The sequence below is a fragment of the Lactiplantibacillus mudanjiangensis genome (assembly GCF_005405385.1).
Taxonomy (GTDB): Bacteria; Bacillota; Bacilli; order Lactobacillales; family Lactobacillaceae; genus Lactiplantibacillus; species Lactiplantibacillus mudanjiangensis.
The window spans coordinates 173015-230685 of the sequence record NZ_BJDY01000005.1; the positions used below are offsets into that span (position 1 = coordinate 173015).

Annotated in this window: 59 protein-coding genes, 1 other RNA gene and 1 pseudogene (2 of these 61 running past the window's edge); 13 read left to right on the top strand and 48 right to left on the bottom strand. The window is 42.3% G+C overall.

What is annotated here, in order from left to right:
* The 4 genes from FFM84_RS11970 to FFM84_RS11985 all read right to left on the bottom strand — a co-directional run.
* Positions 1 to 71, bottom strand: the beginning of a protein-coding gene (locus FFM84_RS11970) for a PTS lactose/cellobiose transporter subunit IIA (RefSeq protein ID WP_130845600.1). Its footprint begins 262 nt before the window's first position; only the first 71 of its 333 coding nucleotides appear in the window; the start codon lies at positions 69 to 71; its stop codon lies beyond the left edge, outside the window.
* 22 nt (positions 72 to 93) lie between these two features.
* Positions 94 to 1500, bottom strand: a complete 1407-nt coding sequence (locus FFM84_RS11975) for a PTS sugar transporter subunit IIC (protein ID WP_130845599.1) — start codon at positions 1498 to 1500, stop codon at positions 94 to 96.
* On the bottom strand, positions 1500 to 1811 hold the full coding sequence (locus FFM84_RS11980) for a PTS sugar transporter subunit IIB (RefSeq protein WP_130845598.1): 312 nt from the start codon (positions 1809 to 1811) through the stop codon (positions 1500 to 1502). The genes FFM84_RS11975 and FFM84_RS11980 overlap by 1 nt, the downstream gene beginning before the upstream one ends.
* Positions 1812 to 1950: 139 nt before the next feature.
* Positions 1951 to 2664, bottom strand: coding sequence for a GntR family transcriptional regulator (locus FFM84_RS11985; RefSeq protein ID WP_130845597.1), 714 nt, complete (start codon positions 2662 to 2664; stop codon positions 1951 to 1953).
* A 458-nt stretch (positions 2665 to 3122) separates the two neighbouring features.
* Between FFM84_RS11985 and ssrA the strand changes: the two genes are divergently transcribed.
* Positions 3123 to 3492: a transfer-messenger RNA gene (gene ssrA, locus FFM84_RS11990) on the top strand.
* A gap of 110 nt (positions 3493 to 3602) precedes the next feature.
* Here the strand turns inward: ssrA and FFM84_RS11995 are convergent.
* The 3 genes from FFM84_RS11995 to FFM84_RS12005 all read right to left on the bottom strand — a co-directional run bounded on the left by FFM84_RS11995 (position 3603) and on the right by FFM84_RS12005 (position 5234).
* Positions 3603 to 4160 (bottom strand): ECF transporter S component, encoded by a 558-nt coding sequence (locus FFM84_RS11995; RefSeq protein WP_130845596.1) that lies wholly within the window; start codon positions 4158 to 4160, stop codon positions 3603 to 3605.
* A 161-nt stretch (positions 4161 to 4321) separates the two neighbouring features.
* Positions 4322 to 4834: a hypothetical protein gene (locus FFM84_RS12000; RefSeq protein WP_130845595.1), complete on the bottom strand. Its 513-nt coding sequence runs from the start codon at positions 4832 to 4834 to the stop codon at positions 4322 to 4324.
* 106 nt (positions 4835 to 4940) lie between these two features.
* Positions 4941 to 5234 (bottom strand): hypothetical protein, encoded by a 294-nt coding sequence (locus FFM84_RS12005; RefSeq protein WP_130845594.1) that lies wholly within the window; start codon positions 5232 to 5234, stop codon positions 4941 to 4943.
* 453 nt (positions 5235 to 5687) lie between these two features.
* Between FFM84_RS12005 and FFM84_RS12010 the strand changes: the two genes are divergently transcribed.
* Together FFM84_RS12010 and FFM84_RS12015 are read left to right on the top strand one after the other, a co-directional pair.
* A complete protein-coding gene (locus tag FFM84_RS12010; RefSeq protein WP_130845593.1) occupies positions 5688 to 7016 on the top strand; it encodes an MATE family efflux transporter in 1329 nt (442 codons plus the stop codon).
* Positions 7017 to 7096: 80 nt separating this feature from the next.
* Positions 7097 to 8218, top strand: coding sequence for a hypothetical protein (locus FFM84_RS12015; RefSeq protein ID WP_130845592.1), 1122 nt, complete (start codon positions 7097 to 7099; stop codon positions 8216 to 8218).
* Between the two features lie 597 nt (positions 8219 to 8815).
* Here the strand turns inward: FFM84_RS12015 and FFM84_RS12020 are convergent.
* The 9 genes from FFM84_RS12020 to FFM84_RS12055 all read right to left on the bottom strand — a co-directional run bounded on the left by FFM84_RS12020 (position 8816) and on the right by FFM84_RS12055 (position 20741).
* Positions 8816 to 9985: a family 8 glycosyl hydrolase gene (locus FFM84_RS12020; RefSeq protein WP_130845591.1), complete on the bottom strand. Its 1170-nt coding sequence runs from the start codon at positions 9983 to 9985 to the stop codon at positions 8816 to 8818.
* 15 nt (positions 9986 to 10000) lie between these two features.
* Positions 10001 to 11299, bottom strand: coding sequence for a glycosyltransferase family 2 protein (locus tag FFM84_RS12025; protein ID WP_130845590.1), 1299 nt, complete (start codon positions 11297 to 11299; stop codon positions 10001 to 10003).
* On the bottom strand, positions 11289 to 11444 hold the full coding sequence (locus FFM84_RS16165) for a hypothetical protein (protein WP_165444348.1): 156 nt from the start codon (positions 11442 to 11444) through the stop codon (positions 11289 to 11291). The genes FFM84_RS12025 and FFM84_RS16165 overlap by 11 nt, the downstream gene beginning before the upstream one ends.
* Before the next feature lie 11 nt (positions 11445 to 11455).
* The gene (locus FFM84_RS12030; protein ID WP_170179872.1) at positions 11456 to 12283 is read right to left on the bottom strand and encodes a diguanylate cyclase domain-containing protein; all 828 of its coding nucleotides are present in this window, start codon (positions 12281 to 12283) and stop codon (positions 11456 to 11458) included.
* A gap of 273 nt (positions 12284 to 12556) precedes the next feature.
* Positions 12557 to 15607, bottom strand: a complete 3051-nt coding sequence (locus FFM84_RS12035) for a mucin-binding protein (RefSeq protein ID WP_130845588.1) — start codon at positions 15605 to 15607, stop codon at positions 12557 to 12559.
* Between the two features lie 944 nt (positions 15608 to 16551).
* Positions 16552 to 17721 (bottom strand): MFS transporter, encoded by a 1170-nt coding sequence (locus FFM84_RS12040; protein ID WP_130845587.1) that lies wholly within the window; start codon positions 17719 to 17721, stop codon positions 16552 to 16554.
* 389 nt (positions 17722 to 18110) lie between these two features.
* On the bottom strand, positions 18111 to 18269 hold the full coding sequence (locus FFM84_RS12045) for a hypothetical protein (protein WP_130845586.1): 159 nt from the start codon (positions 18267 to 18269) through the stop codon (positions 18111 to 18113).
* Positions 18270 to 18957: 688 nt separating this feature from the next.
* Complete coding sequence (locus tag FFM84_RS12050; protein ID WP_225424658.1) at positions 18958 to 19824, bottom strand: alpha/beta hydrolase; 867 nt, start codon at positions 19822 to 19824, stop codon at positions 18958 to 18960.
* Between the two features lie 14 nt (positions 19825 to 19838).
* A complete protein-coding gene (locus FFM84_RS12055) occupies positions 19839 to 20741 on the bottom strand; it encodes a C40 family peptidase (protein WP_130845585.1) in 903 nt (300 codons plus the stop codon).
* A gap of 166 nt (positions 20742 to 20907) precedes the next feature.
* Between FFM84_RS12055 and FFM84_RS12060 the strand changes: the two genes are divergently transcribed.
* Together FFM84_RS12060 and FFM84_RS12065 are read left to right on the top strand one after the other, a co-directional pair.
* On the top strand, positions 20908 to 21372 hold the full coding sequence (locus tag FFM84_RS12060; protein WP_130845584.1) for an Lrp/AsnC family transcriptional regulator: 465 nt from the start codon (positions 20908 to 20910) through the stop codon (positions 21370 to 21372).
* A gap of 234 nt (positions 21373 to 21606) precedes the next feature.
* Positions 21607 to 22809 (top strand): NAD(P)/FAD-dependent oxidoreductase, encoded by a 1203-nt coding sequence (locus tag FFM84_RS12065; protein ID WP_130845583.1) that lies wholly within the window; start codon positions 21607 to 21609, stop codon positions 22807 to 22809.
* A 193-nt stretch (positions 22810 to 23002) separates the two neighbouring features.
* Here the strand turns inward: FFM84_RS12065 and FFM84_RS12070 are convergent, their stop codons facing one another.
* Both FFM84_RS12070 and FFM84_RS12075 read right to left on the bottom strand, forming a co-directional pair.
* Positions 23003 to 24550 carry an ABC-F family ATP-binding cassette domain-containing protein gene (locus tag FFM84_RS12070; protein WP_130845582.1) on the bottom strand — a complete coding sequence of 516 codons (1548 nt, stop codon included), beginning with the start codon at positions 24548 to 24550 and terminating at the stop codon, positions 23003 to 23005.
* 88 nt (positions 24551 to 24638) lie between these two features.
* The gene (locus FFM84_RS12075; RefSeq protein ID WP_130845581.1) at positions 24639 to 25226 is read right to left on the bottom strand and encodes a GNAT family N-acetyltransferase; all 588 of its coding nucleotides are present in this window, start codon (positions 25224 to 25226) and stop codon (positions 24639 to 24641) included.
* A 115-nt stretch (positions 25227 to 25341) separates the two neighbouring features.
* On the opposite strand from FFM84_RS12075, the gene FFM84_RS12080 reads away from it, so the two are divergent.
* The gene (locus FFM84_RS12080; protein ID WP_165444345.1) at positions 25342 to 25722 is read left to right on the top strand and encodes a VOC family protein; all 381 of its coding nucleotides are present in this window, start codon (positions 25342 to 25344) and stop codon (positions 25720 to 25722) included.
* A 74-nt stretch (positions 25723 to 25796) separates the two neighbouring features.
* Here the strand turns inward: FFM84_RS12080 and FFM84_RS12085 are convergent, their stop codons facing one another.
* The 16 genes from FFM84_RS12085 to FFM84_RS12155 form a co-directional block, all read right to left on the bottom strand.
* Positions 25797 to 26321, bottom strand: coding sequence for a hypothetical protein (locus FFM84_RS12085; RefSeq protein WP_130845579.1), 525 nt, complete (start codon positions 26319 to 26321; stop codon positions 25797 to 25799).
* Positions 26311 to 26943 carry an ABC transporter ATP-binding protein gene (locus tag FFM84_RS12090; protein WP_130845578.1) on the bottom strand — a complete coding sequence of 211 codons (633 nt, stop codon included), beginning with the start codon at positions 26941 to 26943 and terminating at the stop codon, positions 26311 to 26313. The genes FFM84_RS12085 and FFM84_RS12090 overlap by 11 nt, the downstream gene beginning before the upstream one ends.
* A 17-nt stretch (positions 26944 to 26960) precedes the next feature.
* Positions 26961 to 27689, bottom strand: a complete 729-nt coding sequence (locus FFM84_RS12095) for a hypothetical protein (protein ID WP_130845577.1) — start codon at positions 27687 to 27689, stop codon at positions 26961 to 26963.
* A 2-nt stretch (positions 27690 to 27691) separates the two neighbouring features.
* On the bottom strand, positions 27692 to 28303 hold the full coding sequence (locus FFM84_RS12100; protein WP_130847085.1) for a hypothetical protein: 612 nt from the start codon (positions 28301 to 28303) through the stop codon (positions 27692 to 27694).
* A gap of 58 nt (positions 28304 to 28361) precedes the next feature.
* A complete protein-coding gene (locus FFM84_RS12105) occupies positions 28362 to 29156 on the bottom strand; it encodes a hypothetical protein (RefSeq protein WP_130845575.1) in 795 nt (264 codons plus the stop codon).
* A 49-nt stretch (positions 29157 to 29205) separates the two neighbouring features.
* On the bottom strand, positions 29206 to 29550 hold the full coding sequence (locus tag FFM84_RS12110) for a DUF2712 domain-containing protein (protein ID WP_174795756.1): 345 nt from the start codon (positions 29548 to 29550) through the stop codon (positions 29206 to 29208).
* Positions 29551 to 30246: 696 nt separating this feature from the next.
* Positions 30247 to 30453: a hypothetical protein gene (locus FFM84_RS12115; protein ID WP_130845574.1), complete on the bottom strand. Its 207-nt coding sequence runs from the start codon at positions 30451 to 30453 to the stop codon at positions 30247 to 30249.
* Between the two features lie 28 nt (positions 30454 to 30481).
* On the bottom strand, positions 30482 to 30955 hold the full coding sequence (locus FFM84_RS12120; protein ID WP_130845573.1) for a hypothetical protein: 474 nt from the start codon (positions 30953 to 30955) through the stop codon (positions 30482 to 30484).
* 16 nt (positions 30956 to 30971) lie between these two features.
* The gene (locus FFM84_RS12125; RefSeq protein WP_130847081.1) at positions 30972 to 31169 is read right to left on the bottom strand and encodes a hypothetical protein; all 198 of its coding nucleotides are present in this window, start codon (positions 31167 to 31169) and stop codon (positions 30972 to 30974) included.
* A 116-nt stretch (positions 31170 to 31285) separates the two neighbouring features.
* Positions 31286 to 31708 (bottom strand): hypothetical protein, encoded by a 423-nt coding sequence (locus FFM84_RS12130; protein ID WP_130845571.1) that lies wholly within the window; start codon positions 31706 to 31708, stop codon positions 31286 to 31288.
* 616 nt (positions 31709 to 32324) lie between these two features.
* On the bottom strand, positions 32325 to 32480 hold the full coding sequence (locus FFM84_RS16170) for a hypothetical protein (protein ID WP_165450319.1): 156 nt from the start codon (positions 32478 to 32480) through the stop codon (positions 32325 to 32327).
* A 43-nt stretch (positions 32481 to 32523) separates the two neighbouring features.
* Positions 32524 to 32850 (bottom strand): hypothetical protein, encoded by a 327-nt coding sequence (locus FFM84_RS12135; RefSeq protein ID WP_130845570.1) that lies wholly within the window; start codon positions 32848 to 32850, stop codon positions 32524 to 32526.
* A 22-nt stretch (positions 32851 to 32872) separates the two neighbouring features.
* The gene (locus FFM84_RS12140; RefSeq protein ID WP_130845569.1) at positions 32873 to 33541 is read right to left on the bottom strand and encodes a MucBP domain-containing protein; all 669 of its coding nucleotides are present in this window, start codon (positions 33539 to 33541) and stop codon (positions 32873 to 32875) included.
* Between the two features lie 21 nt (positions 33542 to 33562).
* A complete protein-coding gene (locus FFM84_RS12145; protein ID WP_130845568.1) occupies positions 33563 to 34045 on the bottom strand; it encodes a hypothetical protein in 483 nt (160 codons plus the stop codon).
* 334 nt (positions 34046 to 34379) lie between these two features.
* Positions 34380 to 35159, bottom strand: a complete 780-nt coding sequence (locus tag FFM84_RS12150; RefSeq protein ID WP_130845567.1) for an alpha/beta fold hydrolase — start codon at positions 35157 to 35159, stop codon at positions 34380 to 34382.
* 14 nt (positions 35160 to 35173) lie between these two features.
* On the bottom strand, positions 35174 to 35884 hold the full coding sequence (locus FFM84_RS12155) for a type I pantothenate kinase (RefSeq protein ID WP_165450318.1): 711 nt from the start codon (positions 35882 to 35884) through the stop codon (positions 35174 to 35176).
* Between the two features lie 45 nt (positions 35885 to 35929).
* Here FFM84_RS12155 and FFM84_RS12160 point away from each other — a divergent pair, with 45 nt between their 5' ends.
* Positions 35930 to 36841 (top strand): LysR family transcriptional regulator, encoded by a 912-nt coding sequence (locus FFM84_RS12160; protein ID WP_130845565.1) that lies wholly within the window; start codon positions 35930 to 35932, stop codon positions 36839 to 36841.
* Between the two features lie 46 nt (positions 36842 to 36887).
* Here the strand turns inward: FFM84_RS12160 and FFM84_RS12165 are convergent, their stop codons facing one another.
* The 3 genes from FFM84_RS12165 to FFM84_RS12175 form a co-directional block, all read right to left on the bottom strand.
* Positions 36888 to 38492 (bottom strand): acyl CoA:acetate/3-ketoacid CoA transferase, encoded by a 1605-nt coding sequence (locus tag FFM84_RS12165; RefSeq protein WP_130845564.1) that lies wholly within the window; start codon positions 38490 to 38492, stop codon positions 36888 to 36890.
* A 70-nt stretch (positions 38493 to 38562) separates the two neighbouring features.
* Positions 38563 to 39780: an enoyl-ACP reductase FabV gene (fabV, locus tag FFM84_RS12170; protein WP_174795757.1), complete on the bottom strand. Its 1218-nt coding sequence runs from the start codon at positions 39778 to 39780 to the stop codon at positions 38563 to 38565.
* Positions 39781 to 40126: 346 nt separating this feature from the next.
* Complete coding sequence (locus FFM84_RS12175) at positions 40127 to 40879, bottom strand: MIP/aquaporin family protein (RefSeq protein WP_130845563.1); 753 nt, start codon at positions 40877 to 40879, stop codon at positions 40127 to 40129.
* Positions 40880 to 41236: 357 nt separating this feature from the next.
* On the opposite strand from FFM84_RS12175, the gene FFM84_RS12180 reads away from it, so the two are divergent.
* Positions 41237 to 42031, top strand: a complete 795-nt coding sequence (locus FFM84_RS12180) for an enoyl-CoA hydratase-related protein (RefSeq protein WP_130845776.1) — start codon at positions 41237 to 41239, stop codon at positions 42029 to 42031.
* Between the two features lie 128 nt (positions 42032 to 42159).
* Here FFM84_RS12180 and FFM84_RS12185 read toward each other — a convergent pair.
* From FFM84_RS12185 to FFM84_RS12225, 9 genes and pseudogenes are all read right to left on the bottom strand, one after another.
* Positions 42160 to 42429: pseudogene (locus FFM84_RS12185) on the bottom strand (hypothetical protein); the annotation flags it as partial.
* Positions 42430 to 42701: 272 nt separating this feature from the next.
* Entirely contained in the window at positions 42702 to 43379 is a 678-nt protein-coding gene (locus tag FFM84_RS12190) for a TVP38/TMEM64 family protein (RefSeq protein WP_130845562.1), read from the bottom strand.
* Between the two features lie 141 nt (positions 43380 to 43520).
* The gene (locus FFM84_RS12195) at positions 43521 to 43958 is read right to left on the bottom strand and encodes a MaoC family dehydratase (RefSeq protein ID WP_130845561.1); all 438 of its coding nucleotides are present in this window, start codon (positions 43956 to 43958) and stop codon (positions 43521 to 43523) included.
* A 167-nt stretch (positions 43959 to 44125) separates the two neighbouring features.
* Positions 44126 to 44326, bottom strand: a complete 201-nt coding sequence (locus tag FFM84_RS12200) for a hypothetical protein (protein WP_130845560.1) — start codon at positions 44324 to 44326, stop codon at positions 44126 to 44128.
* Positions 44327 to 44460: 134 nt separating this feature from the next.
* The gene (gene nagE / locus FFM84_RS12205) at positions 44461 to 46446 is read right to left on the bottom strand and encodes an N-acetylglucosamine-specific PTS transporter subunit IIBC (RefSeq protein ID WP_130845559.1); all 1986 of its coding nucleotides are present in this window, start codon (positions 46444 to 46446) and stop codon (positions 44461 to 44463) included.
* A gap of 220 nt (positions 46447 to 46666) precedes the next feature.
* Positions 46667 to 47569, bottom strand: a complete 903-nt coding sequence (locus FFM84_RS12210) for a DegV family protein (RefSeq protein WP_130845558.1) — start codon at positions 47567 to 47569, stop codon at positions 46667 to 46669.
* 117 nt (positions 47570 to 47686) lie between these two features.
* The gene (locus tag FFM84_RS12215) at positions 47687 to 48967 is read right to left on the bottom strand and encodes a homoserine dehydrogenase (protein ID WP_130845557.1); all 1281 of its coding nucleotides are present in this window, start codon (positions 48965 to 48967) and stop codon (positions 47687 to 47689) included.
* A 24-nt stretch (positions 48968 to 48991) separates the two neighbouring features.
* Positions 48992 to 50272, bottom strand: a complete 1281-nt coding sequence (locus FFM84_RS12220; RefSeq protein WP_130845556.1) for an O-acetylhomoserine aminocarboxypropyltransferase/cysteine synthase family protein — start codon at positions 50270 to 50272, stop codon at positions 48992 to 48994.
* 2 nt (positions 50273 to 50274) lie between these two features.
* Positions 50275 to 51141: a homoserine O-acetyltransferase/O-succinyltransferase family protein gene (locus FFM84_RS12225; RefSeq protein ID WP_130845555.1), complete on the bottom strand. Its 867-nt coding sequence runs from the start codon at positions 51139 to 51141 to the stop codon at positions 50275 to 50277.
* A gap of 753 nt (positions 51142 to 51894) precedes the next feature.
* Here FFM84_RS12225 and trpX point away from each other — a divergent pair.
* The 4 genes from trpX to FFM84_RS12245 all read left to right on the top strand — a co-directional run bounded on the left by trpX (position 51895) and on the right by FFM84_RS12245 (position 56102).
* A complete protein-coding gene (trpX, locus tag FFM84_RS12230; protein WP_308779295.1) occupies positions 51895 to 52905 on the top strand; it encodes a tryptophan ABC transporter substrate-binding protein in 1011 nt (336 codons plus the stop codon).
* On the top strand, positions 52902 to 53807 hold the full coding sequence (locus FFM84_RS12235) for an ABC transporter permease (protein ID WP_130845554.1): 906 nt from the start codon (positions 52902 to 52904) through the stop codon (positions 53805 to 53807). The genes trpX and FFM84_RS12235 overlap by 4 nt, the downstream gene beginning before the upstream one ends.
* The gene (locus tag FFM84_RS12240) at positions 53794 to 54573 is read left to right on the top strand and encodes an ABC transporter ATP-binding protein (RefSeq protein ID WP_130845553.1); all 780 of its coding nucleotides are present in this window, start codon (positions 53794 to 53796) and stop codon (positions 54571 to 54573) included. Before FFM84_RS12235 ends, FFM84_RS12240 begins: the two co-directional genes overlap by 14 nt.
* Before the next feature lie 173 nt (positions 54574 to 54746).
* The gene (locus tag FFM84_RS12245) at positions 54747 to 56102 is read left to right on the top strand and encodes an FAD-dependent oxidoreductase (protein WP_130845552.1); all 1356 of its coding nucleotides are present in this window, start codon (positions 54747 to 54749) and stop codon (positions 56100 to 56102) included.
* Between the two features lie 83 nt (positions 56103 to 56185).
* Here the strand turns inward: FFM84_RS12245 and FFM84_RS12250 are convergent, their stop codons facing one another.
* Entirely contained in the window at positions 56186 to 57043 is an 858-nt protein-coding gene (locus tag FFM84_RS12250) for an NAD(P)-dependent oxidoreductase (protein ID WP_130845551.1), read from the bottom strand.
* 159 nt (positions 57044 to 57202) lie between these two features.
* Here FFM84_RS12250 and FFM84_RS12255 point away from each other — a divergent pair, with 159 nt between their 5' ends.
* Positions 57203 to 57556: a hypothetical protein gene (locus FFM84_RS12255; RefSeq protein ID WP_130845550.1), complete on the top strand. Its 354-nt coding sequence runs from the start codon at positions 57203 to 57205 to the stop codon at positions 57554 to 57556.
* 96 nt (positions 57557 to 57652) lie between these two features.
* Here the strand turns inward: FFM84_RS12255 and FFM84_RS12260 are convergent, their stop codons facing one another.
* A protein-coding gene (locus tag FFM84_RS12260; protein ID WP_130845549.1) for a sugar O-acetyltransferase crosses the window boundary here: on the bottom strand, positions 57653 to 57671 show its end. The gene runs 548 nt beyond the window's last position; only the last 19 of its 567 coding nucleotides appear in the window; the start codon falls outside the window, past its right edge; it ends in the stop codon at positions 57653 to 57655.

The following is a 57671-nucleotide window of genomic DNA, read 5'->3' on the forward strand; positions in this document are numbered from 1 at the left end:
ATACACAACGATTTAGCATTACCAGCAACCGAAATCAGCTGCATTGCCCGTTCTAATTGTTTTTCATCCATTTAAAGTTCACCTCTTAAAATACTATTCGGCTAATTTAGGATCAGCCTTAGTTGCCGAAATCTTTTTATCAATATCAGGATTCAATTTATTGTCCACTTGAATAAATGGGATATAAATTGCCGTTGTAGCAACCACAATAATTGCCTGAACGATCAGTCCTTTAATCGATCCTGTATATAGCAATCCTGAAATTAAAGTTGGGACTGTCCAAGGAACATTGTTGACAATAGGTGCAATAAAACCGATTTTTATGAAGAAGTAACCGATATAAAAGGCTAATGGTTGTGCGACCACCCACGGAATAAAGTAAAGCGGGTTCAGAATAATCGGTAAACCAAAAGTGATTGGTTCCGAAATGTTGAAAATTGCTGGCATAATTGCAATTTTTGAAATCTTCTTTGCAGCCACTCGCTTTGAGAACAACATCAGCGCCAAGACTGGTGAAACTGAGCATGATCCTGCGGCAATGGTTGAGAAGTTCATGAAAAGCGATGAATAGATGTGATGGGCTTGTCCTAACATATTTTGAGTATCATTGATATTCCAAGTCAGCCCAAAAATAGGTCCCCAAATTGAGGTTGGATGAATCCCAAACCACTGCAATAAACTCCAGGTTGTTTGTGAAACAAAAGCAAATAATCCAGTACCAGAAATAGCCAACGCTGGTTTTTGTAGTAAAGTTAATAATAATTCCGGCATGGTTTCGCTCGTGAAAGTAGTACTAATCCCTGTCAAAATGATAAACACACCCATGGTACAAACACCAGGAATTAATGATTCAAAACTACGTGCAACTGCAGGTGGCACTGAATCAGGCATTTTAATCGTAATATTACGTTCCAAAATTTTATTATAAATCCAAACCGCAAAACCACTAATTAGTAGTGCCGCAAAAACCCCCTTAGTTCCAAAGAAACTAGTATCCATATAATTTAAAACATCAATAGCTTTTTTGGAATCAGTTGGTGTGTATTGGAACTTCCATGGCATACAGATAAAGAAGGCCCCTAGAGCATACAATACAGAAGTCATATGTTCTTTTGATTTTGGAAAATATTTGCGGGAAAACGTATGTGAAAAAATAACAACTAACAAAACCGCAAATGTATTCAAAGAACCATTTGAAACTAAACCAATCAAATTACCGGTCGAAGTCAACCCATTGAATAGTCCTGACTTTTCCCATGCTGACCAAGAACCAGCAATCATCTTACCTAAGCCAAACCCTTGTTTTCCAAAAACCAAACCATTTGTCGGGTCAACAAAGACGTTTTGAATCATGATTGCAAAACCAGCAATCATTGAAGTTGCTGCCACAATAATAAATGAATCACGTAATGTTAATAGCAATTTATTAGCGGCAATTTTACCAGCATATTTCGTAAAGTTGGCTTGAAAATTTTGCCAACGCCCCCCGTTTGTGTTCATCAGCCTTCAATCCCTTCTTGAGCTAACCGATCAACTAACACTTGACCATTCATACTCCCGAATTCTTGCATCGTTAATTTGATAATCTTAGTATCCGGATAACTCTGTTTCACTTGGTCATATGCCCAACCAATTTGTGGTGCTAGCATGATAACATCAACACCACCACCAACTTCATCGACCATCCCAAGATCGTAAGCATCGACTTGAACATCTTTATGTTCCGAATCATAAACTTTCTGCATCTTTGAACCAACCAAACTAGTTGACATCCCACCACTACAGAATAAAGCAATTTTCAATTGAGCCATTACGACTACCTCCTAAATATTTTGTTATCGCTTACAACCATGAGTATAGACGTATCGCTTTTGAAAAACAATACCTTTTTAAAATTTGTTATAACAAATTTTAAAAATAAAAAAACTACCAGCTACAAACGCTGGTAGTCTAAGCTTTTACATTAATCGATTCATGTAATGAGAATTCAGTTGGTCGTAAATATGTGTACGCGTACTCAAAAATTTGACCATTTTCTAAAAATGACCGTTGTTCCATTGTTAACAACGGTTCAGTTTTAGATAGCTTCAATTTTTCCATTAATTTAAGGTCTGCCAATTCACTCGAAATTGTTCGAATTGCTGACCCTAATACCAATCCTAAATCAGCTTCTAAAAAATCATAAATCGATCCTTTTAGAACATCCATCCGCATACCTTGAATTACTTTGGCTGGCATATAGATCCGTTGCAGTCCGATCACTTCGTCACTATCTTGTTGAACAATCAGTCTTTCTACTTCATACGTAAAGTCAAACTGCGTTACATTCAACTGATTGCTGATAGATTCTTCAGGCTTCACGACTGCAAAGTTAAGCAGTTCCACTTTGTAATGATTAAAATCAAATATTTCAAGTGAACTCTTCTGAGTTGAATTTTCTGTTGGCTGGTTATCTTTGACATAAGTTCCCGAACCTTGAATTCGATAAATCAGACCCTCTTCAACTAGCCCATCTAAGGCTTTCCGAACGGTAATTCGACTGACATTATAAGCCTTTGCGATAGCATTTTCTTGTGGTAACTGATCATTGACAGCATAACGGCCTTCAAGAATCTCCTGCCGCAACTGCCCCGCAACCACTACATATTTAGGTGCTTCTTTCATTGGATTTGTCTGTTAGCCCTCCTATCACGTAAAAAATTCATTATAACAAATACAAACTAGTAATGCACTTACCAGCACTATTTGTATTTCAACTCATTCATCACTTTATGATACTGCTACTCCTTAATTATACAATTTTAATGACACGAAAATCCAAAAAGTTAAGCTTTATCATTCTTATATAAAATCGATCTCTCGATTTAAATTGTTGGCGTTCATGGAACTGAAATTATTTAAAATGACTTTGATAAAGTAGCCCTCACAAAAAAATATTAATATATAAGTCCTCATTAGCGGCATCGATAACATGTACGCTAATAAGATCAGATCTTTTAACTCATGCAACATGCCACTTATAATTCCATCTAGTACGACTAACCCCTATCACTTTAGTTTTTAGTAAACAGATTAGTTGGCAACACCCACCCTGTATGCTAAACTACTATTGTATCGAATTTGGGGGTGTTCTGGATTCGACAGGTATAGTTTGAGTTCGGATTGCGTTTCGTGCTTGCCTCACGTAAAAAGGTTCAGTTTATATTATAACTGCAAAAAATAATAACAATTCTTACGCTTTAGCTGCCTAATAAGCGCTTAACGTAGATCCTCCTAAGATCGTCCATGTCTTAGATCTGGGTCCTAAATTTAGTGGACTTACGCTCAATGCTTCCACCTGGAGCAACGAGAAGAGATTAATCAGGTTAGTGATTGCTGAGTGCCCTGACATGCGGCGTTTGTAATCGCGAAATTTAAATAGTCTGTCTATGAGCGTAGATATCCGAGGGGCAATATGCTTGGACGCGAGTTCGACTCTCGCCACCTCCATAAAGCACCAAAACGACCACTTACCAGAGAGTGGTCGTTTTTTATTTGACTAAATTTATTCATAAAATACCGCCAGCTGCTAATTAATGCTGGCGGCACTCAATTTTTTTATATTAACCGTTAAATCGATCCCGTGTGAAGCCCATCTTTACCAACAACATATACAACAACGGTACCACTAAAAAACTGACCACTGAGTTTATTAACGCCGACAATAGGCTGGCAAACGAACTAATCATTGCCACATTCACCGAGGTTCCCGCCATCAACGCCACAATCACGCCATTCCCCCACGACGTCATTAGTTTGGTCACCCCAGCCAAACTAGACACTACGTACAACTTGGCCAAGTGATGTTCATCGTAACCAATTGCTTTAAACGCAATGTTCACCACAGCCGCTAAAATAATAGCTTCTAAAATCGTTAACCAAGCGGTAGCGGCATAGCCATTCAAGATATCAAACAACCCTAGGCCGACTGCTCCAGCGGTTGCGCCATAGCCAAAGCCTAGCCACATCACGGCCAAAATAGTAAGCGTGTTGCCAAAATGTACAAATGGCCGCCCAACTAGTGCAGGTAACGGAATTCGTAATACACTAATCCCGACAAAAATAATTGCCGCCATTAAACTCGCAAAAATCAGTTTTCTTAATTGCTTTGTCTGCCCCATCTGATTGACTCCTTTAAATTAAAATATAATTAGAATACTTTGTATCGTACCGTGATAATTGGCTGGGCGCAAGTCTTTAATTCACCAAAAACGGCAAAATGCATCCAAAATCAGCTTAACCGCTGAACTTCAGATGCATTTATCATTTCAATTATTCATTTTTAATAATCAGCCATCAAATCAGTAAGATCTAATGTCTTATCCCAACGATGACTCTTAGTTGGTTGCCGGAATGCGTACACTTTGCCGACACCATCGATTTTTTCACGTAAAGCCGTTACTTGATGATGGTTCACGTTTACTTTAACCAAACTAAGCGTTGCAAAGTTAGCTTCCGCTAATTTTGACCCTAGCCGATAGGTAACTTTCTTGGTTTTAGTATTTACCTTTTTAGTTACCGTCACTGGCACTTTAAAACTCATTGCCCAAGTCAATGGTTTAAGATTCGCCTTGGTCGTGTAATAAACCCCATAGTTCATCTTCTTACCGGACAATGTCATCTTAGCAAACGCCCGTGTCGTTGTTTTTCCAGTCTTTTCAGACGAAACATAACCATACCAACTTCCTTGGTAACTCTTTGGTAAGTTAGTTGTCTTGGCACCCGCCACCATTGGGACGGTACTTGCTAATAACCCGATCCCAGCACTCAATAAAATTCCCCGCATTTTATGCATGTTAAAACCCCATTCCTTTTTGAATTACCTTAATCATTAAGGTACCATCATCAATATAACTGAATTTATAATTATTAACAAGCATTTTTTTATTAAGCAATAAGCGCTATAACATGGGAACAATCGGCGTATCCGGTACCTGTATTGTTTGGGCCACTGCCAACAACTCATAAGCTGCTCGTGGCATGGTGTAGTGGTGACAAAATAGATAATAACCTAAATCGCGAGCCACTTGCTCAGCAGTTACAACTGCGTTACCAGATGCTTGTAATCGCCGTAATCCCCGTTGAACCAGTCGCTTTAGGGCAATATCAGCTTGAATATCTGGCTTTGTCGCCGTCAAAACCAATTGTGCGCGCAGTTGGCGCTGTTGCTGTAACTTGATTCGTCGGTTCACCATTTCAATCCACTCCCATCCTACTAATCGGCCTCATCATAGATGACTTTCAGTAATAACACAACTTAATACACCTCGTTATCCCTGCCATTACAGCATTTAAACTTAAATTATAAATTTCTTTATGTCACATCAGATGGTCAACATCAATCGACCCTAGACTGGGCAAGCACTCACCCAAGTCACGAGTTTGACAACCGGTATTGGCTAACAAGTTAGACCAATATATTTATAATTAATTAAGACGCAAAAAGGCTCGATAAATAAACACTTTTGACGTCACATTTTTAATATTACGTTCCCATCAATACCGTAATGATTCGACAACTACAACAAACATCAAGCACAGATTTTGCTATTCAAACGTCAATTCACTAAAACTTCCACTTGCATTGCAGCTAGCGAAAGCTTAGGTTAGAAATAGTGCTTATTTTTAGATTAGGGAGTTTTTGTCTGATGGAGGAATTATTCGTAAAAAAACCAATCCCGCAAGCCTACTTTCAATTAGCCTTGCCAGTTGTTTTTGGGATGTTAGCCAGTATGGTTTATAACTTGGCTGACACCTTTTTTGTTGCTCAAACTCAAAACACTGATTTAGTGGCAGGTGTCGCCTTATGCACCCCCCTCTTCTCATTTATGTTAGCCGTTGGCGATATCTTTGGTCTCGGCGGCAGTGCCTTAATGTCACGGCTGCTAGGGCAAAAAGATACCACTACCAGTCGGCGTGTTAGCAGCTTCTCAGCTTATGCCGGGATTGCGACTGGTTTAGTCGTCACGATTTTGCTACTAGTCTTTGAAACACCCATTTTACATTTATTCGGTGCCACCAGTGCAACCTATGGTTATGCCGCTCGGTTTTATCGTATCATGGCTTGGGGCGCAATCTTTATCATTTTTTCATTAATACCTAGTAATATGATTCGGACAGAAGGTCTGGCCAAACAGTCTATGATTGCCACCATCGCCGGAACTGCATTAACGATTATCTTAGATCCCATTTTTATCTTTCCCTTACATGGTGGCGCTGCTGGTGCCGCGTTAGCCACGGTTACTGGTTATGCGCTCACCGACCTTATTTTAGTTTACTTTGTACTCAAACGGTGCCAGGTTAACAGCGTCAACTGGCATGAAGTTAAAATTGGCGGGCCGTTAATCAGAGGAATTTTAGTCATTGGGATTCCTGCGTCCATCACCAACCTCATGCAAAGTTTTGGCGTTGCCTTACTAAACAACTACTTGGCCCATTACGGCACGACTCAAATCGCAGCCATCGGAATCGCCAACAAGATCTATATGGTCGTCATGCTCCTTATCGTTGGCTTCGCCTTTGGGGTCCAACCGTTAATCGGTTATAATTTTGGTGCCAAAGCTTTCCCACGTTTGAAGAAGATCATTTATTTTGATTTATTCGTGGAAATGGGACTCGCTTTAGTCTTGGCTAGCATTTTGATGATTTTTGCCCCAACTTTAGTCAGCTGGTTTATGCCACAGGCGACTATTGTGAATGCTGGTAGCTTATTATTACGCAGTTTACTAAGTACGACGCCATTCATCGGTGCAATTTTGGTCTTCACAACACTCTTCCAATCAACTGGTCAAGCATTGGGGGCTTTCATTATGGCAATCTCTCGTCAAGGTGTCGTTTTTGTCATTGTCATCGTCCTTGCCAATCAATTATTCGGCTATTTAGGGGTCGTTTGGGCACAACCGATTGCGGATCTATTGACATTTGTAATTGGTCTAGCTTTTTATGTCTTCAAATTCCGACCATTAATCACCCGTTAATTGCCCCAAGTCAGTCTGTTGGCACCAATTTAGTGGTATATTTAAAAGGATTTAAACACTACTTTTGGAGGCAAATACTTATGAAAAACTGGCAACGGCAGCTCGGGACTGCCCTCGTCGTCACCCTTTGTGGCTTAGGTACAGTTACTGCGGCTTCCGCAGCGACTTACAATCAAAAAGGTAACGCTTTGAAGTCATACAATGTTAAAAAATATCGGACCGTTAATAATAAAAATTATTATCAGTCGGCCTACAGCTATCAATCAGCTCCGGGTTATACTCAAGGTGGCCTGTATCAAACGACTCCCGGCACGATTCGCCGGACTGCGGGAACTGTTAAATCCTTAACGTTCACAACTAATGTCTATCTCCCCGTCACCTATGCAACTTCTGGTGATTGGGGTAATCCGCAAAGTGAAGTCTTATCAAAAGACGGCAACACCTTGTATACCTTAATCATGCTCAACAAGGGCACCGAAACTGGTCGAATTGTGAAATATGATTTGGGTAAATTGCGGCAACAATACCATATTAGTACGACTAATATGACCGCTTTACGGCGGGCCACTTATGATAAGAGTGTTAATAAATTAACCGTAACTGACAAGGCCATCCTAAACTGCATGCAAGTTGGGCCAACATTCAAGGCTGGTCACGGTCAATCCTTAGCACAAAATCCGAAAACCGGTGAACTCTGGTTTGTTGGTTCAGCAGCGGTTAAAGCCAATGTGCAACGTGTTAGCACCAAGACATTGAAACCTAACAAACGAATTAACTTTACCTTGAAGTCAACGGTTGCCATGGGTGAAAACTTAACGTTTGACAAAAACGGCAACGCCTACTTCTACACTTACTCTTACGGTGGCTGGGCACCTAAAAACAGCCTTAAGCTTTACCAAGGTAAGATCAACAAGAAATCGGTTAAGTTCCATCTAGTCATGCAAGGCTTGCGCCATAATCCTGGTTGGAAATCCCAATCAATTGCTTATAGTACCAAGCAAAATCGGTTGTACTTTGTTTCTAACAGTAGTATCTCCTCGATTCCAGTCAGCAAACTTGGCAAGTTAACCGCTAAAGACGTCAAGACCGTGAAATTATCCGGCCAACGCGAATTTGAAGGCTTACAATTTGATCAAAGTGGCGCTGGGTATTTGTTAGTCAACAAAGGCGCTGAACTTTTGAAGACAACCGGTAAATTTTAAGTTAGCCTGATATCTAAAGGTTGAAAGCTAGGTTTTAGCAATAATCGTTGATATGATAATCATTCATCGATCAAAACTAGTCGTGCTTGCCACCTACCGTTCGCCCACCTTGAGCCGGAACGCTGTGGGCGGACCGATTCAGCCAAAAGCGGTCTGAACCGTCGTTTTGAACCGCCTAACCCGCGTTTCAAAAGCGCCAAGAGCTCCCACGGCTGGGCTCAATGTGGACTCACTCTCGGTTTGATGGTGATTACGAAATTGATTGGTAGTCGCAATAAAACCGGAGCCAGCCAGTGATGGTGCCGGCCGTGAAAACATCGTTAGTCCGGGTGGTTTTACCGGACTTTACGATGTGGACGACTTTTGAGACTAGTGGTTTTGGCTAGTCTCAAAAGCGAGGTGGCAGCCCGCACTTTGGCTGGAACCGGTCCCCACAGCCGGCAAAATCGCTGACTGGCGTAGGTGATCAATTTAGCATGACTTAAGTCAATTCTAGTAAAGTCTTTACCGTTAGACTTAACTTTCACCCTTTAGCTGATATAACAAAAGTACGTATCACAATACTCATCATGAGTGTTGTGATACGTACTTTTTTAGTTACTTGCCAATCGATCCACTCATTAACAACATCAACATCTGAATGGTCGCTGGATAATAATCATGATTATCAATTTTGACACTTAGCGCATTAGCGTAGCGCTTCGTGAGCACTTGATTTGATAAAGCTTGCGCAGAATAAACCACCGGCGTCGTAAACGCTTGATTGGTATACGACGTTACCGCCTGCCCTTTCAACGTATAGATTGCCTTAATCTTTGATTGCTTGGTAAAGAACGTCAACATCTTTTTGGCAATTTTTTGACTCACTCGACTATGATTCAATTGATAGTCATACGTGACCCGCCAAGGAATCCGACAAGCATTATAGCCATACTGAGCATCATGACTAGACGCAACCTGTTTTGGTTGCACGGTGCCTAATGTCAACCCGGTCCCAGTCACCGTGACAAAGTCGGCCATTAATCCAGTTGACTGTGCCGCACTTAATTTCTGCAACGTTGTTTGACTGCGTTGCGCGACTTGGGTCCAACTGCCATCGCCAGTATAGCTCGCAAATTTCCGGAAATATGCCGTGATCAAGTCAGATGGACGGACAAGGTTTTTCGTAGATTTCGAGGTTGCCCAATCACCAACTAATGGTAACTTAGTCGTTGAATTCAATTCATACGTCTTAATTGCGCCAATTAATTTCTTAGCCAATTGCTGATAATTATAGGTTCCTTTACTCCCCCACTGTTCATCAGCCAAGATTAGCGCATAAGCAATATCTAAATCGCCATCGGTCGCACTCGTTTTTTCAGCGGTTGTACTTTGCATCTTACCTTGTCGTTGTGTTTGCCGCCAAGCCATCAATGGTTTCGTTGAACTGACCTGATGAGCCAGGTAATAACGAGTCAGCTGATTAAATGTCTTTTGCGACTTCACGCCATGTTGCGCAACCATCGCCGTAATCAGCATCCCGTAACCTTGGCCTTCTGACAACGTCTGCTTAGCACCACTACTCGTTGTTAACACATACTTTTGCTGACCACCACGCAGATAATCCTTTTTCCACGTCCGATAATGTGAGACAATTTCAGATTTGGTCGTACTGGAAGTTGCCTGTGGCCGTTGTGTCTTATAGATTGCTGAGCCCAGCGCGATGGCCACTAAAATAATCAGTGCTCCAATCAACCATTGATATTTATGCCGTTTAAACGTCTTCAACCTAAAATCCCCTTACTAAAAGCGTTGTGTCTTATACCACTTTGTATGTCGTGTCCCAGTTATTTTATCACGAATAATATCATACATCGCCGCCACTGAAACGATAATAAATAATTGGGCGTACGTAAAGTATGAAACAATCGCATAAATAAAGTTGGTAACTGTCGCCTGCCCATAATCACTCGCCAGGGCAATATTGATTTGTAATAAATACAGATAAAACATCAAGATCCAATTAATCAAGAATAACGTTGAGAGCTCCCCGCTCAAAGAAACCAGCTGGTGCAAATGGGGGAAGAACGTTTGTAAAGCTGCTAAATTAATGTTGATGATAAAAATGACATTAGAGATCACGATCGCGGCATTAAACCAGAAAAATGTACACATATAGTAAAAAACTTCCAACTTAATTCGCCAAGACGACCGGTCAAATAAATGTTTCGCATTTTCCATAATGACTTCATAATTACCACGCGCCCAACGTTTTCGCTGATTATAGTAAGCGAACAACGTTTCTGGTTCTTGTTGAAAGGCTTCCGCCCGATGTGCCAACGCGATCAATTTTCCTGCCCGCATCAAACTAAATGAAATCGCCGTGTCTTCAGTTAACGCCCCATTATTCCAGCCACCGATGGATTGCACGATCGCTTTGTTAATAATGAAGTTCGTGCCAGGAATTCGACCAATCTTGAAGAGTTGCCACAGTCCGGTATGCTGAATCCGTTGGGTATTCACGATTTCCAAGTTGATACAACGCGTCAAAAAGTTCTGCTGATAATTCCGGGTTTTATTCCGACCGAATGCAGCCGCATAGCGCGTGGGATTCTCCAAAACTTTCTGAACCAAGAAATATAAAGCATTAGTTTCGGGTGCTGCATCGGCATCATAAACGCCTAAATATTCGCCAGCCGCAATCTTTAACGCATCGTTTAAAACGCCAGCTTTACCACCAGTCCCAGTCCGTTCGATCACTTGCAAATTACGCCCTTTAAACTCGGGCTGTTGCATCAATGCGCGTACTTCATTCGCTGTTCCATCGTTACAATTATCCGCATATAGTAAAACTTCCAATTTATCTTGCGGATAATTTAACCGCAAAATCGCTTGAATCGTATCTTGAATCACCAATTCTTCATTATGTGCAGGCACCACCACCGTTACAATCGGATAACGTTTTAGCGGCGGTAAAGAATCGATATCTGTATGTTTTAGGTGTTTAAAAATAAACGTCACACCACCTAGTAGCGTGACAATCGTCATCACGATCGACAACCAAATCGTGATAATCGCAATCACGTATAAGCTATCGAGCATCATCTTTTCCTTTCAAATTAAACCGCCGGACTGTCCGCTTAAAGATGAGCCACCAACAAACGGATAGCCCTAAAACAACGATACCAAAGCTAATCGTCACAATTAAACTAACCGGTAATAACCATGCTAAACTTCCTAGTACCATCCTCTAGCCCCCTATAAGTATTCCTTAGCGATATCAGTTTCAGCACTCCGTTCCAATTGTACCAGTGCATCTTCAACACTACGATTAACGACTTTATCTTGCGTCGAATATGATATTTGTCCTGTTCGCAGTACTAATGCGTTGCGGGCCAAACCAAATTCTTCCGCAATATCGTTAATGTGTTCTTTGATTTTCCGTTTCATAATTGGCGCGTTATTCGCACCGAGCATCGGCGACATGATGACAAAATGCCCTTCGCCAATATAGTAGAGATGATCGACCGTAAACAACATTGATTCCAAGTTTCGCGTCGTTTCACGTAACAAATCATTAAATCGATCATTCCCCAAAAAGTTCATCACATTTTCCAAAAAATCGATTTTGACCATCGTCAAAGTGAATCGATAATCTTGTTCATGATAAAAAACCAGTTTTAATTCCCGTTGGACATCGCGTTCCAGGGCTGATTCGTTCAACGCCCCAGTTAACACTTCCAAATCAGGCTTTTCTTTTTGCAACTTGGCAAGTTCTTGTGCCAACGCTTTTCGCTTCAATAACTGATGATCCAATAAGTACATTAGGTAAGTTGTCAACGGGGTAATTGTGAGTAATGCAATTGCCGACCAAAAATACAACTCACGTGTGTACGGCATAAGTAGCATGAGTGCCCCAGCACTCATACTGACAAAGGAAAGTACCCCACCTAAAATGATATAAATCGTTCGGCCTAAAAATAGTCCTAATCCAAACGCCCCAGCGACAATTAAAAAATTCAACCACGAGCCACTAATGACACTCAAGTAGAGTAACGCGTATTGATAAATTAAAATTAAAATCATGCCCAAAAACACAAAATTATCAATCGATTTCTGCTTCATAATGTCCTGCCTAACTTCCTTCATTTTGCCATAATTGGTCTTTAGATTACCATAATCCCCAACAAATTACATGTTTTTTAGATTCATTACTAAAAATATTTTAATAGCTGTAATTATTGAAGTGATAACTATCAATCTTTATCATCATTTAACCACAACAATTTAATTAATTATAGCAAAATAAAAACATCGATAATCACCACTTTTGGCAACTATCGATGTTAAAGTTACGATTTAAAATTTACGTTGACGCTTCGTTGAAAAACCTAATACCGTCATTAAACCGGTCATGAGTAAACCTAATCCGGTCCATGCTGCATTTTTATCTGATTGTTCATTAGTTTGTGGCAATTTCGCTGCTGTATGAGTTGTTGGCGTTACCTTCACCGCCGTTACCACTGGTGTCCGCATCATTGTCGTGGTAGTCATCACTGGCGCTGACTGTAAGGTCGTTGATTTCGCCGTCATAACGGTTTTGCCTTTAGCCGGTTGCCCACTATCAACATCAGTTGGTTGATTGGTAACCTGAATCGTGTCAGCTTGACCATCATCAGTTAAGACACCGTCATCCTTTGGTGTGGATGTGGCTGGTACTTGGATGTTCAAGTGATCATCTTCAGCATCAGTTGTCGGCGTGGTTACCGTTGTCTCATTGTTATTTCCATCATCCGGGACAGTTACGGTTGTCTCGCCGTTGTCTCCGTTATCCGGATCGGTCACTGTTGTACCACCGTTATTCCCGTTATCCGGATCAGTTACCGTTGCACCACCATTATTTCCGTTGTCTGGGTCAGTCACAGTTGACCCACCATTGTCTCCGCTATCCGGATCAGTTGGCTTTAGAGTATAGGTCACAACGTTTGTCACATCGGCACTCGTTGGCGTCACGGTCACTGCTGGCAACTGTGTTTGATCCGCAGTGTAACCCGTTATTGTTGGCACAGTTACCGCGGCAAACTGATCATTGTCGGACTGCCAAGCACTATAAGTCACCAGTTGTGTGACAGTATCTAGTTGACCCGTCCGAGTAAAGATGACCGTTGACTGTTGGTCAGGCGCCAACGTCTTGCCAGCTTGATCAACAAACTGAATCGTCCGTGTCACAACTTTTTGTAATTGATCTGCCGCCGTTACAGCTTCCTGACCATGTTGTAAATGAACGATATAAGTCGTTGGCGTTGCGGTGTAGGTTGCCCCAGTAGTTGGCCAGTCATCTTGAACCAATTGATAACCTCCAGCTACATAAGCCGCAATTTTTTCAGCGGTCGTATAATCACTAGTCGTTCCCTGATCACCAGTTAACGTATCCGTTGCCAGCGTTTCGCCAGTTATATCATCTAAATAATTAACGATCACGCTGCCTTGAACAACCGGATCCTTCGTGTAAACATAAGTAACGACCCCATTTGCGGCGGTTAATGCTCCGTTGGCCGCCAAACCAGTTGGGTCCATGTGACTGTAGGTGTAGCCCGCAAACGTTTTAGCCGTAGTTTGATAGCTCAAGCCCACATATTGACCATTAGGATAAGTCGCTGTCGTCGTCCCTAACACTTTTTGATCGGTATCCACATAGTTCACGGTCACCGCTCCAGCAGCCGTTTTAGGGAGCAACATAATATATAAAGTTTGCGGATCTTGACCGAAAGTCCCGGTTACTGGACCGTTAGTGGCATAGGTCAAGTAATTGTCCACATTTAAGTAACTACTCAAGTCAAAAGCATCGCCCAAATTCACACCATCAATCACTTGATCTGGCAAAGTCGCGATTGGTTGTGCATTCTGATCAACATATTTAACAGTGACCGTCGGATGTGCTTGGAAATTAACTTGTTGGTAGATCATGGCATCGGCCCGTAATTCGACACCATTATTATAAGTGACGTCAATGTAACGATCTGCTTGCCAACCATCTGAATAAGGAACCCCTAAGTTACCATAAACAATGAAACCAGGCACATTGCTGATTTGCTGAATATCACTAATTTGATATTGATTATTGCCTAACATCGTAATTTGTTGTTTTCGTTGCGCCACATTGTTAAACGAATAGCCAAAGGTATCGCCAATCGCCTCACCTTGTACCCCAGTAATAGTTGTTCCGGTAAACGTCGCCGTCTGATTCTCAACCACATTAATTGGATTAGCCGCATCACTACGCCGAACAATCATTTGACCAACGGCCGCAATGAAAACACCAGACTTGGTAATGCCTGATAATGATGAAAAATCTGAAAGACTATTGTTGCTTAGACCAATATAGTTATTCGAAAGATTATTATTGCCAATGGCCGTAATCCAAGGACTTAATTGGACCAATTGCGCATTTGTCATCCCAAATTGGTGACCTTGATACGAACCGGCATTATCGTTTAAATCGATAAAACTAATCGAACTTGGATCAATTTCGGTTAATGGTTGTAAGTTAACATAGCTTAAAGCCGTTGCTTCCACCGTTAGCCGATAGAGGCTCAAACTTGCCAATGGACTCAAATCAATACTGGTCATCGCATTGTTAGCAATCCGCAGTGTTAAATCTAGCTTATATTTGCTAGGTAAATACTGCAATCCTTCAATCCCAGTTAAAGTCGTAATTGGCGTGGTATCGGTGCTAATTTGGAGCCAATTTCCTAATTTATAGTTTCGAATAGCACCGACAGTAATCGGACTATCTGTTGATAGCCCCAATCCTTTTTTCACGGCATTGCTCAAATTCGTATCTGCAATGGTGACAACCGTCTCATCGCTAGGGGTTGTCTGATCAGCAGCTTTAGTTAAGGCCGCCTTTGAGCTTGCTAGTGTCGCAGTTGGCGCGGCGGCTTGACTCGTTGCGGGCGCCTGTGACGTGGTGGTTGCCTGACTCGTTGCTGTACTTGTAACTTGAGACTTAGGCGCTTGACTGGCCGCGCTCGTAGCGGTTGACGCGGGTGCCTGACTCGCTCTAGGTTCAGTGCTTGTCGCTTGTGAAGCTGTCGATGAAGCGCTGGTTGCCGTTGAAGCTGGTGCCTGTGATGATGATTGACTGTCAGCGCTAGTTGAGGCGCTGGCCGCAGAACTTTGAGTACTAGTTGCCGCCGCTTGACCACTCACCGTGGTTGTCGCTTGGCTGGTGGCCGATGTTGCTTTAGTGGCCACGGACGTGGTGGTCACAGTTGTTGTAGCCGCCTGCGCAACCGGTGCTTGGCTAACCCCAACCGCTAATAATGTGGTGGTAATCCCCATAGCAACCCATAACTTCTTATGTTTATACAACTTAACCCGTGTTTTGGTTACTTGTTTGTTCAACATATGAACTCCCCCTTTAGTTATGGCTTCCTAATTATGTAATCAATTTAAACAATCAATTTTTCTAATACCAATTTATTTACACTCTTATGATAGGCGCTTTTTAGATATAGTTCAATAGGCTAATAGTCTCTTTTTGTAACTATAATCAAACCTAATACCACCCCGAATTAGTTGCTGACTTTAACTTTTCGTCAAAATTGGTCAGTATGCTTACGCCTCCAAGCGTTACCCCACTTTTACCAGCGCACATCAGTTTATACATCGCCTATTAACCAATCAAATACAGTCGCAAATTATTTTTAAAAAATAGGTAATAAAATCGAGCGAACCACAAAAAAAAACGGTACTGACCAATGGCCAGTACCGTTTTCGTTCATTATTCATTATCTTGACTAAAGGTTGAAAGCTAAATGTATTGGTCGAAGTCTTACCAACATTGACTCAAGTTGGATTAAATTGTCACCTACGCCAGCCAGCGATTCTGCCGGCTGTGGGGACCGGCTCCTGCCAAAGTACGGCTTCCACCTCGCTTTTGAGACTAGCCAAAACCACTAGTCTCAAAAGTCGTCCATATCGTAAAGCCCGGGAAAATCACCCGGACTAACGATATTTTCACGGCCGGCGTCATCACTAGCTGGCTCCGGTTATATCGTGAAATTAATCAATCTGGTAACTATTTATAGCTGATAGCGAGTCCACATTGAGCCCAGCCGCGGGAGTCTCTTAGCGATTTATCTCTTAGCGATTTATCGCTTAGAGACTGGCGCTTTTGAAACACGGGTTGGGTGGTTCAAAACGACGGTTCAGACCGCCTTTTGGCTGAACCGGTCCGCCCACAGCGTTCCGGCTCAATGTGGGCGAACGGTAGGCGACAAGTATGACGAGTTTTGATCGATGAATGCTTATCATATCAACGATTATTGCTAAAAAGCAGCTTTCAACCTTTAGTTATCTTGATCTGTCATCCCCCAAGCTAACACAACAATGCCTAAAATTAACGCACCTGCAAAGATGCTGAAAATCATCGGGATCTTCCAACCGCTACCTAACAAGTAGCCTACTAGATAAGGCCCACCAATGGCGCCTAACCGCCCCATTGATTGGGTCACGCCAATTCCCATACCACGAATTGCTAATGGATAATGTCCAGGCGTAAAAGCAATCATAATGCCCCAAGCACCAAGCGTAAAAAATGATAACCAAGCGCCACTTATTAAAATCACAGCATTAGAATTAGCTAGTCCAAAGGCCACGGCACTAATTAAGGTTCCTACTAAATACCCCATCAGGACCCTCTTACGCGACCATCGTCCCACTAACCACGCAGCCAAATAATACCCCGGTAACTGTGCGATACTCATTAATACTGTATACCCATACCCTTTAACCACCGGAAACCCTCGGTTCATTAAAACCGTTGGCAACCACAGAAACATCCCGTAATACACTAACATAATTACAAACCAGAGCACGCCTAATCCTAAAGTTGTCCGCCAATACGGCAGTGACCAGACTTGTCGCCACGCAGCTTTAAAATCGTATTTACTAGCAGCGGCAGTATGTGTCTCTGGTAAATGACGCCGCATTAAAATGGTATAAACGCCCATCAAAGCCGTTAATAATACGGTCCAACGCCAACCAATTCGGGTCATGACCGAAAAGGCTAGGACCGCGGCCAAAATCCAGCCGAATGCCCAAAAACTATCAACCAACACTAACATTCGAGAACGTTGACTACCTTTAAAATGATCGGCAATAATTGTTGTGGCAACGGGTAATTCGCCACCAAGTCCTAACCCAGTCACAAATCGAATGATGATGAACCACATCACATTCGGTGCTAAAGCCAATAATAAATTACCGATTGAAAATAAGAGCAGTGTCACTAGCATAATCGGCTTACGTCCAATCTGATCAGCCAAATGGCCAAAAACAATGGCCCCCACAAACATCCCCAATGATGTGATTGAGCCTACTAAGCCTAACTGATTAGCCGATAAGTGCCAACTGGTTTTAATAGCTGGCATAATAAATGATAGTAACGCGACATCTAACGCGTCAAACAACCATGCGGTCCCAATTAATAATAAGAGCTTATGGCCCTTAACTTCCATGCGATAAATCCCCCATACAATTGGTCCCCAAATCGCAGCGCCGCTTTCAATGAGACCTTAGTTACCCTTAGAGTGATTTTAGGTTAGCATGCGCCTTTTTCACTGTCAACTAAGCTTTTTTCACAACCGAGTGATTAACCTAGCATTAGACCATGATTGTAGTCTAGACCAATCAAGAAGGGCTAAACGCCCCGTTTGTTGATTAACCGCTATCATTGTCAACGCCAGCTAAAGATGAGATTGATAGTCATGCATCATCACTGACAACTTTAGCTAGACCGCTCATTCACGATTGTCACGCTTTTTTGATATCAAAAGTTTACTGTGATCTTTCTCAGTACAACAAAAAAGTCACGACAACGAGTGTCGTGACCGTAATTAATTGTCTGTTATTGTTGTAAAGCCTGAACCATCCAACCATTAATGGCGGAACGTTCAATGATGGCTTTTTTGATTTCCCAGACATCCGCTTTGATATAGCGTTGTCTTGCTGTCATTAAAGGAATATTTTGATAAACCTCATGACCGTTTTTAATCGTTACTCGCATTTAATTACGTCCTTTCCTAACGCTCAGGAAATTTTGCAAATAATTCTGGGTACTTATACTGGGTCAAGTATCATACTGCCATATTTTTCCAAAAATCTGAGATGCTTAATTGATTTGATGTTCCTAACAAACCAAGTGTTAACTTTAACACATTGCCCCCACTAAAGCGACTACTTTGCTTCACACTTAACTTCTAGGACACTTTCTTAGGTTAGTCTTAACCTTTCAATTACCGCATCGCGGCCTCGCCCCCAAATGACTTAGATTAACCAACTCACTCACTATATCATAACTAAAACCAGCACTGGTTCAATTAACACAAACCTTACAAATTTTACGTAAATCATACATTTATGTTCGATCGCCACACCCACCTATGAGCATAACCGATACCTTTCAATGACGCACTTTTCAACGCTTAAACATTAAGTTACCAAACATAACTATTTTTATTTCAGAATTAAGTTGTTAGCGTTGCCATTTAGTACCACTGGCCTTACACTTAGAGCATAGAGATAGGAGGTCATTAGCATGCGCAATTATAAATATTTAGCATATGGAGGTATTACTGTCGTTTATTTATTCGCTCTGTATGCCCTCTTCCATTTAGTCCGGTTAGCCTATTTCCTTTTCTTCTTATAGACCCAACAAAAAAATTCAGTTTGGTCAATGACCAAACTGAATTTTTTTAACGATGCCACAAATAACGATCAATCGTCAAAGCGACCTTTGCATTTTCATGTAATTGACTGTGTTGTGCATGCTTACCATGGAAGACTTTTTCCGTATAGTGGACGTTATGACCACGTGTCAGATATTTCACCGACCGCGCCGACACATTCGTCACTAAACTGTCCGAATTAGACCCATCATCTAAATTACCAATAATATTCAATAGATGAACCCCATTCGGGAAGTTAGCCCGTTTGGCGTCCAGTAATTCGTAGGCAGCATGTAAATACTTCGGTTGACCAGAAGTTAAAAATGAATTCTGATTAGCCACATCATCTTCACCAACAACCCCATCAAACGGCCCCGCAATTGTCACCAGTTTGTGAATCGTTGGTAATTTAAGGCCCGTTGTCATGAGCATGTTCACACTTGCCACACAACCAGCAGAATGCGCTACTAAGTTGTACGACTTAAATGAATGGGCCTGTTGTACCGTTTGAATAACCTTCGCTAACCAAGCACTTTGTTGATCATACTGAGCCAAATTATTTTTAAAGACCACTTGAATAATCGGGTTACGCGTCTTGGCATCCCAATGTCCACTCAGCGTCACTTGCCCACTTGTACTGACCGTTGCCACATAAACCTTATGCGCATGTGCGGTTTTTTCAGCATGCGCAATTAATGTATTGGTAGATTTAGCACTACCTTGAAATCCATGCACATAAAACGTCGGCCGTGAACTAGTCACATAAGCTGATTTCGCCACCGTCCGTTTCGATTGGCTAGTCGTTGACGACGCCTTGTTTGTCGCACACCCCGTCAATAGCATCACCAAGCTCATCACTAACCCTAAATAAACCCCTAATCGCCATCGTTGCACTAACTTTCGCCTCATCATTCTGTTTGCCAGTATCGTTTAACTTGAACTAACTCATCTTTTAAATAGGTCGCGGATAATTGTAAATAGGTCACCATTTTACCCGGTGTTGGCGCATGTAATAACCACCCATCGCCTGCGTACAGTGCCACATGATGCAGGGCACCTTGACCTTGTTCGTGCGCGAAAAAGCATAGGTCACCTGGCTGCATGTCATCGACAGCCACTGGTTGACCATCCAAGACTTGTTCACTGACATCACGCGCTAATGTCACGCCAATGCAGCGATGTAAGGCGTAGGCAAAACCTGAGCAGTCGAAACCATACCCGCTCAAACCGCCCCATAAATAACGCAAATCCAAGAATGACTCACCTAACTTAATCATCGTTTGTCCGGGCGTTAACGTGGCAGTTTCAAAGCCAAATTGCGTTGCGCGTTTTGCCACTTTTCCAACTCCCAGCGGCGTTTGGACTAAATCATAACGTGGATCTTTACTCGAAACGACCGGTAGTTGTGTCCCAATACTTAATTGCAACAAGGTGCGGCCGTCTGCTTGTAATAACGGTGTAAACGCGCGACGAACCGTGACTGTTGGGCCAGTTATCACCGGTAGTGGTATCGTTGATAACTGTGCCGCCCAGATCCAGCCCGGATACCCTTGTGGATGACGCACATCACGCTGCGAAACCACATAAACTGCGGCCCAGCCATCGACCACATGATCAATCACCACTGGATCATTAAACAAGGCTTGCGTCACTAATCGATTATCACGTTCTAAGGCAATCGTATCTGAATCGCTTAATTGGGCTAACCATGGCGCTAGTCCGGCATTCTGTAACGCTAACGTATCCAACGACCGGATTTGTGGTCGTTGCCAAACGTTAGCCACAGCCGCTTGAACTCTAGCTGTTTGCATTCCTGATTCCTCCCGTTTTTCATTACGTTTATCATACGCCACTTTGGTTAACCGCGGTAGCGTCCGGTTAAGTTGTTAACCTTTCTTCAAAAATCCGCGGTTAAAATTAAAAACCACTGTGAAAGTATGCTATCATACTTATAATTACTCAGGAGGCGTGGCAATTATGGATAAAACCGATTTAAAGATCTTGAACGCCTTACAAGCAGACGCTCGAATCTCGTTGAAGGCCCTCGCCGATCAATGTTTCATTTCCTCACCAGCAATTTCAGCTCGAATTGCCCGGTTAAAAAGGAGTGGCATTATTCGCGACTATCAAGCCAACTTGAATTACGATCAATTAAACTACCATATTAAAGCTTATATTCAGCTTCAATTAGAACCAACCCAAAAGGAACGGTTTTATCCGTTTGTCGCTAGCATTCCCAACGTTCTCGAATGCGATTGTGTGACCGGTGAATACTCACAAATCATGAAAGTCGTTTTTGAATCGACACAAGCGTTGGATGAATTCGTTAACAAGATTCAAGCCTTCGGTAAAACCAGCACCCAAATCGTCTTTTCAACCAGCGTCCCTAATCGGGGGCTGACCTTACCAGCTGATCACGATCTCAGTCAGATTGTCGATTGACGTTCACTCAGACAATTAATTAACCGTTTCATCAAATCACTTAGCCAATATCATGACCAAGTCCCCTATCTATCAGGGACGGTCATCGATAATGGCTTTTTTAAGTTGCCCAACTTTTACTAACTTTAAAATCCAGGTGCCGTTTTACCTGCATTTTAATATTAACCGGTGTACCATATCATTAGTAAGCAATTTAATTGGTTCATATCGAAGTTTGAAAAGAGGTTAATGATTATGGCAACTATTTTAGTACTCGGTGGGGGTTACGCTGGCATGCGGGCTGTTAAATTTTTACAACACGATCTACCAGCCGAAGATGAGATTATCTTAGTGGACCAAACTGCCCAACACACCGAAAAAACCAATTTACATGAGGTCGCAGCCGGGACAATCGATCCCAGCAAGATTACCTATCACATTCCAGAAATTATTCATAAGCGCGTGACCTTTTTACAAGCAACGGTCACTGGGATTCAGGTTGCCGACCAAACCGCAACGTTTACCAACCACCCAGACATTCATTATGATTACGTGATTATTGCTCTGGGCTTTCAGTCTGAAACCTTTGGGATTCCAGGCGTTGCCGACAATTCACTACCGCTGGATGATTTAGACTCAGCACAGGCTGTTTATCAACATCTTGAAAGTCAATTTGCCAACTATCATAAAACTAAAGATCATGATGATCTTAAAATAGCGGTTTGTGGTGCTGGCTTTACCGGTATCGAATTACTAGGTGAACTCACCCAGTCTTTGCCAAAACTACAGGCTAAGTATCAGACACCAGCAGCCAAATTAGTCTGCTTCGAACGGATGCCATCAATTCTGCCGATGTTTGGTCAAGACTTGCGTGATTATGCCATCAACTTTATGGCTAAACACGACGTTGATATGCGGTTAGGGGCTAAAATTACCGCCATTGATCCTGGCGCCGTCTTGTATGAAGATGCTGATGGTCAACCACAAAGCTTTAGTGCCAACTCTATTATTTGGACAGTTGGTGTTAGTGGCTCACACGTCATCGCGGACTCACAATTTGAACAGCGTCGTAACCGCGTTGTGGTCAATGATGACTTGTCATTGGCCGATCATCCCGAAGTCTTCATCGTGGGTGATGTAGCGGCGGTCATGGACCCTAGCAGCAACCGGCCGTATCCAACTACCGCGCAAATTGCCTTGGCAGCTGGTGAACAAGCCGCTAAAAACATCGCACATTTACGCCATCAACAGTCAACCACGGCATTCACTTATGAATCCATGGGGACGGTTGCCTCATTAAGCGACCGTGATGGGATTGGCGAAATTTTCCATAAACCTCGTCAGATTCACGGTTACGCGGCCTCGGCGATGAAGAAAATCATTACTGATCGGTCGTTAATGGAAAGTGCTCATTTGAGTACGTTATTTAAGAAAGGTCGGTTTGACCTTTATCATTAAAGGGTTGCAAAAAAGGACGCGACGATTTTTAAAATCGTCGCGTCCTTTTTTGTGCACTGATGTTATGAGTCAAAACGTGGAACCAAAGCCTGCGACCTGTGCTTAGCTACGGCATCTAAACGATTGAAAAACCCAATCATTTAGGTGCCTAGGCTATGCTCGGTCCCAACCCGGCTTTGGTCCCACTCTTGACTTATCGGTTCTTCAAACTCAACTTTTCAACATTCAATTGCTTATTAATCCAGCCATCCACAAAACTACTTTCATGGCTGACCAAGATTAAGTTACCAGGGAAAGCTTGTAAAGCGTGTTTTAACCCTTCCTTGGTTTCATCGTCCAAATGGTTCGTTGGTTCATCCATAATTAAGAAGTTGCTAGGAACCAGTTCCAATAAGGCTAACTTCACCTTGGTCTGTTCCCCACCACTTAATAAGTGCATCGGTTTCATCGCGTTAGCCGCGTTAATCCCACACTTAGCCAACTTAGTCCGAATCGTCTTCGGTAACATCGTTGGATATTCATTTTGGATCGTCTCCAACGGCGTTAATTGTGGATTATCCCATTCCAAATCCTGGTTGAAATAGTTGATCTTAGCCGATGGTGAAAAGTGTGACGTCCCATCTAGCGCTTTAATCACGCCTAAAATAGATTTAATCAACGTCGACTTACCAACCCCGTTAAACCCTTTAAACGCTAACTTTTCGCCACCAGTCATCGTGAAAGTCACTGGTGCTAGTAATGGCTTGCCATAACCTACGGATAACTTCTTCACCGTTAAAGCGTTTTGTGAACCCGTATCTAAGTATGGAAACGCAAACTTGGCATGCTCATTTTCACTCGGTGGATCAACCCGGTCCAAATGCGATAGCATCTTCTCCCGGGACTTCGCCATCGTTGATTTCGAGCCGGCTTTATTCTTCCGAATGAACTTTTCAGCTTTGTCGATCACGACTTGTTGTTTTTCAAAGGCTTTTAATTGCGCTTCTTTACGCGCTTCTTTTTGGCGCATCGCCGACTTGAAGTCGCCACGATACTTGATGATCTTGCCAAAGGCCACGTCACAAATACAGTTCGTCACTTGTTGTAAGAAGTCGTAATCATGAGAAATGACCATGACTGCCCCTTCAAACCCATTCAGATAGTCGACTAACCACGCAATGTGGGCCGTATCCAAATAGTTGGTTGGTTCATCTAAGATGATGACATCGGGATCTTCCAGTAACAATTTAGCCAAAATAATTTTTGACCGTTGCCCACCGGACATTTCACTAATGACGTGGTCACGGCCGATTTCATCTAGCCCTAACCCAGTAATCACTCGTTCCATTTCGGTTTCAATATCGTAGAAGTTGTTGGCTTCCAAGGTTTCTTGAATCCGGCCGGCCCGTTCCAACAACTTGTCGTCCATCGTTTTCGCATAGTCGGCATACAGTTGTTGCATTTTGCCATCCAAATCATATAACCGTTGGAAAGCGGTTTTCAGAAAATCATAGAGCGTCATCCCAGCTGGAATATCCGCATATTGATCCAAGTAGCCAGTCCGAACATTACGTTGCCATTTAATTTGACCAGTTAACGGTAAAATTTGTCCGGTTAAAATCTTAATTAAGGTACTTTTGCCGGCCCCGTTTTGCCCGACAATCCCCATGTGATCGGCCTTTTCTAATGTAAAGTTGGCGTCGTCGTATAATTTACGATCCGCAAAACTTTGCGAGAGGTCGGTTACTTCTAGTAAAGCCATGTTGTTTTCATCCTACTTTCATTTATTAACTCGGCAAAACAGGCCCCGTTCGTTTTAACGAGGCCTGTTGCAAACACTTAGGTGGCGGCTAGGCCATGACTAAGTCTTTATCTAACTCATACTGCATATGAAAATACATGTGATCACCAATTGGCTTAATGCCGACCGTTTCATAATCGTGACGGTCGTAAAGCTTTTTGGCACCGGGGTTAGCCATATCCACGTTCAAGCCAATCCGTTTTTGACCGGCAGCGCGTGCATAGGATGGTAAAGCCGCTAGTAAGCGACCGCCAATCCCGTGACCTTGATAATTGGGATCAACCGCAATCGAATCCAAGTACCATTCATGTTCATAACTCTCTGCTTCAGCTTCAAATGCTGAACCAAACGCATCGTTATCCGCTGTGACTTGGGCAAGTACCTCATCCACAGCATCCTCATTTTTGTCAGGGTAACCAAACGCTACCCCGACTACTTGACCATCGGCCTCGGCCACTACCGTCGTCGCCATATCGGACAAATAAGCTGGTGTCCGGTAGGCGGCAGTAATGGCCTGCTCTAAGTCAGGTTCAGGGATGTCGTCAAGTTCCTCAAGTTGCATTTCATCAAAGATCATATTAATTAGCGGTGCTATCTGGCCCGCATCGTCTTGATTGGCTGGTCGAATCGTTATCACAAATAGTCCTCCTATCGTAGTAACTAATACATTACTATGAATCCTAGACGTTGTCAAAATTCAGACACGCCGTGGTATACTGGTAACCGAATTCATTTTGAAAGGATTTGAAATTGTGAATATTCGCGAAATTGATCATATCGTCTTGACCGTTACTGATATCGCTCGGTCACTGCGGTTCTACCATGAAGTTTTCGACCTACCCGTCATTACCTTTGACGGTGATCGCCAAGCCGTTTTAGTCGGCAAGCAAAAAATTAATTTTCAACTCGTTGACCAACCCCATGAACCCGTCGCTGACAAACCCACGCCTGGGAGCGCGGACTTGTGTTTGATTGCTAAGGACAACATTGAAGACATTGAACATCACTTGAAGAGTTACTTTGTTGAAATTGTCGACGGCCCCGTTGAACGGACTGGTGCTCATGGCAAGTTAGTGTCGTTGTATGTGCGCGACCCTGATAATAACTTGATTGAGATTAGTAATTATAAGTAACCATTTCTATTTTTAAATAACAAAGGGCCCACAATCAGATTATGCTGATCGTGAGCCTTTTGTTATTGCACCAGCTAAGACTTGAAATTCAATAAATACGAATACTTAGTAAATTGATGATTCTCGTGTGGCACTAAAAAACTAAATCGCGGCGTTGCATTCCGACTTCGATAGTTATCAATTGGCGTTCTAAAATTCATGACGATAACTTTATCGCCGCTTTTAGCCATTTCGCCCATCGTCAACAACTTGCCATTCACTTTTTCAGCACCTTTGGCAACACTGTAATACCCATATGGAATATTGAACCACATATTTTCATCGAAATTAGGATAATTCTGTTTAAAGCCATAATTAGCGGGGCCCACTTGTTTAATCTTAAGCTTGACACTAGCTAAAGCTTCATCCTTGGTTAATTGTGTTTTAGCAGATAATATTTGAAAATGAACAACTTCATCCTTAACCCTCTCACCTTGATGAACCATAACTTCTTTAACCGTTTGCGGTTGATAATGACGATTGACCGCTTGATACCGAAAAAAGCTCCCGACACCTAACAACAAGAAGATAACAATTAAAACCAAACGTTTAATTTTCATAAACATGGCCTGCCTTGACTAAGAATTGACGATTAGCAACCTTAGTTACAAACTCTCGATCATGCGATGCAATTAGGAAAGTCGTTCCCTGCTTATTTAGCTCATGGATATAAGCAATTAAGCGATCAATGCTCTCTGCATCCAATGCATTGGTAGGTTCATCCAAGATAATCAATTCACTGTTTCCTAACATCGCCTGGGCAATACCCAACTTTTGCCGCATTCCTAACGAGAATTTTTTAACGCACTTGTGACCATCAATTGGCAATTCAAATTGCGTTAACAATTGCTCGATCTGCGCGTTATCAACCGATGGCAATAATTTAGCCAATAACTCAAGATTACGTTTGCCCGTAAACTCTTCCAATACACTCGGATTCTCGATCATAATTCCAGCTTGAATTGGGAAAGCGTCGCCTGCTTTTAATTGCTGGTCATTAATTTTGATTTGTCCAGACGTTCTAATTAATCCTAGAATCGCTTTTAAAACTAGTGTTTTCCCGGAACCATTAATCCCTTCAAAAACCGCAATCTCTCCGCTGGAAATTGTTAGATTAACGTCCTCTAATAATACTTGTCCTTTGACCTTTTTAGATACATGCGTTAATTCAATTAAACTCATGGTAAATCCCCCCCATACTAATAGCTGTCAAAGCTTCGATAAATATAAAAATAGCTCACCATTAACCCCAATATAAGACCAATCGTTATCAAAATTGTCGTCATATTTAGCACCGTCACACGTTGAAAAATGCTTTGATTTAATGGGTTATATTGATTTGGCCAATAAATTGTCAGCACTAATAAAACTGTGGGTGCTATTAAGCCAAGCACCGAACTAGCTAAACTTCCTAACATTTGAATCAGTAGTAACATCAAGACTTGACCGTAAACCAGTGCGCCCCAAAGCAACCATGCACTACCGCCATTAAAACTACTTATCCTTAATTGAGTCGTCCCATTAAGCAATGTTACCAACGCCATAGTGGCTATTTCCACTAGTGTATAAACACCAGCTATTAGGCTAACTAATAATAAATTAATTTGAGCAAAGTTTGCTTTTGAAAACCGATAGCCAAATAATTGAACCGCATGGCGCTGCCACAAAAGTTTGAAACTGTCGCCAACCATGATCAATGGAAAAATAAAATATCCTAGCCATAGACTCGGAAAAATAATTTCTTTACTGCGGATATCTAATGCGGTCGGACCCGAAAAGAACCTAGCAACAACATTGGGATAAATACTACCCGTTAATTGCCATCCCACTAACCAGCTGACAATCCCCAATCCGATACTAATTAATAGAAACCTAAACTTAACCAACTGCCAATAATATCTAAATTGCACGCGCCATAATTGAGCCATCATTAAAACTCTCGCTTTAAAACTAACCAATAAGTCAATAGATTGAGAATGGTTATCAGACTAATCAGGATTAACAACTGACCTACTCGAACTGAGACACCGCCTAAAGTTGAAAAGTCATAGATCAACGTTGATACACCGCGCATGCTCGCTTCAAAAATACCGATATTAATAATTAGCATGGTCATTACTGACACAACCTTATTATTCAGCAGGAAGTAAATACCTAAGCTGCCACTAACAAAAAGCAATTGCACCAATAGTAGATAAATAAATCCTAAAACATTTGCGATAAAAAATTCTACGGGTACATGTAACTGAAATCGAATAAGCACTAGTACGATTGATACTAAACTCCACCCCAACCAAATAATTAACGTCGTCATGATATTTTGAAAGCAAGTCTGATAATACAAGACTGAACGTTTTTGACAGATAAAACTGTCACCTAATCGATACTGGGTCATCACGGAACCAGCAACGATTGTTAGTGGTAAGAAAACATAGTGAATCAAAAAACGATCAAATACACCTTCATAAAGTGACTCAAAATTAGTCGCATAGATAAATAAATCAAAAATCTCTTTTAAGCCGCACCCAATTGCAATTAACAAAATGATTACCAATAGCTTGCGCTTGGCCCAGAGCCGACCCCATTCTTGAAGCCAAATATTATTCAATAATGCGATAACGATAGCCTCCCATTGCTAACACTGCGGTTCCTACCCCCATTAACATCGTCATTAACAAGACAACCCATAGTTGAATATCATTCTGACTTGTCTCTGTCACAAAATACATCGGTACAAAAGTAACCGACAAATCTGTCATGCCATGCACTAATAGAATTGCTAATTGCAAGACAAAACCTGCAGTCATTGCCACGAACCGATTATTAATGAGTAACGACCAGCCTAAACAAAATATGGCAAACATTGCACCCCAGAAACCTGCAAATATGATTGATAACAAAACATGCATGAACGGATGCTGGAAAAATAAGCCTACTAAAAGCGTATTTCGATTAATCACTAAAATATTACTATTCAAAAGATTGTCAGGATGAATATTAGGAATCAACAAAAAGTAGAGCAGAAAATTAACCAATAGTGGTATGACAATAATAGCAGCACCTAACAAAGCTGTTACAAACAAATAAGATTTAAACACCGACTTTACACTTAGTCTAAGTTGTAATTGTGCTAAAAAACCACTGTCCAAATCTTTTCTTATCAATGTGCTGACTGGTAATGCCGCCAATAACGGTAATATCAAATAGAAAGCAGTGGATGAAAAATGAAAGCTATCAATACCAATCCACTTGGTATACGGTGAATCAAAGAAAGTATTACTTACTAACAATCTGCGGTTTAAGCTTTGAATAACTTGAACGATCGGCAAGATCAGAGCTATAAAAAAATAAAGAGTGACAATTCTGTAATCTATGCGTTGTAATATAAGTTTCATGGTTTCCTCCTAAAAAATATGTATTACAGAGCCGAATCTGTAATTCTAGTTACTTACTATCTGGACTCCAAACTCCAGATGCACTACCATTTGCTTTTCGAATGCTATTAATTCGGACCGAAACACCACTACCAGTTGATTCAACTGCATTGTTCCATAAATGAGTTGTTGAACCTACATATGATTTATATTCGTGACCGCCCGAAACGTCTCGACCGTCGTATAACGCAGCGTGAATATTAATATAATTCATTGAGTTAGTAACTTTGCTGGTATAGTTATAGTACGCTGAGCGATTATTTTTTTTACGTGCAGGCGTGTGGTCATACATACTATTAACCGTATATTTATTTGTCCAACTAGTATCACCAGTATTAGATGCTGCTGATAACACACCAAAGCCACTCCCCATGAGTGTTAATGCTAAGGCACCTGTTGCAAAACTTTTTTCATATTCAATGTGATGACCCCCAATTAATTTTTATTCGGCTCTGCACCAACTACAATACATGTACACGTTCTGCATGTCTACACTATTTTTAGATATATGTTATGCATATAATTTTATTTATTTATAGACAATCAAACTAGTTGATATTAATAAAATCCAAAAGGTCTTATCAACATCAGTAATTTCTTGTTACAAAGTAGAGGTTCATAATTAAACATTTCAAATAAGCTACCATATAAAATTCATGTTTTCTCACTGGAAAATAAATAATAAAATATAGTAACATTCTAAAAATATTAATACTCAAAACAGCATATCTAAATACAAATAAGCCGACTACTTTTCATATAAGGTTGACTTGCGTACATTTAATTTTTTAATTAATCGTATTGGAACTAACACGCTTACAAAGTTCTTTGAACAGGCTTTGTTTTTGATAACTAAATTATGGAAAAGTTACATTATAGCCGATCCGATTAGGCTTACTGGTGCCCATAGCAAGTTAGTGTCGTTGTATATGAGTGACTCTGCTAATGACTTGATTGAAATCAGTAATTATAAATAGATTGAAACAATCCCGGCCGACAACTTTTGTCAACCGGGATTGTTTAGTTAAATGAACACAGCTATCAAACCGTTTTAGTTACTCTTATGACTGAGTTTTCCAACCAAATAACGATTAAGTTTGCCATCTATTCTGCCATTTACCAGCAACAGCAGCATGATATATATCACACCAAAACTTAGAAAATAATGCTCATTGATAAATGGTATTTCCCATAATAAGTACATGCCAAAAATAGCCACGATAAAGATTAGATTTCTAACGATAATTTTTGCCTTCATAGTAGCCTCCACTTAGACCAAACAGCTTTTACTGACGTTTACGCCAAAAATAACGACCGATTCGATAAATCACAATGACGATCAGCATCGGTATTGAGAAAACAATAAAAACTGCACGTTTCAAATGAATTAAGATCAAACTTAAAATATCATCGGAACTACCCTCACCAGCACCACTGGCACCGGCAATATCATACCGATTGGCAGTTGGATTTATCGCATCATGATAACGATCTGCATAAGTTTTACCATCATTAAAATTCTTTTTAGTCTGCCGATCTGGAATTAAATCCATGATCAGTCGATTAGACCTTAGCTTAGGTAACAATGCCATCACAATCGGATAAATGAGCACATATGAAACCGTCAGCCAAATATTAACTGGGTTCCATTTAAGTACTAACATCGCATCACGATTCGCCGATACAAAGTAGCCGACTATCAAGTAGAACAAAATACCATACAAATAATCCATCATTAAATGACCTAACGCTTTTCGCATCTCTAAGACCTCCGCACTAAGACTCAGTTTTTTTACTCAATAAAAACAGCGTTTGGAAGTCCATTCCAAAACAAGCAAATATGGTATCCGCAATGAGCAGACCGGTAATACTGCCAATGATGTTAGATAGTAAAGAACCAAATATCAGTGGTAGCCAATTGCCACCCAAGCTAACAAAAATCAAGGTGACAGTAACATATAGAAATTTTTTCAATTTTTCAACCACCTCTTTTAAGTATTTCATCATTGCTAATAAAAAACTGTTAACAATAATTAAAATAACTTATTTGCATTCCTGTCAGCTACTTTGTTCTGACAATTGATTTGGTCCTAATTCAGACAATAAAGGTAAATCGGCCCCAATCTATCTAAATAAATAACTGCTGGCTTGGTTGCAGCCTGATAAGACATCGCGTAAATCTTAGGATTCGTTGCCAAAGCAGTGTACTCATCCTCCATCCGAATTGATACACGCACAGCTTTTACTGGATCACTAATTGTAGCGTAAGCCCAACGACTAGCCACCCGATTATTTGTCAGACTAAAACAGCATACAATTGAAAGTACAACTAAGCCCCAATACAAATAATGGAGTTCAACTTCTGGCTCTAATTTCTGATATAGCACACCTGCAATCAAACAACTATTAATTAATATCGCCGGCCAACCAAAAATCACCGAATAACTCAAAAAATAAGGAGGGGATGCTAAAGCAGCAATCAAAAGCGTTATTATAATTAATCCCCATAACAATCGTATCACCATTCACTTCATTGATTCCATTGTTCCGATAAATCCAACCAATAATTAAAATCAACCATAAAACACCACAAAGTATGAGGTTGCAGAATTTTTTTAAGTTCATTTTCACACGTTTTACCTACCTCATTTTCATTTTAATAACCCGTACACCAGATATCTTCTTACTACCATAAAGCGAAGTTGAAAGTTTTCTATTATAAGCATTATCTGTATGCTGGATATTGATATCTATAAAAGGACCAAATATTTGGCACTTTTTATACGCTTTATATTAGTCAAGCTGACAGGGATTATAGAAAGACTTTTTCCCACGTCCTTCACCAGCCTCTGACTAATAAATAGTTTTGCTTTTCAATTGATCAACTACTTTGTCGATTTATCAGTTACCTTTTTAACAAGATAACTATTCAATTTTCCACCGACTTTGCTATAATCCAGCACAAATACTGCTACCCCTGTAATTATAAGACCAGGTAATTTATTTGTTCGTAGTTCGGGTATAAAGCCCGAACCCAACATCACAAGAAGTACAAAAATGAACAAATAATTTCTGATTTTTTTCTCAAGCTTCATTGCGTATCACCCATTCTAGTTGACTAAAAACATGCTATTCAATAATCGTATCAATCAAAATTATCGTAAACATGATTGCCAGCAAAAGACTCCCAATTGTCACAATGACATCAAATACAACTTTGACCTTTTTACGTTGAATGATATCCACAAACAAAGTCGATGTCATTGCTAAAAATTGCCAAATCATGTAGCCACACCAAAATATTGCACCTAATACTCACTCCTCTAGTCTAAGCGATTGGATATGCTGGATAAGCCTTGTATTTATGTGCATTAATTCGTTTAATTCTTACCGTAGTTGTATTCGTTCTACCGGGGCCTGCAGAAAAACTCATTTTCACATCGTAACAAACCATTTTTTTACTACCAGAATACTCTGCACTAATATACTTCGCCGATCTTTTTGGAAACGAAAACATCGAAGCAATCGGATGCCTATTTTCAAGTATGCTTAAGCGAACCGCATTTTGGGGTGTATAGGGAATCAAAAATATCGGTGTCGAAACAAGCCATATCGTGATAACGAACATTCCAATTTTTAACCAGCGTTTTTTCACTATCCTACGCTCCTTTGGCCAATTACTTAGCGCTCACCGTATATCGTTTCAAATTAAAATCAGTCGTCTTCGTACGGACATTAGGCTGCTTGATGATAAATTTGAAATGGCTCTTTTTGCGACTAATCCGTGCCGTATAAGTTTTTCCACGATTCGTAAACTTCTTTGTGACACCAACTTTTTTGAATAGTATGTACTTTGGTCGCTGCACGGCTATATCGAAAAAGCTGATCTCGCCAACATTCATGACACCTTTATCACCGGTTGAAGAGACATCATATCTATACGCGCCTTTACCGGATAGTTGTAGTGATTTTAACGTCTTATCTGCATAAACCGTTTGATACAACGTCCCAATTTTGGTCGGCTTTATGTTGACATATGGCACCGCATAAACAAAGACGACCTTTTGTGGCTTAGCTTTAAACACCAGCTTACGCTTAACCGATCCCTGTAATAACAAGTTTTTATTATGGTCAAAAACATTGCCTTTGGCCGTATATGATTTGCCAATTTTTCCGGTGACCTTATCCTGATCTAAAACGCCACCAGTGTTCATTTTATAAACAATCGTGATAGTCCCCTTATGTACAGCCGCCTGAGCAACATTTTGTTTTGGTCCCATGAACAATCCAAACCCGACCATCATCAAACCAACTAGCATGCCCCAAGACTTTCTCAGCTTAACCATCTAATCTCCCCCTCAACGACTTTAAAGCCCATGAAATTGTCCAACGTGACCATAAACCAACATTAATGGCATATTCACCACTAACAACCACCAAAAGACTTGTAACGTTTGTTTTAACGAGGCCTGATACTCCCCCACCCGACCGGCTAAAATAATAGTCGCGGTTAGTAACAACCAAAAACAGCCAATCGGCGTTAAATCAATGTTAAACCACACCAACGTAATCAAGACAAACACCGCATCAAATAATGAAAAGTCATCTAAGTCAAAGCCACCTAGACCAACTGGTTTCCCAGTTAATGGCCGTTGAAGCCATTGTTTCAGCGTCGTAAACAACATAATCACCAACGGAATCACGGCCAAAATGACCGCCAACTGATTATGCCAAAAATAATACAAGATACCGGTTTCAATTAGGTTCGCACCTAATAAACCACCGGCAATCCCCAGGGTTGTTTTTAAATCGACCCATGCAAATTGAGTCCCCGGTCTGTCTAAGCTCATCGTTATCCCACCAATCGCTCGGTTAATTGTTTCCTTGCTTAATGATTATTATATGTTGTTGATCACCTTTTAACAATCACTAATCAAACCAACAAAAAAATCGTTTACCAGTTTTAAAACACTAGTAAACGATTATTTGAATCAACTATTACAGCGGCATCAGGTCAACTTGATGGTCCGTGTCAATGCCGTTTGCTGACGTTTTTAGTCAGCTTAGGGCATGGACAGTTAGTAGACTTGCTTTTTAGGCTACTAACTGAGGGACCAGACCGCTTTTTGGCTGGGCACGTTCCCCACAGACCATCAAGTTACACCTGATAAAGCGGCAACTACCTCACCCCAAAAAGTCCAACATCACCTGATTAAACTTATCCGTCTGTTCCGCCATAATAATATGGCCGGCTTGTGGAATCACGACTGACGAGCCATGTGGGCACAACTTGGCGGTAGCTGCGGCATGTTCAGCTGGCCAGAATGGCGTTTTTTCACCAGCCATGAATAAGACCGGCACCTGCAACCGCCCGATCACATCTCGCCAATCTTGAAACGCATGATCGTATAACAGTGGTCGATTCAAGGCATAATCGAATTTATGATCGCCTTGTGCCGCTTTAACTGCGGCAAAGGTACTGTCATCGATCCGTTTGAAGGTTGTATGCACGTGATACATTTCTTCAGCGGCTTTTGGAAAATTATCCCACGTCAAATCTAGTAATCCATAAGGCCACGACTCATCGCTAATCATCTTAGGCGACTGGTCGACACTAATAATCTTATGAATCAAGCGGTCACCATATAGCGAACAATAGGCCCAAATCACTGCGACGCCCATTGAATTCCCCATCATATCGACATTGCTAACATTCAAGTACGCCAATAATTCCGCCACATCCTTAGCTTGCCGACTCATCCGTAAGCCCTTAGTTGTCGTTTCCGAACGCCCATGATTACGCCGATCTAAGTTAATCACACGATAGCCTTGTGACACTAACGCTTTAACTTGTGCGCGCCAAATTTCTTTATAGCCAGCGTAACCCGTCATGATGAGAATCGGTTGTCCAATCCCCACATCATCGTATGTTAACTGCACGCCATCACTCGTTAAAAATTGCATTCCCCTTTACCTCCTTAAGCCTGCGCAACTGCTGCGACTGTTGATTGACTTGGTTCTAGCCAAGTGAGCTGATGATCCGCATTCATGTGGACTTGCCAAGCGGACAATGACCGTAATGGGGCAACATTCTCATTAAAATTACGTTCATTAATTTCTATCCAGCTTCGACGCGCTCGTGGTTCAAATTCCGCCCAAGTGAGTCCTTGTTGCCCGGCCAAGTTCAAATGTGAACAGCGTTGTAAGTACCATTGATAGTTATCCGTTGGCTCAACATCTAAGAAAAGACTACTCGTTAATAACTGGCGAAACATTGGTTGTAAGACCATTAGCCCTTCAATAATTAAAATATCCGGTTGATAAACAACTTTCTGTGCTTGCCGGTCGATGTCATTCGTGGCATGATTGTACGTGGGCAATGTGATGGCTTGATCATGCTTAATCGCCATGACAAATTGCCACACCAACTGCTTATCATAACTGATTGGAAACCCTTTTTTATCACTCAACTGAAATCGCTGTAATTCAGCGTTTGATCGTAAGAAGTCATCAGTCGAAACCAAGACACAGTTCAACGCTGGCCAACACTGTTGATACGCTTGTTGTAATTGCCGCGCTAGCGTGGTTTTACCAGAAGCGACTCGTCCAGTAATTCCAAGAATCACGGGGCAAGCATTGGTCGGTTGCGGTAATATTTTTGTTAAGTCAGTTGTTTTAATTATTGGCATCATGCCACCACCTTTAAAATTGAGTCTGAAAGAAGGGTCTTTACCATGGATATTCACCAAATCCAATATCTCATCACCATCGTCGACAACGGTTACAATCTCACTCAGAGCGCGCGGGCATTGAATGTCTCCCAACCAGCATTAAGTAAACTGATTAGTGAACTTGAAGCCACTGAGAACATTCAAATCTTCATCCACCACAAGGGTCGGATTACCGGACTCACTCCGATTGGCAAAGATCTGATTCGTCACGGTCGTCAAGTCAGTGCCGATTATGAAAACATGCTCCAAAGTATTCGAGATCACGCTGACATTAAACGCGGTAAAGTTAAGATTGGGATCGCCCCCGTGATCATTTCCACGATATTTAATCGGGCGATTCCTGAATTTATTTTAAATAATCCCAATATTGAACTTAAAATCATTGAAAAAGGTGCCTACGAACTACAGAAAATGTTGCTACTTCACGAAATCGACTTGGCCGTGATTGTGTCACCGACAACATTTCCTTCTATTAAAGAACAAATTATCTACCGTGACTCCGTGGCGGTTTGGTTCAATCCTCAACATCGTTTCCACGAGTTCGATGGCGCGATTCCGATAACCGAGATTGGTAAAGAACGGATCGTTACCTTAGATGACAGCTTCATGGTCACCTATCAAGTCAAACAACTCTTCCGTGAGCATGATCTGCATCCCAACTTTTTCCTGCAAACTGGCTCGTGGGATTTGATCTTAAACATGTGTGAAGAGATGGATACTGTCGGGATCATTGCGGCGCCAATCGGTGGTAACTATGCCGGCACCCAAATCGAACACCGAGACTTTGAACCAAACTTTCCCTGGAATATCAGTATTTGTCGGTTTAACGATAATTCCCAAAATAACTTGGTTCGTTATACTGAGAAATGGTTCACCGATTATTTTCAAACCGTCCAACAACAAGGACACTTTTAACTAAAAGCGAGCATGGCCATCGATGCCATGCTCGCTTTTCTATCGCTTAATGCATTGCGGCTGGTAATTGAACCAATTGATCAGCTTGATTGAGCGTGTTTCCCATTAATGGTTCTTGGAAAATCCGCGTATCCATATAACGTAAGTCACCACTAATCAATGGTTTAAAGTCCATTTGATCTAGGATATCTGTTTGAAGATCCATCCCGGGTGCAATTTCAATCAATTCAATGCCACCAGTCGTCAATTCAAAGACGGCCCGTTCAGTAACATAATAAATGTTTTGCTTATTTTCAGCAGCCACTGGCCCAGAGAACGTGATCTGTTCCACATCTTGGACGAGCTTGTGACGACGACCTTCTTGGTCAATTTGTAGCTTGCCATCCACAACCGATTCACGTAGACCACCGGCGGTAAAGGTCCCAGTAAAGACGACCGTTGGGGTATTCTGGGTAATATTGACAAAACCACCAGTCCCGGCGATCTTCGGCCCAAACTTCGAAACGTTGATGTTCCCAGCATGATCGAGTTCAGCCAAACCTAAGAACGCAATATCAATCCCACCACCATCGTAGAAATCAAACATATATGGTTGGTCAATCGTGGCTTCTGGGGCAATGGCACAACCGAAGTCGCCGCCACCCATTGGCACCCCACCAAAGGTCCCGGGTTCAACCGTTGTGGTGACATTTTCAGCACTACCTTCAGCTTTCAAAATCAATGAGACCGTTTCAGGATATTTCCCAATCCCATAGTTAACGATGTTGTCACTATCTTGTTTAAACATCGCCGCACGCCGAGCAATTACCTTCTTGGCATCCAATGGCACTTGAATTGACCCAGCTGGTTTAATCACATCAGCATCAACATAATCAGGATTGTATTGCGTGGTATTGCTTTGCATCGTCATGGTTTCATCGGCCGTTTCAACGACGTAATCAACCAACAAACCAGGAATCCGAATATCCTTAGGTTTCATCGAACCAGACTTAACGATCCGTTTAACCTGGACAAAGACTTTCCCACCATTGTTGTGAGCAGCCATCGCAATCGATGTTGATTCCAAGGTCAATGGTTCATCATCAAAGGTGATATTCCCATCTTCATCGGCAAAGGTACCCCGCAAAATCGCAATGTTTGGTTCTGGGACTTCATAAGCTAAATAATCTTTCCCATGAATTTGCATCTTCGAAACTAAGTCATGTGCTTTAGCGGCATCGTTTAACTTACCGCCTTCAACGTCAGGATCAACGAATGTTCCTAAACCAACCCGACTGATTTGAATCGGCTTGTGCGCCGCAGAATCCCGAAAGATTTGTGACAATACCCCTTGTGGGAAGTTGTAAGCTTCGAAATCATTAGCGGCCACGAGTGGTTCTAATTTGGGTGCTAAGCCCCAATGTCCACCGACGATCCGCCGTAATAAGCCTTTGGCAGCGAGATTATTGGTGCCCTTGGCATCGCCATCACCAATCCCAGACGCATGCCAAATCTCTAATTGTTTCGGATGACCTTCATCATCAAAGCGCTTGCGAATACTCCGTAACATTTCTTCGGCAACATCGGACCCTAAGAAACCTTCCAGTGCAATGGTGGCGTTATCTGGAATTAACTTTGCTGCTTGATCACTATTAATAAATTGTACCGTCATGTCTGACACCCCATTCTCAAATTTACGCCAACCAACGACTGGTGGCTCTGTGTTAATCCTTGTGGCTAATTTATGGTTCTAGCCCTTTTAACATGTCTAAATCAACTTCAGTTTCATCGGCACCCGGAACTTCAAATCCATTCAATTGTAAGAATTCACGCCGGAATTCGGCATAACCTGTTAAATCAGAATTGAAGTTTTCTGGGGTAATCTTGGTCATGAGTTCGGCAACTTGGGCTTGAATGTCTTCACGTTGTTCCCAAGCATCTGGACGTAAGCGACCATTTTCATCAACCGTCCGGCAACCACCATAAACCATATCCCGGAATAACCGGTCTTTATGCATGATTGGGGTTTCGTGAGTCCCAGTCTTTTCTTCTACTTTATAAAGCGCTAAGCAATAGAGTGGGAAGATTGGAATAACAACTGAGGCTTTGGTTGTCACAGCCCGTGAAACGGAAATCAACGCTTCCCCATTAATATCATCGATCACTTTTTGAATCTTGTGTGATGATGCTTCGGCGGCATCCTTAGCAGCGCCTAAAGTCCCTTCATGATAAAAGGCATAAGTGCTCTTTGGTCCAATGTAAGAATAAAGAATGGTCTTAAAGCCTTCTGCTAAGACGCCAGCCTTTTTGAGTTCGTTAACCCAGATTTCCCAATCTTCGCCACCCATAACATGCTTGGTCGCTTCAATTTCATCTTCGGTTGCGGGTTCAACCGTTTGTTCAAATAATTCATTCTTCTCTAAATTAATGTTTTCACCAGTAACCGTTTCACCAACAGTCTTAATCACTGAGCGCCATACTTCATCTGGGTTATCAGGATTGATTCGTTTTGGTGCGGCGACGGAGTAAACTAACAAGTCAATTTGCCCACCAAACGTTTCTTTGATGTAATTGATGACTTGATCCTTAATCTCTTGGGTAAAGGCATCACCGTTAAAATTCTTCGCAATCAAGCCAGCTCTTTCAGCAGCTTCGCGGAAGAAAATATTGTTATACCAACCAGCAGTTCCTAACATTTTTTCGTCACGTGGGGCCCGTTCATAAGCCACACTGATGGTGTCAGCACCTTGACCAAAGGCTGCCGTAATCCGGCTAGCCAAGCCATAACTAGAAGATCCCCCAATAATCAACGCTTTTTTCGCACCGGCATAATGACCCTTCGCTTGAACATAAGCAATTTGATTCAGTACGGCTTGACGACAACCGTAAGGGTTCACAGAACGCGCAACGTTTCCTTGTAACTTTTCTGATAATGGCACCATCGTCTTTGTTTCTGACATTTTAAAAACCACCTTTTCATGTTAGTTACAATTGATTACCAGGCTCATTATCAGACATTGATCACGGTTGAAAGTACTCGTTGGTACACATTAGAGTCCGTGATAAACGCCTCATTAACAGGCTTAACCATCAATTGTGCTGATGAGTATTTAGATAATTAAATCGATTGCTACCCGGATTGCCAAGGGAAAGATTAATAATTATCTTCGTGAATAATGTAAGCCTTTTCAGCTGTTTTCACCAATATGCCTTTTTTATTCACATCATAACCGTAAGTTATGATGTTGCTAACGATGGCTTACTGCCAATAATTAGCTAATAAATTCACAAACTTTTTTTAACTTATTACAATCCGAAGAATCCTTTATAAATTAAGATCCCAATAACTGCCCCTACAACTGGCGCAACCACTGGCACCCAACTGTATTCCCAATGAGAACTTCCTTTATTAGGTACCGGCATCAACGCATGAATCAAACGTGGGCCAAGATCACGCGCTGGATTTAAAGCGGGACCAGTTGGGCCACCTAATGAAATCACCATGGTCGCAATCAAGAGCCCAACGCCGATGTTGGCAATATCAATACTTTGATGGAAGAACATCCCCCGATAAAGCCCCATCGCACCAAACGTCAAGACACCAGTACCAATCATTTCGGTCACAAATCCATTCCACCAACTGCCACTGGCATCACCAGTTGAAAAAGTTCCTAACACTAAACCAGCATCTTTGGTTGCCTTATAATGTGGCCAATAAATGGCTAAAACTAATAATTGCCCCACCATAGCACCGGCAAATTGCCACAATATATATGGGGCAACTTGGGCCCAAGGAAAAATCCCGGCGGCGGCTTGAGCGATCGTAATTGCCGGATTTAAATGATTCCCAGAAATTGAGCCAAACATCATCGCTGGAATCATAACCCCAAACCCAAATCCTAACGCAATGAATAACCAGCCCCCATTACTTTGACCAGGTTCACCATTACCGGTTGTATTCTTTAGAAACGAATTCGCCACCGCCCCGTTTCCGAATAAGACCAAAATCAAAGTACCAAAAAATTCCGCGGCGTATCGTGCATCCCATGTTCCTGACATTGTGTGTTCCTCCTTAGAATGGTAGTTAAATTTTTTTACAGCTTGAACTATATCTGATGAATTCGCCCATGTAAACGTTTACAGTTTTTCATGCCGACCATAGCCGTAAGTTATAGTCCCCATGGATCAGTCTCCGGATTAACGAAAAGCGCTGATTTTCACAAACTTTTCGTTAAATAAACATTTTGAGTCGATCCTGACCAGTCGAAGAACGTTGATTCCACGGGATTTTTATTTTTCGGCAAGTTGTAACTTCATTCACAACCAGGTTGCTTTTTTAGACAAACTCGGTAAGATAGTCCTTGAAAGTACTCGTTGGTAACCACTGATGATTTTTGAAAGGGAGTTACTAACATGATGAAAATTAACACTTATGACAACATTTTATTGGACGTTACCGATGGCATTGCAACCTTAACCATCAACCGGCCAAAATCAATGAACGCTTTGAACACTGCAACATTAGTTGAAATTGGTGAAGCATTAGATGAAATCAAAGCTAACGCGGCTGACATCAAAGTGGCCGTCATCACTGGGGCTGGTGAAAAAGCCTTCGTTGCTGGCGCCGACATTTCGGAAATGCGTGATATGAATGCGCTAGAAGCTGCGGAACTCTCAAAGGTGGCCCACAATTCCTTTGGTAAGATCGAAAACTTACCACAATTAACCATCGCTGCAGTTAACGGCTACTGCTTAGGTGGTGGTTTGGAACTCGCCTCCTCATGTGACATCCGGGTCGTTTCTGAAAAAGCCAAGTTTGGTCAACCAGAAGTAACTTTAGGTATCGTTCCAGGCTTCGGTGGCACCCAACGATTAACTCGCTTAGTTGGTCGTGGCAAAGCTAAGGAAATGATCGCGATGGGTACCATGATCAACGCGCAAGAAGCTTACCGGGTTGGGATTGCTGAAGAAATTGCGGCACCAGAAGCTTTGATGGACAAAGTGATGGAAATTGCTCATCAAGTGATGAAGAACGGCTTGTTAGCTGTTGGTATGGCCAAATATGTTATTGACCGCGCCGCTGATTTGCCACTCGACACTGCCATTGATTTTGAAACCCAAATGTGGGCGCAAACCTTCGCTACTGAAGATCAAACTGAAGGCATGACCGCCTTTCTTGAAAAACGGCCAGCTAACTTCACCAGTAAATAGGGCTTAAGTTCTAGACTGACAAAAATCCCCTTAAACTTGACGATGTCTATCAAGCTTAAGAGGATTTTATGATATCTGGGCATACCGGGTCGCCTACAACCGCTGACTAACGTCCGTTTTAAAGCATACTAGCTAACTTCTAAAGAACTCTCACCATTTCCATATTCATTGTCATACCATGAAACAGTTTTTACTAATTGAAATTCACCAGCACTGGTAATTTCCGTTTGTGTTGGATCAAAGATACCGTCAAAAGTCGTACCGATCACATCTGAAGAAACAATTTCATCATCGTTAAACCCAAAGGACGGATTGTTAACCGTGTGCTTTTTCAAGGCTGCATTGACTTCTTCTAGCGTGACCTTCCGTCGTAGAACGGTGACCAATTCGGCCAAAGCCATTAATCCCAATATTAATCGTCATGAAAAATTATCCCTTCAAAAGTCATTTATTCTCTACCAATTAGTTGTTTATAAGTTCCGATCTACGCGATGCTTGCCCCCTTTTCTTGATAGTTTCAATTTATCATCGCTTCCAACAATTTAGAAGAAACGTTTTATTATATCGGGTAGTCCTATTCGTTATGCCTTCATTATTAATCGACAGCAAAAAGCGGTTTTTGCATCGTAATGACCACGCAAAAACTGCTTAGATAGAACGCTGATTTTTCTTAACTCGTTTTCGTTTGTTTTCGATCCTGTCGAATAATCCACAATAATCCAGCCAGTACCATGACCGCGACCGCCAACCATAATAAGTTCTTAAAGTGAGCCTGAATTAACGCATCGCCACCTAATGCATAGATGACCGCGGTCGGCATACTGCCGATCAAAGTCGCAATCATCAGTTGTCGCGATGATGTTTTGGTTCTGACCGCCGCTAGACTTACGAGGGACGTTGGGATAAATGGCACCATATAACCAATCACAATTCCCAAAAACGGATGCCGCATTTGCTCAATACTTTGAACGACACTCTCTGTTTTAGTGGTGGTATGCCGAGCTTCTAGCAACCCATAAACGCGCTGCGACATGAGATTGCCCAGTGTAATCCCAACAATATTTAATCCCGCTCCCATCGTTTTACCAAAGCAAATTCCCGCAACGATGCCTACCGCTGAGACTGGCGCACCAGGAATAAACGAAAATGCCATTAACAATGGGACGACTAATAATCCGTCAATCATCGGATGACGCCGCACTTGTGCCACAATTTCGGCTTGACTAACCGTTTTTGTGGTTAAGAGCTGCCAAGTTGGTCGATAACGAATCACCATTAAGACCACTAGCAGTAATGCTAAGCCACCCATCACGATCAACCAGCGTTTTTTTGTGCTTTTTATCTGCATGCCCGCATTCCTTTCGTTAGTTCAATAAACTCATTATCGCGAATTTAGCGGTTCAGTGCAATCAAAGTCCTTTACTGGGCGCACAAAAAGACGTTTGAGCGATTCAAACGTCCTTCATCTATTATTTTCAACAAAAATCCGTTACTTTCGTTGAGCTGGCATAATTTGGGCTTCCCCATCGGTCACCACTTGGCCATCTTGATTCGTCACTACTGTCGAAAGCGTTACCAATTTAAAGTGCTTTTTTTGATCAATCTTTGTGACTTCCACGCGAACAACTAGCACATCATCAAAGTGAACTGGCGCATTGAATTTCAAGCTTTGACCTAGATAGATCGCACCTGGCCCTGGCATTTTCGTCCCTAAACAAGCCGAAATCATCCCAGCCGAGATCATCCCATGGGCAATTCGACCATGAAATTGCGTTTGCGCGGCAAACTCATCATCCATGTGCATCGGGTTATAATCCCCCGTCACTTCAGCAAATGATTCAACATCAGCCTTCGTCACACGCTTTGAAAAATCACCGGTCATCCCTACTTTAATCTCATCATCGTAAATAATTTTATAACTGTCCATTAGGCTAGCCTCCAAATGTGATCTAGTTCACATATTTTTGTATTGGTTTCATTATAGCGAGACCCAAATCATTTGGAAAATACCAATTATTTATCGAATGCATAACCATTAGTAATGCAATTGACCAAATAAAAAAGACCCGTCATGATGACGAGCCTTTTCAACGCTTAACCGACTAATTGAAGATCAGTCAGTACCAATGCCCCAAAGATGCAAAGCACGGGCACAACAATAACTGTTAAAGCTGTATCAGCAGTGATTAATAGCCAACCACTATGATTACGGGTATGTTTGATCAAATGATAGACACCAGCACCCAAAGCCAATATCAAATAAATAAACACCACCACATCACCCAGCATTAACAAAGCTTGTCACTCCGATCTGTCCTAATTTTCATATCCACTATCATACGCCATGCCGGCGAACATCACAAACTTTCTTAAGTGACCTTAAGATTTAAAAAAACGTGACTCCAATTGGAATCACGTTTTTATTGCGCTTATTCAGCGGCACCGACAATCTCGCCGGCGGTCACTGTTTGAGTTTGATTTAATTGAAAATCATGAACTTGATCCATATTCGTCATGACGACCATCATCGTCGTTGCTTTGTCAGCTGCTTTGATCATAGCTAAATCAACCGTAGCAACCGCTGTTCCAGCGGCAATCTGATCGCCAGATTCAACGTGCAAGTCAAACGGTTCACCGTTCATTTCAACCGTGTTGATCCCCATGTGAAGGAGAATTTCCAACCCACTAGCTGTCTTGATCCCCAAGGCATGCTTAGTTGGGAAAATACTAGTCACTTCACCACTAACTGGGGCCACAATCTCACCATTAGTGGGTTCAACGGCATAGCCATCACCCAATAACTTTTGCGCAAAGGTTGCATCGTCAACGTCACTAATTGGCACTAATTTACCGGTCGCTGGCGCCTGTAGCACCGTTGTGACTGGCACAGCTTCAGCAGCTGGTGTTGCCATCGTTGCTGTGGTTGCCGTTGCAGTATCGTCTACTACCGCAGCAACGGGTTCGGCGCTCACTTGACCACTAAATAATTTTTGCAAGGCTTCAGCCACAAATTGCACTTCGGTCCCGATGACGATATGGATATTATGCACATCCAACACGTTTAATCCGGGTACGCCCGCTGCTTTAACGGCGGCTTGGTCTACTTTACCTGTGTCTTTTAATTGTAACCGTAAGCGTGTCGTACAGTTATTAATCACGCTAATATTAGCGGTCCCACCAATCGCTGCAAAAATCTTCTTAGCTTGACGCATATACTTATCGTCACCACTAGTCGCGTCATCCGCCACTGCCGCTTCATCTGCAGCAGTTAACGGTTCACGCCCGGGCGTCTTCAAATCAAATTTCTTAATTGCAAAATCAAAGCCGAAGTAATAAATCACGGCCATGACCAGCCCTTGAACCAATAACATGTAAGGCTGGTTCGCTAATGGCATTCGGAAACTTAACAAATAATCGACTAAACCGCCACTAAATGAGAAGCTCGCTGTCCAATGCATGAAAGCCGCAAAACCTAGCGACAAGCCCATGAATACTGCATGTAACACGTATAATGGCCAAGCCACAAACATGAATGAGAATTCTAACGGTTCAGTAACCCCGGTAAAGAATGAAGCAAACGCCCCGGCTAACATCAAAGAACCCGTTTCTTTTTTTCGTTCTGGTAAGGCATTGCGATAAATCGCATAGGCCCCAGCAGGTAAGCCGAACATCATAATTGGGAAGAAGCCGGCTTCATACATCCCGGTAACACCCTTGATTCCTTTGCTAGCCCAGAAGTTACCAATATCATTGATTCCAGCAACGTTGAACCAGAAAACCGAATTCAAAGCATGATGCAAGCCAGTTGGAATCAATAACCGGTTAAAGAACCCGTAGAGTGCGGCACCCACAAAGCCCATCTTAGAGATGCTAGTCGCAAATAACACAATCGCATCATACAAAAATGGCCAAACAAAATACATTACAGCCGTGAATACTAGCATGACAAACGCCGCCATAATTGGCACTAACCGTTTTCCGCTGAAGAAAGATAACGCCATTGGTAACTTCACTTCATGGAAACGATTATACAATGCCGCCGCAATTAGCCCAGCACTGATCCCAATTAACACATTATTGTCGATCGCACTAAAAGCCGCATTTAAGTGACTCGCTTTGATATTGACAATTTGTGTTAATACCTTTGGTGACAACATTGTAATCGGCACTTCATAAGCAACGACCCCGGCAATTGCCGCAGCGCCATCCTTATTACTGGCCATCCCAATAGCTAGCCCAACAGCAAACAACAAAGCCAAATGGTTTAAAACCACATCGCCACCTTGAATTAAAAAGTTAGCGAATATCCAGCCTTTAGGTAAATAGTTCCCAATCCCAACTAAAATTGCCGCGGCGGGTAACGTCGCAATTGGCAACATGAGGGATTGCCCCATTCTTTGAAAATATGTCTTCATACCAATTTCTCCCTGTCATCTTTTATAACACGTTGTAAATAGTATCACAGCAAGGGATTTAATCAAGGTACATGTCACGTCCTTATGTATAGACCAATGCTTTTGTATCCGTTACCATCATGATTAACTTACGATTTATTCGAATGAAAAAAGTTCTGAAAAAATTTCATTTTTTTCAGAACTTTCTATCAAACTCGCACTATTTACTTATTTTAAATGCCTATGAGCCTTGTATTCGTTGATGATTTAACTCATTCAATAACGGTTTCCAATCATACGACCAGATCATCCCTAACGCGTGTTCACCAGTTAGTACACCCATAACTGGACCAATTTCACCAGTCTTCACTCGAACTGCGGGGAACCGATAACGTAATTCACTAGCCCAGTTTTCCGCAATCGGCTCATCGTTGGCGCTAATAATATCTAACCGGATCGGTTGTTGACTACGCATCACAAACTGATTAAAGGCATCTTCAACGGCCTGTTGCGCATTTTTAAGCGTCCGTTCCTTACCCCAAATCTGTAATTTACCATGAGTATTAAACGTCATGATTGGCTTATTGCGTAGGACCATCGTTCCAGCTAAACTACTATTATTGTAAATTCGACCATTCTTCACTAAGTGGCGCATACTATTCACAATTAAAATCGTCTGCGTGGTTGCCCGTAAAATCGTCAATTGATCGACAATCGCATCCAACTCATAACCAGCTAACGCCATGGCGGCCGCTAATTTAACCATATTGGCCGTCCCCGCACAGGCCGTTCGTGAATCAAACACTTCGACATCTAAATCTTTGACTGATGGCGCATACGTCTTCAAATTATTAACATAGCCACTAATCCCACTACTCAACCCAATCACTAACACTTGCTCATACCCAGCCGCTTTTAAGTCATCAAAAACGACTTGCATTTCTGGCATCGAAATTTGTGAAATCGTCGGAATTTCTTTTTCAACTTTTAATAATCGGTAAAACTGATCCGTCGTAATATCCACATTTTCATGATAGACATGGTTTCCAAACATAATCGGATCATTGACCACCGTAATTTTGTAATCAGCCGCGGCTTGCGCCGTTAAATTGGCCGAACTATCGGTGACTACCGCAATTTTCATATTTTTCACTCCAATTTAGCGAACACGATTCGCAGATTAAGACTGAACTTAATCTGCCACTCAGCGTCCACAAAAAAAGACGCTCCAATACAGTATACTGTACCAGAGTGTCCTTTTTCAAATCGCCATTTTAGTCGCAACGGCCGATTGTGATGTCGCCGCAGCGGTTGACCAAACCACCGACCCAGCAATGGGGATTAATTGCGCACCAGTTGCCGTTAAGCCCCGGACTTGATCTGAGGTTAAGACGCCCGTTTGATAGCCGTTTCCACCAAAGCTACGCCAATCGACAACAGAAACACCGGTTAACTGGCTTAACGTTGCCGAAGCGACTGGACTAAATAATAAATACGCTTGCGGGACTTGCGCCAAGCTAGCCACTGGTAAATCTCGCTTTTGCAAATTAAAGGCGCGGCCGGCCGTATGGGTCAATCGATGTTGAGCAGCGATTAGAACATCATTTAAGACACTATTAGCCGTCGCGGTACTTCCCGCTCCAGGCCCCGTATACAAACTTGATCCGATGGCGCGACTCGTCACAGCGACACCGTTTTGAACACCACTTACCTGACTCAGCGCTTGACCAAGTGGTACGGCCACCGGCGCTACCCGGCAATAGAGTTTTCCTTTAGCCAATTGGGCTTGCGCCAATAATTTTATTTGCCAGCCATATTTTGCGGCTTGTTGACAGCTGGCTGCCGTCAGGGTCGTTATGCCGACTGGCTGTAAACTGGCTAACGACGGGCCTTGTCCAAAGGCAAATTGACTTAAAATGATGAGTTTGTAGGCGGTATCCCAACCAGCAACATCATTAGTCGGATCAGCTTCCGCGTAGCCAGCTTGCTGGGCCGCAACTAAGGCTTGCTCATAAGATTGTCCTTGCGTCATCGCACTTAAAATATAATTAGCCGTCCCATTAATAATGCCAGCTACGGCGGTAATTTGGTCGGTCGCGTAACTATCTGTTAAGGTCCGTAAGATCGGAATTCCGCCTGCGACACTGGCTTCATAGAATAAATCAACTTGTTGTTGCTGCGCCAAAGCAATGAGTTCAGCCCCAGCGGTCGCCATTAAGTCTTTATTAGCCGTAATCACGGATTTGCCGTGCGTTAAGGCGGTTATAATCGCTTGTTTGGCGGTCGTCACCGTTCCCATGACTTCAATCACCAATTGAATCTGTGGATCAGTAACTACCGTTTGAATCGAATCGGTCAGCCGCGTTCCAATCGGCAACGTGACTGATCTCGGTGCGTTTAAATGATTCACGGCTACTGCGGCTAAATGCAAGCGGAAGCCTTGTGTCTGTTCAATTTTTTGAGTAGCTTGGTGCAATCGCGTCACTACGCCACTCCCCACTGTACCTAGTCCTAGCATGCCCACTTCAATAGTCGTTGTCATTTAACTCACCTTCCTATTAACTGATTAAACTTGTGCTAATGCCTGTTTCAAATCCGCAATCAAGTCGTCGACATTTTCCACCCCAACCGAAATCCGAATCAAATCTGGGGTCACGCCGGCAGCCAATAATTCTTGCTCATTCAATTGCGCATGGGTTGTCGATGCTGGATGAATAATCAATGATTTTGCATCGGCCACATTCGCCAACAATGAGAATAATTGCAAATGTTCGATTAGAGCTTTGCCAGCCGCTTCACCACCGGTTAACCCTAATGTAAAGATCGAGCCTACCCCATTCGGAAAGTATTTCGTTGCTAAATCATGGTAAGGACTATCTGGCAACTCGGGATAATTGATCCAAGCCACTTCTGGTTGTGCCTTTAAAAAGGCCACAATCTTACGTGTATTGGCAACGTGGCGTTCCACCCGTAACGATAAGGATTCTAGTCCTTGCAACAATAAAAACGAGTTAAATGGACTAATCGTCGCGCCAGTATCACGCAACGTTTCTGCGCGAACTTTCGTCGTAAAGGCCGCCGTGCCTAGATCAGCGAACACTAAGCCATTATATTGTGCATTAGGCGTTGTGAATTCAGGATACTTGCCACTGGCGCGCCAGTCGAACTTGCCGCCTTCCACAATCACCCCACCCATCGTGGTCCCATGACCACCAATGAATTTCGTGGCCGAATGAACAACCACATCAGCGCCATGTTCCAGTGGCCGCACTAAGTAAGGCGTCCCAAACGTGTTATCCACAATCAAGATAATATTGTGACGATGAGCCACTGCAGCAATTTTCTCAAAATCAACTAAGTTAATGCCGGGATTCCCAATACTTTCTACATATAATGCCTTGGTATGTTCATTAATTGGCGCTTCAAAATTTTCCGGATCATCTGGATCAACAAAATGAGTCGTAATGCCAAGTTTCTTCAACGTGACACTGAATAGATCAAAGGTCCCCCCATACAACGTATTCGCCGCGACAATCTCATCACCTTGCGCCGCAATATTTAAAATTGCTGCCGTAATCGCCGCTGATCCGGTTGCTAATGTCACACCAGCCGTCCCATGTTCTAGCGCAGCGACTCGTTGATCCACAACGGCGGTTGTTGGGTTGGTTAACCGGGTGTAAATATTCCCCGCATCAGTCAAGGCAAAACGCCCCGCGGCTTCTTTAGCATCCTTGAACACATACGATGTCGTTTGATAAATCGGTACCGCTCGTGAGCCTGTTTCGTCAACGGTTTGACCAGCATGGACTTGTAATGTTTCAAAATGGTAGTTGTTTTTTTCTGTCATCTTTAATAACCTACTTTCATTAATTGGAGGGTCCGTAACCAGTTGGCATAGAGTTGATGACTCGTGACATGCCAACTGTCATCAATTTGTTGTAACTCGTTAAAATAGTGTTTAGGCCGTTGAATCGGTAACTGGCGTTGAACATCTCTCGTGTATTCATTCGCTAGCGTATCGGTATCATACTCAGGATGCCCCGTCACATAAACGGCGTGCGCCTTGGCTGCCGTTAAAACTAACGGCCCAATTTCATCGTTGGCTGCCACCATGTGTAAATCATTCGGTAATGTTATCGGCAAAACCAATTCAGTGTGCCGCGACTGGGGCATCTTCAACAACCCGCCGGCACTCAAGCCACTAATTAAGGGTGAGTGATGATCGACGGTATCTGCTGCGTAAATGCCGAAAATTTTATTGGCGACCGTTTGTTTATGAATATTGAATTGATAGTACAATCCCGCTTGGGCTGCCCAACATTCAAACAGTGTTTGGGTGACGTGGGTCTGCGCCCAATCCACAATCGACCCGAACTCGTCCCAATAATCCACCGCCTCAAATGGTAATTTTTCCACCGGTGCACCAGTGATAATCAAGCCATCGAAAAATTGCGTCTCAATTTGCGCCAATGTCACATAGTTTTCAGCGACCGTTGCTCGAGGTAATCCCTTGAACACATGCGTTTCTGGATACATAAAAGTGACATCAACATCCAAGTTCGTTGCGGCCAAGTTTGTTAGAAATTGCCGTTCCGTGGTTTGTTTCGTGGGCATTAAGTTCAACACGAGTAACCGTAGCGGATGTGCATCTTGGGATTGTGATTGAGACCATTGTTGTTCACTTGTTAATAAACCATTGTTTGCCGTTACGGTCATGTGGATAACTTCCTCTCATAATTGACTGCTATAAATTTTGTCACTGATGGGCAACAAAAAAAGCTTCCGCCCACCAGTCTCTCTACAGAAACTGACGGACGAAAGCTTTCGCGTTACCACCGTGATTCATTATCAGTTCACACTGATAACCTCGACAAGTACCCCGCTAAATGGGGATACTCCGCAATATATCGGTTGCAACCGCACACGTAGCCGTTCGACCCGTGTCATGACTCCGAGCTCATCTTCGCTTGACCGCCCACTGCTTCTCTCACCAACCGAAGCTCTCTGGAAAGTCGTTGACCAAGCTACTCTTCTCTTCAACGTCTTAATCGTTTTATAATATGATATTAATCTAACACCATCTTTTTTAATTGTCAACACACTAATCGTGTTCCCAGTAAAATGCCATTTTATTTTCTAACTTTTTTCACATTTAGCTTGACTTTAATTTTAAGATTGTCTTATACTTATTGCATTCAATAAACGAAAGCGAGGAACCAAAGATGACACAGTTAAGTCAATTCAATTTGAATAGTTCATGGCAAAGCCGGTGATTCAGATTGTACTTCCGTTGCACGGATACAATCTGGCAAACAGTTTGTATCTGTGCCGGCTTAACTTTGATATCCAAAGGAGTCTGCATGGGTTTAAGACACAGCAGGCTTCCGGTTCCGAAAGGGCAAACCAGTCGCTAGCTGGTTTGCCCTTTTTTTCTTGGTTCCAGTAGTTTAAATCTATTATGAGGTGATTATATTGAAACGCATGATTGCATTTATTAGCGCCCTCGTTATTTTTCTAGGTGTTGCCTTCGTGATGACGAGCAACCCGAGTTCTAAGACAACAACGAGTTCAAAAAAAGTGCCAACAGTTGGTATACTTCAACTGCAAACTCATCCGGCGTTAGACGCCATTCACCGCGGGATTATCGCGGGATTAAAAGCAGAGGGTTATACACCAGGCAAGAATATCAAAATTGATTATCAAAATGCCCAAGGTGATCAAAGTAACTTAAAGACAATGAGCCAAAAGTTTATCAATGAAAATGCTGATGAAACGATCGCCATTGCCACCCCCGCTGCTCAAGCCTTAGCAAATGCAGCTGGCAAAACCACACCGGTTATCTTAGCCGGAATCACTGATCCCGTCGGCGGTAGCCTAATCAAGAGTAACCAACATCCTGGTGCTAATATCACTGGGACGTCTGGTGAATCACCACTCAAGTCACATTTAGACTTATTACGAAAACTCGTCCCTAAAGCTAAAAAGATCGGGATCATCTATACCACGTCTGATCATGGTGGCGAATATAACGCCAAGAAGTTTGCCAAGATTTGTAAACAAGAAGGCATCGCGTACAAGTTATACACCATTTCTTCTACTAATGATATGCAACAAGTTGCCGAAACCATGGCCTCACAAGTCGATGCCGTTTATGCACCACAAGATAATGGCGTTGCCAGTGCCATGAAGACCTTGATTTCTGTCACCAATAAAGCCAAAGTTCCCGTTATTCCAGCTGTTGATACCATGGTTAAAGATGGCGGTCTTGCCACCTTATCAGTTAACCAATACAAGCTAGGTAAATTATCCGGTGAAATGGCCGCTAAAGTCTTAAAAGGCAAATCACCATCAAACTACGCAATTAAATTAATTACTAAAGGTGAAATGACGATTAATTTGTCAGAAGCTAAAAAGCTAGGAATTACCTTCCCAGCTAGCGTCATTAAAGAAGCCAAACAGAAAGGGGAAATTTACAAATGAGTATGATTGTATCGAGTATTGGTCAAGGCCTCTTGTGGGCCATTCTAGGGATTGCCCTTTTCTTAACCTTCCGAATTTTAGATTTTCCAGATATGACGGTTGAAGGGACCTTCCCATTAGGCGCGGCGACCGCCGTTACTGCCATTGCTAACGGGGTTAACCCTTACTTAGCCACTTTATTAGCCTTTGTCACCGGTGCCGCTGCCGGCTTAATCACCGGCCTATTGTATACCAAGGGTAAGATTCCCATTTTATTGGCCGGCATCTTAGTCATGACCGCCTGCCTTTCCGTCAACTTACGAATCATGGGTAGCGCCAATGTTTCCTTATTAGGTAAAAAGACCATCTTTTCGAGTCACTTTTTAGAATCATTACCTAAGTATTTCGACAGCGTTTTTATTGGCCTAGTGGTCATTGTCATTGTCACCGTCTTGCTGATTCTCTTCTTACAAACCAACCTTGGTCAAGCCTTCATCGTCACTGGTGACAACAAGATCATGGCCCGTTCAATTGGGATCAACACTGATAACATGACCATGATGGGCCTAATGGTTTCCAATGGCCTAATTGGCATGGGTGGCGCCTTAATCGCACAAAACAATGGTTATGCCGACGTCAACATGGGAATTGGGATCATCGTTATCGCCTTAGCCTCCATTATTATTGGTGAAGTCGTTTTTGGTGAATTAACCTTAAATCAACGTTTAGTTGCCGTAACTTTAGGGAGTATCCTCTATCGCTTTGTTTTACTAATCGTGTTGCAATTAGGCTTCAGTACCAACGACTTAAACTTACTTTCCGCAATCATCTTAGCAGTCTGCCTGATGTTACCGCAATTAAGTAAATTCCTTCATTTAAATCACGTCTTACAGAAAGGAGTCGCTAAATATGACGAAGACTGATACCCCTTTAATTTCTTTAAACCATATTGTCACCAAGGTTAACACCGGCACGCCAAACGAAGTGATGATTTTACGGCATTTAGATTTAGACATTTATGACGGCGACTTCATTACCGTGCTTGGGTCCAATGGGGCTGGGAAGTCGACCCTCTTCAATACGATTAGTGGCGAACTTCCAGTTGACGCTGGCACCATTAGCTTGAAGGGCCAAGACATTACAACAATGACCGTTGAAAAACGAACCGCCTTTCTCGCGCGTGTCTTCCAAGATCCTAAGATGGGCACGGCACCTCGAATGACGGTAGCCGAAAATTTATTACTTGCTAGTCAACGTGGCAAACGTCGGACGTTACGATTACGTCGTCTGAAACAACAGTTACCACACTTCAAAGCTTTAACGGCTACGATGAACAACGGGTTAACAGAACGGTTAAACACCGCCACGGAAAACTTATCCGGCGGGCAACGCCAAGCCTTAAGTTTCTTAATGGCAACCGAACAGCACCCTGATTTATTATTACTTGATGAACATACGGCCGCGCTTGATCCCAAAACCAGTGCCGAATTGATGCATCAAACCAATCAACGGGTTACCGAAGAAAACCTGACTTGTTTAATGATTACCCATCATTTAGACGATGCATTAAAATACGGCAATCGTTTAATTGTGCTCGATCAGGGTCAAGTGAAATTCGATGTTCGTGGCGCTGAGAAAGCTGAACTAACAAAAGAAAAACTCCTAAGTTTCTTCGATATTATCGAATAATCATTCAACAAAAAGGCTGGTCAGCTAACCATTAGCGACCAGTCTTTTTATATTCCTAAAGTACAAGTGATTGTGCCCCTAAATTTAATTAGCGACCTACACTGTTATTTTCATCGAGTTAGTGTTACGATTGTTTAGAACAATTCTAAACTATATTTGGAGGCAGCTTAATTATGAAAGTTATTGTTGTAGGTTCTTCACACGGTGGTTACGAAACCGTTCGTGGTATCTTAGCCACTCAGCCAGACACTGAAATTCAATGGTATGAACAAGGTGACTTCCTGTCATTCTTATCTTGTGGCATGCAATTATACTTAGAAGGCACCGTCAAAGATGTCAATCAGGTACGTTATGCCACTCCTGAAGGTATGACTAAAGCTGGCGTACACGTGTTTATAAAACAAGAAATTTCTAAGATTGATCCTAATAATCGTACCGTCCACGTCATCAATCATGCCGACGGTACTGAACGTGATGAAACTTATGATAAGTTAGTGTTGAGTGTAGGGGCCGTCCCATTTGAGCTCCCCGTTCCTGGCCATGAGTTACAAAATATCTACGCGATGCGTGGCCGCGATTGGGCCATCAAGCTAAAAGCCAAGACCGTTGATCCTGACATTAACAATGTTGTGGTCATTGGGTCTGGTTACATCGGCATTGAAGCCGCTGAAGTCTTCGCTAAAGCGGGCAAACATGTAACGGTCATTGACTTATTACCACGCTTGCTGAGCTTATATCTTGATGAAGAATTCACCTCGACTTTAACAGCTGAAATGGCTACACACCATATCACTGCAGCCGTTAATCAACAAGTTCAAGCTTTCAATGGTGAGGCTGGTCACGTTGTGAGTGTCACTACTGACCAAGCCACATATCCAGCTGATTTAGTCGTTTCAGCTGCTGGCATCAAGGCCAATACCACCATGCTTAAAGGTGTCGTGGACTTAGACGACCATGGCTTAATCAAGATCAATCAATACCTTCAAACCAGTCAACCAGATATCTATGCGGTAGGCGATGCCACCTTAGTTCCATTCGCACCAACTGGTCAATCCGCACGAATTGCCTTAGCCACCAACGCCCGGCGCCAAGGTCGTTTTGCTGCTAAAAATCTATTAGGAATCCCTAGTCCAATGCCAGCCGTGTCAGGTTCTTCAGCTTTATCCGTCTTTGATTATCACTTTTCCTCTACTGGTGTCAAGACTGGAACGAGCAAAAAGCTGGGGATTAGGTCAGCCTCAGTGCTGGTTACCGATACCGTGCGGCCAAAGTTTGTCCCCAATAATGCCGGTAATGATAAGGTCTGGTTCAAACTAACTTTTGATCCAGATGATGGCCGCGTGCTTGGTGCCCAGATTATGTCTAAAATTGATGTGACAGCTAATATTAATACAATTTCATTGGCGATTCAGGCACGTTTAACCGTGGCTGATTTGGCCTATACTGACTTCTTCTTCCAACCCGGTTTCGATCGGCCTTGGAATATCATGAACGTTGCTGCCCAAAAAGCTTTAGCAACACTAGCCTAACCTAATTAAATATGGTCAAGAAAGTCGGCCCATCTTAATCAGAACTAATCCGATTAAGATGGGCCGACTCATGTTTATTCACTTTAATAAATGTTAATTAGCCCCTGTGTCCCTTGATCACCAAGGCCTTTAACATCAACCATCACTTCGTATAATCGCTTAGCTTGCGCCGTGGCAACTAAGTCTAAGCCCATCGCATCAGCTTCCGTTAACGCAATCCGTAAATCTTTCAAGAAATGCCGTGCAAAGAAGCCTGGCGTGTAATCATCTTTCAAGATTCGTGGCACATAGTTATCCATGCTCCAATTTTCTGCGCCACCACTCGACAAGGTTTCTAAAACGGTTTGTGGCTCAAGTCCAGCGGCTTTCGTATAAAGTAACATTTCAGTTAAGCCGGTCATTGTCCCAGCAATCATAATTTGATTGGCCATCTTGGCATGTTGACCCGTTCCGGCCGCACCGAAATGGTTCACTTGATGACCCATGATCTTAAATAACGGTAAAACGGCCTGATACGTTGCCTCATCGCCACCAACCATTACCGTTAACGTGGCATTCTTAGCCCCAATATCGCCACCAGAAACCGGCGCATCCAGTGCTTGAAAGCCATGTTGCTTGGCATAATCCGCGATTTTAACCGCTAATTTAGGTTGACTCGTTGTCATATCGACCACTATTTTGCCAGCTTTCAAGCCACTAAAGATGCCATCATCGCCAAAATAAACTTGTTCAACGTCTTTTGGAAAGCCAACCATTGTAAAGACGACGTCACTTTTAGCCGCAACCAATGCCGGTGTCGCTGCCCAAGTGGCCCCTGCCGCAACTAAAGCATCGGTCTTACTTTTGGTCCGATTATAAACCGTCATTTGATGACCCGCTGCCATTAAATTCTTGGCAATCGCGGCTCCCATCACACCGGTTCCTACAAATCCTAATTGCATATTTCCATCCAACCTTTCTAAGCAATAATCGTTTAATATCGAACTCACACTACACGTTTCAGTATACCCGTTTTAACGCTAACTTTTAATAATTGCAATTCAGTTTGATTTAAACTTCACTGAAAAGCGCGTACGCTAAGATCATGAGGAGATGACACAATGGAAATGGGGACCTTATCTGAATGGATTGCAGCAACCGCTGAAACGTTGGCTGTGATTGTCGCCCTATTTTTACCCTACTATACACAGCGCCAAGAACGACAACGTCGCAAAAAACGATTCAAAAAAATTATCCAGCAAAGCTTAGCTAATTTCGCGCATGGTGATCTATCCGGTCGCGATGATTTTCAATCGTTTGTTAAAATTTCATCATTGCTAGAAATTGACGAGGATTTATTAGCTATTTTACAAATTGGTGACGCCGCAATTGATCTCATGGGGACTACATCATCGTTAACCCAGCAACAACAGCAGCAACTAATCGAACTTCAACAACAATTACGGCTTGTTTAATTGTGGCTTCACTAACACAACTGTGGGCAACACCCGATCGCTTTTAATCACCTGTCAGATTACTTCAATAAAAAAATCGGTCATTGACCGACTTTTTTATTGTTCAGACAAATCC

What these genes read in the sequence shown, in the direction of transcription:
- FFM84_RS11975 (WP_130845599.1), bottom strand. Translation starts at nt 1,500, where the DNA reads ATGAACACAAACGGGGGGCGTTGGCAAAATTTTCAAGCCAACTTTACG.
- FFM84_RS11980 (WP_130845598.1), bottom strand. Translation starts at nt 1,811, where the DNA reads ATGGCTCAATTGAAAATTGCTTTATTCTGTAGTGGTGGGATGTCAACT.
- FFM84_RS11985 (WP_130845597.1), bottom strand. Translation starts at nt 2,664, where the DNA reads ATGAAAGAAGCACCTAAATATGTAGTGGTTGCGGGGCAGTTGCGGCAG.
- FFM84_RS11995 (WP_130845596.1), bottom strand. Translation starts at nt 4,160, where the DNA reads ATGGGGCAGACAAAGCAATTAAGAAAACTGATTTTTGCGAGTTTAATG.
- FFM84_RS12000 (WP_130845595.1), bottom strand. Translation starts at nt 4,834, where the DNA reads ATGCATAAAATGCGGGGAATTTTATTGAGTGCTGGGATCGGGTTATTA.
- FFM84_RS12005 (WP_130845594.1), bottom strand. Translation starts at nt 5,234, where the DNA reads ATGGTGAACCGACGAATCAAGTTACAGCAACAGCGCCAACTGCGCGCA.
- FFM84_RS12010 (WP_130845593.1), top strand. Translation starts at nt 5,688, where the DNA reads ATGGAGGAATTATTCGTAAAAAAACCAATCCCGCAAGCCTACTTTCAA.
- FFM84_RS12015 (WP_130845592.1), top strand. Translation starts at nt 7,097, where the DNA reads ATGAAAAACTGGCAACGGCAGCTCGGGACTGCCCTCGTCGTCACCCTT.
- FFM84_RS12025 (WP_130845590.1), bottom strand. Translation starts at nt 11,299, where the DNA reads ATGCTCGATAGCTTATACGTGATTGCGATTATCACGATTTGGTTGTCG.
- FFM84_RS16165 (WP_165444348.1), bottom strand. Translation starts at nt 11,444, where the DNA reads ATGGTACTAGGAAGTTTAGCATGGTTATTACCGGTTAGTTTAATTGTG.
- FFM84_RS12030 (WP_170179872.1), bottom strand. Translation starts at nt 12,283, where the DNA reads ATGATTTTAATTTTAATTTATCAATACGCGTTACTCTACTTGAGTGTC.
- FFM84_RS12035 (WP_130845588.1), bottom strand. Translation starts at nt 15,607, where the DNA reads ATGTTGAACAAACAAGTAACCAAAACACGGGTTAAGTTGTATAAACAT.
- FFM84_RS12040 (WP_130845587.1), bottom strand. Translation starts at nt 17,721, where the DNA reads ATGGAAGTTAAGGGCCATAAGCTCTTATTATTAATTGGGACCGCATGG.
- FFM84_RS12045 (WP_130845586.1), bottom strand. Translation starts at nt 18,269, where the DNA reads ATGCGAGTAACGATTAAAAACGGTCATGAGGTTTATCAAAATATTCCT.
- FFM84_RS12055 (WP_130845585.1), bottom strand. Translation starts at nt 20,741, where the DNA reads ATGCAAACAGCTAGAGTTCAAGCGGCTGTGGCTAACGTTTGGCAACGA.
- FFM84_RS12060 (WP_130845584.1), top strand. Translation starts at nt 20,908, where the DNA reads ATGGATAAAACCGATTTAAAGATCTTGAACGCCTTACAAGCAGACGCT.
- FFM84_RS12065 (WP_130845583.1), top strand. Translation starts at nt 21,607, where the DNA reads ATGGCAACTATTTTAGTACTCGGTGGGGGTTACGCTGGCATGCGGGCT.
- FFM84_RS12070 (WP_130845582.1), bottom strand. Translation starts at nt 24,550, where the DNA reads ATGGCTTTACTAGAAGTAACCGACCTCTCGCAAAGTTTTGCGGATCGT.
- FFM84_RS12085 (WP_130845579.1), bottom strand. Translation starts at nt 26,321, where the DNA reads ATGAAAATTAAACGTTTGGTTTTAATTGTTATCTTCTTGTTGTTAGGT.
- FFM84_RS12090 (WP_130845578.1), bottom strand. Translation starts at nt 26,943, where the DNA reads ATGAGTTTAATTGAATTAACGCATGTATCTAAAAAGGTCAAAGGACAA.
- FFM84_RS12095 (WP_130845577.1), bottom strand. Translation starts at nt 27,689, where the DNA reads ATGGCTCAATTATGGCGCGTGCAATTTAGATATTATTGGCAGTTGGTT.
- FFM84_RS12105 (WP_130845575.1), bottom strand. Translation starts at nt 29,156, where the DNA reads ATGAAACTTATATTACAACGCATAGATTACAGAATTGTCACTCTTTAT.
- FFM84_RS12115 (WP_130845574.1), bottom strand. Translation starts at nt 30,453, where the DNA reads ATGAAGGCAAAAATTATCGTTAGAAATCTAATCTTTATCGTGGCTATT.
- FFM84_RS12120 (WP_130845573.1), bottom strand. Translation starts at nt 30,955, where the DNA reads ATGCGAAAAGCGTTAGGTCATTTAATGATGGATTATTTGTATGGTATT.
- FFM84_RS16170 (WP_165450319.1), bottom strand. Translation starts at nt 32,480, where the DNA reads ATGATTTGGCAATTTTTAGCAATGACATCGACTTTGTTTGTGGATATC.
- FFM84_RS12140 (WP_130845569.1), bottom strand. Translation starts at nt 33,541, where the DNA reads ATGGTTAAGCTGAGAAAGTCTTGGGGCATGCTAGTTGGTTTGATGATG.
- FFM84_RS12145 (WP_130845568.1), bottom strand. Translation starts at nt 34,045, where the DNA reads ATGAGCTTAGACAGACCGGGGACTCAATTTGCATGGGTCGATTTAAAA.
- FFM84_RS12150 (WP_130845567.1), bottom strand. Translation starts at nt 35,159, where the DNA reads ATGCAATTTTTAACGAGTGATGGCGTGCAGTTAACATACGATGATGTG.
- FFM84_RS12155 (WP_165450318.1), bottom strand. Translation starts at nt 35,884, where the DNA reads ATGCCAATAATTAAAACAACTGACTTAACAAAAATATTACCGCAACCG.
- FFM84_RS12160 (WP_130845565.1), top strand. Translation starts at nt 35,930, where the DNA reads ATGGATATTCACCAAATCCAATATCTCATCACCATCGTCGACAACGGT.
- FFM84_RS12165 (WP_130845564.1), bottom strand. Translation starts at nt 38,492, where the DNA reads ATGACGGTACAATTTATTAATAGTGATCAAGCAGCAAAGTTAATTCCA.
- fabV (WP_174795757.1), bottom strand. Translation starts at nt 39,780, where the DNA reads ATGTCAGAAACAAAGACGATGGTGCCATTATCAGAAAAGTTACAAGGA.
- FFM84_RS12175 (WP_130845563.1), bottom strand. Translation starts at nt 40,879, where the DNA reads ATGTCAGGAACATGGGATGCACGATACGCCGCGGAATTTTTTGGTACT.
- FFM84_RS12180 (WP_130845776.1), top strand. Translation starts at nt 41,237, where the DNA reads ATGAAAATTAACACTTATGACAACATTTTATTGGACGTTACCGATGGC.
- FFM84_RS12190 (WP_130845562.1), bottom strand. Translation starts at nt 43,379, where the DNA reads ATGCAGATAAAAAGCACAAAAAAACGCTGGTTGATCGTGATGGGTGGC.
- FFM84_RS12195 (WP_130845561.1), bottom strand. Translation starts at nt 43,958, where the DNA reads ATGGACAGTTATAAAATTATTTACGATGATGAGATTAAAGTAGGGATG.
- nagE (WP_130845559.1), bottom strand. Translation starts at nt 46,446, where the DNA reads ATGAAGACATATTTTCAAAGAATGGGGCAATCCCTCATGTTGCCAATT.
- FFM84_RS12210 (WP_130845558.1), bottom strand. Translation starts at nt 47,569, where the DNA reads ATGAAAATTGCGGTAGTCACCGATAGTTCGGCCAATTTAACGGCGCAA.
- FFM84_RS12215 (WP_130845557.1), bottom strand. Translation starts at nt 48,967, where the DNA reads ATGACAACGACTATTGAAGTGGGCATGCTAGGACTAGGTACAGTGGGG.
- FFM84_RS12220 (WP_130845556.1), bottom strand. Translation starts at nt 50,272, where the DNA reads ATGACAGAAAAAAACAACTACCATTTTGAAACATTACAAGTCCATGCT.
- FFM84_RS12225 (WP_130845555.1), bottom strand. Translation starts at nt 51,141, where the DNA reads ATGACCGTAACGGCAAACAATGGTTTATTAACAAGTGAACAACAATGG.
- FFM84_RS12235 (WP_130845554.1), top strand. Translation starts at nt 52,902, where the DNA reads ATGAGTATGATTGTATCGAGTATTGGTCAAGGCCTCTTGTGGGCCATT.
- FFM84_RS12240 (WP_130845553.1), top strand. Translation starts at nt 53,794, where the DNA reads ATGACGAAGACTGATACCCCTTTAATTTCTTTAAACCATATTGTCACC.
- FFM84_RS12245 (WP_130845552.1), top strand. Translation starts at nt 54,747, where the DNA reads ATGAAAGTTATTGTTGTAGGTTCTTCACACGGTGGTTACGAAACCGTT.
- FFM84_RS12250 (WP_130845551.1), bottom strand. Translation starts at nt 57,043, where the DNA reads ATGCAATTAGGATTTGTAGGAACCGGTGTGATGGGAGCCGCGATTGCC.
- FFM84_RS12255 (WP_130845550.1), top strand. Translation starts at nt 57,203, where the DNA reads ATGGAAATGGGGACCTTATCTGAATGGATTGCAGCAACCGCTGAAACG.